The organism is Oceanibacterium hippocampi (genome assembly GCF_900172325.1).
In the GTDB taxonomy this organism is placed as follows: Bacteria; Pseudomonadota; Alphaproteobacteria; order Sneathiellales; family Sneathiellaceae; genus Oceanibacterium; species Oceanibacterium hippocampi.
Genome location: NZ_FWFR01000003.1, coordinates 458,481 through 514,237 on the forward strand (window position 1 = coordinate 458,481; position 55,757 = coordinate 514,237).

At 66.9% G+C, this 55,757-nt stretch carries 55 protein-coding genes and 1 tRNA gene (2 of these 56 cut by a window edge); 27 read left to right on the forward strand and 29 right to left on the reverse strand.

Features of this window, described 5'->3' with window-relative positions; all coding sequences use genetic code 11:
- Window positions 1–2,802, reverse strand: the 5' portion of a protein-coding gene (locus OCH7691_RS17450) for an efflux RND transporter permease subunit (protein WP_085884862.1). Its footprint begins 372 nt before the window's first position; 2,802 of the gene's 3,174 nt are visible here — the first part of the coding sequence; the start codon lies at window positions 2,800–2,802; the stop codon falls past the left edge of the window.
- A 3-nt stretch (window positions 2,803–2,805) separates the two neighbouring features.
- Window positions 2,806–3,921 carry an efflux RND transporter periplasmic adaptor subunit gene (locus OCH7691_RS17455; RefSeq protein WP_085884863.1) on the reverse strand — a complete coding sequence of 372 codons (1,116 nt, stop codon included), beginning with the start codon at window positions 3,919–3,921 and terminating at the stop codon, window positions 2,806–2,808.
- 183 nt (window positions 3,922–4,104) lie between these two features.
- On the opposite strand from OCH7691_RS17455, the gene OCH7691_RS17460 reads away from it, so the two are divergent.
- Genes OCH7691_RS17460 through OCH7691_RS17485 form a run of 6 tightly spaced genes read left to right on the forward strand, consistent with a single transcriptional unit; the run spans window position 4,105 to window position 10,200 of the window.
- On the forward strand, window positions 4,105–5,019 hold the full coding sequence (locus tag OCH7691_RS17460) for a histone deacetylase family protein (RefSeq protein WP_085884864.1): 915 nt from the start codon (window positions 4,105–4,107) through the stop codon (window positions 5,017–5,019).
- A 28-nt stretch (window positions 5,020–5,047) separates the two neighbouring features.
- A complete protein-coding gene (locus OCH7691_RS17465; protein ID WP_085884865.1) occupies window positions 5,048–5,305 on the forward strand; it encodes an exodeoxyribonuclease VII small subunit in 258 nt (85 codons plus the stop codon).
- Between the two features lie 16 nt (window positions 5,306–5,321).
- Complete coding sequence (locus OCH7691_RS17470) at window positions 5,322–6,218, forward strand: polyprenyl synthetase family protein (protein ID WP_085884866.1); 897 nt, start codon at window positions 5,322–5,324, stop codon at window positions 6,216–6,218.
- 19 nt (window positions 6,219–6,237) lie between these two features.
- Window positions 6,238–8,151 carry a 1-deoxy-D-xylulose-5-phosphate synthase gene (gene dxs, locus OCH7691_RS17475; protein WP_085884867.1) on the forward strand — a complete coding sequence of 638 codons (1,914 nt, stop codon included), beginning with the start codon at window positions 6,238–6,240 and terminating at the stop codon, window positions 8,149–8,151.
- A gap of 37 nt (window positions 8,152–8,188) precedes the next feature.
- Window positions 8,189–8,947, forward strand: a complete 759-nt coding sequence (locus OCH7691_RS17480) for a TlyA family RNA methyltransferase (protein WP_217808118.1) — start codon at window positions 8,189–8,191, stop codon at window positions 8,945–8,947.
- Window positions 8,944–10,200: a class I SAM-dependent RNA methyltransferase gene (locus OCH7691_RS17485; protein WP_085884868.1), complete on the forward strand. Its 1,257-nt coding sequence runs from the start codon at window positions 8,944–8,946 to the stop codon at window positions 10,198–10,200. Before OCH7691_RS17480 ends, OCH7691_RS17485 begins: the two co-directional genes overlap by 4 nt.
- A gap of 3 nt (window positions 10,201–10,203) precedes the next feature.
- Here the strand turns inward: OCH7691_RS17485 and OCH7691_RS17490 are convergent, their stop codons facing one another.
- The 3 genes from OCH7691_RS17490 to OCH7691_RS23010 all read right to left on the reverse strand — a co-directional run bounded on the left by OCH7691_RS17490 (window position 10,204) and on the right by OCH7691_RS23010 (window position 12,928).
- Window positions 10,204–11,475 (reverse strand): hypothetical protein, encoded by a 1,272-nt coding sequence (locus OCH7691_RS17490; protein WP_217808119.1) that lies wholly within the window; start codon window positions 11,473–11,475, stop codon window positions 10,204–10,206.
- 133 nt (window positions 11,476–11,608) lie between these two features.
- Entirely contained in the window at window positions 11,609–12,484 is an 876-nt protein-coding gene (locus OCH7691_RS17495; RefSeq protein WP_085884870.1) for an EamA family transporter, read from the reverse strand.
- Window positions 12,485–12,688: 204 nt separating this feature from the next.
- A complete protein-coding gene (locus OCH7691_RS23010; protein WP_139839763.1) occupies window positions 12,689–12,928 on the reverse strand; it encodes a hypothetical protein in 240 nt (79 codons plus the stop codon).
- A gap of 24 nt (window positions 12,929–12,952) precedes the next feature.
- Between OCH7691_RS23010 and OCH7691_RS23380 the strand changes: the two genes are divergently transcribed.
- Both OCH7691_RS23380 and OCH7691_RS17505 read left to right on the forward strand, forming a co-directional pair.
- On the forward strand, window positions 12,953–13,093 hold the full coding sequence (locus OCH7691_RS23380) for a hypothetical protein (protein ID WP_176245141.1): 141 nt from the start codon (window positions 12,953–12,955) through the stop codon (window positions 13,091–13,093).
- Between the two features lie 193 nt (window positions 13,094–13,286).
- Window positions 13,287–13,556, forward strand: a complete 270-nt coding sequence (locus OCH7691_RS17505) for a sulfurtransferase TusA family protein (protein ID WP_085884872.1) — start codon at window positions 13,287–13,289, stop codon at window positions 13,554–13,556.
- Between the two features lie 3 nt (window positions 13,557–13,559).
- On the opposite strand, the gene OCH7691_RS17510 is transcribed toward OCH7691_RS17505, so the two are convergent.
- From OCH7691_RS17510 to OCH7691_RS17530, 5 genes are all read right to left on the reverse strand, one after another.
- Window positions 13,560–13,757 carry a hypothetical protein gene (locus tag OCH7691_RS17510; RefSeq protein WP_085884873.1) on the reverse strand — a complete coding sequence of 66 codons (198 nt, stop codon included), beginning with the start codon at window positions 13,755–13,757 and terminating at the stop codon, window positions 13,560–13,562.
- A 112-nt stretch (window positions 13,758–13,869) separates the two neighbouring features.
- Window positions 13,870–14,229, reverse strand: a complete 360-nt coding sequence (locus tag OCH7691_RS17515) for a nitrile hydratase accessory protein (RefSeq protein ID WP_217808120.1) — start codon at window positions 14,227–14,229, stop codon at window positions 13,870–13,872.
- On the reverse strand, window positions 14,222–14,887 hold the full coding sequence (nthB, locus tag OCH7691_RS17520) for a nitrile hydratase subunit beta (RefSeq protein ID WP_085884875.1): 666 nt from the start codon (window positions 14,885–14,887) through the stop codon (window positions 14,222–14,224). The genes OCH7691_RS17515 and nthB overlap by 8 nt, the downstream gene beginning before the upstream one ends.
- The gene (gene nthA / locus OCH7691_RS17525) at window positions 14,884–15,531 is read right to left on the reverse strand and encodes a nitrile hydratase subunit alpha (RefSeq protein ID WP_085884876.1); all 648 of its coding nucleotides are present in this window, start codon (window positions 15,529–15,531) and stop codon (window positions 14,884–14,886) included. The genes nthB and nthA overlap by 4 nt, the downstream gene beginning before the upstream one ends.
- Window positions 15,532–15,665: 134 nt before the next feature.
- The gene (locus OCH7691_RS17530) at window positions 15,666–16,127 is read right to left on the reverse strand and encodes a helix-turn-helix domain-containing protein (protein WP_085884877.1); all 462 of its coding nucleotides are present in this window, start codon (window positions 16,125–16,127) and stop codon (window positions 15,666–15,668) included.
- Window positions 16,128–16,279: 152 nt separating this feature from the next.
- On the opposite strand from OCH7691_RS17530, the gene OCH7691_RS17535 reads away from it, so the two are divergent.
- Both OCH7691_RS17535 and OCH7691_RS17540 read left to right on the forward strand, forming a co-directional pair.
- On the forward strand, window positions 16,280–16,930 hold the full coding sequence (locus tag OCH7691_RS17535) for a class II aldolase/adducin family protein (protein WP_085884878.1): 651 nt from the start codon (window positions 16,280–16,282) through the stop codon (window positions 16,928–16,930).
- A 184-nt stretch (window positions 16,931–17,114) separates the two neighbouring features.
- Window positions 17,115–20,072 carry a PAS domain-containing protein gene (locus OCH7691_RS17540; protein ID WP_176245142.1) on the forward strand — a complete coding sequence of 986 codons (2,958 nt, stop codon included), beginning with the start codon at window positions 17,115–17,117 and terminating at the stop codon, window positions 20,070–20,072.
- Between the two features lie 18 nt (window positions 20,073–20,090).
- Here OCH7691_RS17540 and OCH7691_RS17545 read toward each other — a convergent pair whose 3' ends face one another.
- The gene (locus OCH7691_RS17545) at window positions 20,091–20,558 is read right to left on the reverse strand and encodes a GNAT family N-acetyltransferase (protein ID WP_085884880.1); all 468 of its coding nucleotides are present in this window, start codon (window positions 20,556–20,558) and stop codon (window positions 20,091–20,093) included.
- Window positions 20,559–20,723: 165 nt separating this feature from the next.
- Here OCH7691_RS17545 and OCH7691_RS17550 point away from each other — a divergent pair, with 165 nt between their 5' ends.
- A complete protein-coding gene (locus OCH7691_RS17550) occupies window positions 20,724–22,277 on the forward strand; it encodes a long-chain-fatty-acid--CoA ligase (RefSeq protein ID WP_085884881.1) in 1,554 nt (517 codons plus the stop codon).
- 21 nt (window positions 22,278–22,298) lie between these two features.
- Here OCH7691_RS17550 and OCH7691_RS17555 read toward each other — a convergent pair whose 3' ends face one another.
- Window positions 22,299–23,846, reverse strand: coding sequence for an acyl-CoA carboxylase subunit beta (locus tag OCH7691_RS17555; protein WP_085884882.1), 1,548 nt, complete (start codon window positions 23,844–23,846; stop codon window positions 22,299–22,301).
- A gap of 162 nt (window positions 23,847–24,008) precedes the next feature.
- On the opposite strand from OCH7691_RS17555, the gene OCH7691_RS17560 reads away from it, so the two are divergent.
- From OCH7691_RS17560 to OCH7691_RS17570, 3 genes are all read left to right on the forward strand, one after another.
- Window positions 24,009–25,286: an NAD(P)/FAD-dependent oxidoreductase gene (locus OCH7691_RS17560; RefSeq protein ID WP_085884883.1), complete on the forward strand. Its 1,278-nt coding sequence runs from the start codon at window positions 24,009–24,011 to the stop codon at window positions 25,284–25,286.
- A 252-nt stretch (window positions 25,287–25,538) separates the two neighbouring features.
- Complete coding sequence (locus tag OCH7691_RS23865) at window positions 25,539–26,288, forward strand: response regulator (protein ID WP_085884884.1); 750 nt, start codon at window positions 25,539–25,541, stop codon at window positions 26,286–26,288.
- Between the two features lie 4 nt (window positions 26,289–26,292).
- Complete coding sequence (locus OCH7691_RS17570) at window positions 26,293–27,075, forward strand: SDR family NAD(P)-dependent oxidoreductase (protein ID WP_085884885.1); 783 nt, start codon at window positions 26,293–26,295, stop codon at window positions 27,073–27,075.
- Between the two features lie 7 nt (window positions 27,076–27,082).
- Here the strand turns inward: OCH7691_RS17570 and OCH7691_RS17575 are convergent, their stop codons facing one another.
- Window positions 27,083–28,255: an SAM-dependent methyltransferase gene (locus OCH7691_RS17575; RefSeq protein WP_085884886.1), complete on the reverse strand. Its 1,173-nt coding sequence runs from the start codon at window positions 28,253–28,255 to the stop codon at window positions 27,083–27,085.
- A gap of 217 nt (window positions 28,256–28,472) precedes the next feature.
- Between OCH7691_RS17575 and OCH7691_RS17580 the strand changes: the two genes are divergently transcribed.
- Both OCH7691_RS17580 and OCH7691_RS17585 read left to right on the forward strand, forming a co-directional pair.
- Entirely contained in the window at window positions 28,473–29,360 is an 888-nt protein-coding gene (locus OCH7691_RS17580) for an alpha/beta hydrolase (protein ID WP_085884887.1), read from the forward strand.
- Window positions 29,361–29,473: 113 nt separating this feature from the next.
- Complete coding sequence (locus OCH7691_RS17585) at window positions 29,474–30,265, forward strand: hydroxyacylglutathione hydrolase (protein WP_085884888.1); 792 nt, start codon at window positions 29,474–29,476, stop codon at window positions 30,263–30,265.
- A gap of 69 nt (window positions 30,266–30,334) precedes the next feature.
- Here the strand turns inward: OCH7691_RS17585 and OCH7691_RS17590 are convergent, their stop codons facing one another.
- The 5 genes from OCH7691_RS17590 to OCH7691_RS17610 are packed head-to-tail and all read right to left on the reverse strand — an operon-like array spanning window position 30,335 to window position 34,856.
- Window positions 30,335–31,114 (reverse strand): HpcH/HpaI aldolase family protein, encoded by a 780-nt coding sequence (locus tag OCH7691_RS17590; RefSeq protein WP_085884889.1) that lies wholly within the window; start codon window positions 31,112–31,114, stop codon window positions 30,335–30,337.
- A gap of 8 nt (window positions 31,115–31,122) precedes the next feature.
- Window positions 31,123–31,929 carry a phytanoyl-CoA dioxygenase family protein gene (locus OCH7691_RS17595; protein ID WP_085884890.1) on the reverse strand — a complete coding sequence of 269 codons (807 nt, stop codon included), beginning with the start codon at window positions 31,927–31,929 and terminating at the stop codon, window positions 31,123–31,125.
- A 44-nt stretch (window positions 31,930–31,973) separates the two neighbouring features.
- Window positions 31,974–33,278 (reverse strand): TRAP transporter large permease, encoded by a 1,305-nt coding sequence (locus tag OCH7691_RS17600; RefSeq protein WP_085884891.1) that lies wholly within the window; start codon window positions 33,276–33,278, stop codon window positions 31,974–31,976.
- A gap of 18 nt (window positions 33,279–33,296) precedes the next feature.
- The gene (locus OCH7691_RS17605; protein WP_085884892.1) at window positions 33,297–33,755 is read right to left on the reverse strand and encodes a TRAP transporter small permease subunit; all 459 of its coding nucleotides are present in this window, start codon (window positions 33,753–33,755) and stop codon (window positions 33,297–33,299) included.
- A gap of 51 nt (window positions 33,756–33,806) precedes the next feature.
- Window positions 33,807–34,856 (reverse strand): TRAP transporter substrate-binding protein, encoded by a 1,050-nt coding sequence (locus OCH7691_RS17610; protein WP_176245143.1) that lies wholly within the window; start codon window positions 34,854–34,856, stop codon window positions 33,807–33,809.
- Between the two features lie 192 nt (window positions 34,857–35,048).
- Here OCH7691_RS17610 and OCH7691_RS17615 point away from each other — a divergent pair, with 192 nt between their 5' ends.
- Entirely contained in the window at window positions 35,049–36,176 is a 1,128-nt protein-coding gene (locus tag OCH7691_RS17615) for a helix-turn-helix transcriptional regulator (RefSeq protein ID WP_139839766.1), read from the forward strand.
- Between the two features lie 127 nt (window positions 36,177–36,303).
- On the opposite strand, the gene OCH7691_RS17620 is transcribed toward OCH7691_RS17615, so the two are convergent.
- A tRNA-Glu gene (locus tag OCH7691_RS17620) sits at window positions 36,304–36,378 on the reverse strand.
- Between the two features lie 166 nt (window positions 36,379–36,544).
- Here OCH7691_RS17620 and OCH7691_RS17625 point away from each other — a divergent pair.
- Window positions 36,545–37,894 (forward strand): class I SAM-dependent methyltransferase, encoded by a 1,350-nt coding sequence (locus OCH7691_RS17625; protein ID WP_085884895.1) that lies wholly within the window; start codon window positions 36,545–36,547, stop codon window positions 37,892–37,894.
- Here the strand turns inward: OCH7691_RS17625 and OCH7691_RS17630 are convergent.
- The 3 genes from OCH7691_RS17630 to OCH7691_RS17640 are packed head-to-tail and all read right to left on the reverse strand — an operon-like array spanning window position 37,885 to window position 39,768.
- Entirely contained in the window at window positions 37,885–38,928 is a 1,044-nt protein-coding gene (locus tag OCH7691_RS17630; protein WP_085884896.1) for a threonine aldolase family protein, read from the reverse strand. The two genes, OCH7691_RS17625 and OCH7691_RS17630, sit on opposite strands and share 10 nt — an antisense overlap.
- Before the next feature lie 35 nt (window positions 38,929–38,963).
- Complete coding sequence (locus OCH7691_RS17635; protein ID WP_085884897.1) at window positions 38,964–39,398, reverse strand: M67 family metallopeptidase; 435 nt, start codon at window positions 39,396–39,398, stop codon at window positions 38,964–38,966.
- 4 nt (window positions 39,399–39,402) lie between these two features.
- The gene (locus tag OCH7691_RS17640) at window positions 39,403–39,768 is read right to left on the reverse strand and encodes a hypothetical protein (protein ID WP_139839767.1); all 366 of its coding nucleotides are present in this window, start codon (window positions 39,766–39,768) and stop codon (window positions 39,403–39,405) included.
- A 20-nt stretch (window positions 39,769–39,788) separates the two neighbouring features.
- Between OCH7691_RS17640 and OCH7691_RS17645 the strand changes: the two genes are divergently transcribed.
- Entirely contained in the window at window positions 39,789–40,775 is a 987-nt protein-coding gene (locus OCH7691_RS17645) for an RluA family pseudouridine synthase (RefSeq protein ID WP_139839768.1), read from the forward strand.
- Window positions 40,776–40,913: 138 nt separating this feature from the next.
- Window positions 40,914–41,804 (forward strand): RNA polymerase sigma factor RpoH, encoded by an 891-nt coding sequence (gene rpoH / locus OCH7691_RS17650; protein ID WP_085884900.1) that lies wholly within the window; start codon window positions 40,914–40,916, stop codon window positions 41,802–41,804.
- Window positions 41,805–41,841: 37 nt separating this feature from the next.
- Here the strand turns inward: rpoH and OCH7691_RS17655 are convergent, their stop codons facing one another.
- The 6 genes from OCH7691_RS17655 to OCH7691_RS17680 all read right to left on the reverse strand — a co-directional run bounded on the left by OCH7691_RS17655 (window position 41,842) and on the right by OCH7691_RS17680 (window position 49,827).
- Window positions 41,842–42,321, reverse strand: coding sequence for a hypothetical protein (locus OCH7691_RS17655; protein ID WP_085884901.1), 480 nt, complete (start codon window positions 42,319–42,321; stop codon window positions 41,842–41,844).
- A gap of 9 nt (window positions 42,322–42,330) precedes the next feature.
- Complete coding sequence (locus OCH7691_RS17660) at window positions 42,331–44,394, reverse strand: serine/threonine-protein kinase (protein WP_085884902.1); 2,064 nt, start codon at window positions 44,392–44,394, stop codon at window positions 42,331–42,333.
- A gap of 102 nt (window positions 44,395–44,496) precedes the next feature.
- On the reverse strand, window positions 44,497–45,789 hold the full coding sequence (locus OCH7691_RS17665; protein WP_085884903.1) for an adenylosuccinate synthase: 1,293 nt from the start codon (window positions 45,787–45,789) through the stop codon (window positions 44,497–44,499).
- Between the two features lie 48 nt (window positions 45,790–45,837).
- Complete coding sequence (locus OCH7691_RS17670) at window positions 45,838–46,974, reverse strand: ATP phosphoribosyltransferase regulatory subunit (RefSeq protein WP_085884904.1); 1,137 nt, start codon at window positions 46,972–46,974, stop codon at window positions 45,838–45,840.
- 91 nt (window positions 46,975–47,065) lie between these two features.
- Window positions 47,066–48,649, reverse strand: coding sequence for a phosphoglycerate dehydrogenase (gene serA / locus OCH7691_RS17675; RefSeq protein WP_085884905.1), 1,584 nt, complete (start codon window positions 48,647–48,649; stop codon window positions 47,066–47,068).
- 11 nt (window positions 48,650–48,660) lie between these two features.
- Entirely contained in the window at window positions 48,661–49,827 is a 1,167-nt protein-coding gene (locus tag OCH7691_RS17680) for a phosphoserine transaminase (RefSeq protein ID WP_085884906.1), read from the reverse strand.
- Between the two features lie 292 nt (window positions 49,828–50,119).
- Between OCH7691_RS17680 and OCH7691_RS17685 the strand changes: the two genes are divergently transcribed.
- The 7 genes from OCH7691_RS17685 (at window position 50,120) to OCH7691_RS17715 (ending at window position 55,675) form a co-directional block, all read left to right on the forward strand.
- Window positions 50,120–51,262, forward strand: coding sequence for an aminotransferase class V-fold PLP-dependent enzyme (locus OCH7691_RS17685; protein WP_085884907.1), 1,143 nt, complete (start codon window positions 50,120–50,122; stop codon window positions 51,260–51,262).
- A gap of 20 nt (window positions 51,263–51,282) precedes the next feature.
- Window positions 51,283–52,266 carry an aldo/keto reductase gene (locus OCH7691_RS17690; protein ID WP_085884908.1) on the forward strand — a complete coding sequence of 328 codons (984 nt, stop codon included), beginning with the start codon at window positions 51,283–51,285 and terminating at the stop codon, window positions 52,264–52,266.
- A 125-nt stretch (window positions 52,267–52,391) separates the two neighbouring features.
- Window positions 52,392–52,934, forward strand: a complete 543-nt coding sequence (locus OCH7691_RS17695; RefSeq protein WP_085884909.1) for a YHS domain-containing (seleno)protein — start codon at window positions 52,392–52,394, stop codon at window positions 52,932–52,934.
- 72 nt (window positions 52,935–53,006) lie between these two features.
- Window positions 53,007–53,339: a BufA1 family periplasmic bufferin-type metallophore gene (locus tag OCH7691_RS17700; protein ID WP_085884910.1), complete on the forward strand. Its 333-nt coding sequence runs from the start codon at window positions 53,007–53,009 to the stop codon at window positions 53,337–53,339.
- A gap of 68 nt (window positions 53,340–53,407) precedes the next feature.
- Window positions 53,408–54,325, forward strand: a complete 918-nt coding sequence (gene bufB, locus OCH7691_RS17705; RefSeq protein WP_085884911.1) for an MNIO family bufferin maturase — start codon at window positions 53,408–53,410, stop codon at window positions 54,323–54,325.
- Complete coding sequence (locus OCH7691_RS17710) at window positions 54,309–55,109, forward strand: HvfC/BufC N-terminal domain-containing protein (RefSeq protein WP_176245144.1); 801 nt, start codon at window positions 54,309–54,311, stop codon at window positions 55,107–55,109. The genes bufB and OCH7691_RS17710 overlap by 17 nt, the downstream gene beginning before the upstream one ends.
- Before the next feature lie 14 nt (window positions 55,110–55,123).
- Window positions 55,124–55,675, forward strand: coding sequence for a DoxX family protein (locus OCH7691_RS17715; RefSeq protein ID WP_217808122.1), 552 nt, complete (start codon window positions 55,124–55,126; stop codon window positions 55,673–55,675).
- A 19-nt stretch (window positions 55,676–55,694) separates the two neighbouring features.
- Here the strand turns inward: OCH7691_RS17715 and OCH7691_RS17720 are convergent, their stop codons facing one another.
- Window positions 55,695–55,757, reverse strand: the final stretch of a protein-coding gene (locus OCH7691_RS17720; protein WP_085885152.1) for a PhzF family phenazine biosynthesis protein. Its footprint extends 726 nt past the window's final position; only the last 63 of its 789 coding nucleotides appear in the window; the start codon falls outside the window, past its right edge — the gene reads right to left on this strand; it ends in the stop codon at window positions 55,695–55,697.

Consider the following 55,757-nt stretch of genomic DNA (forward strand, 5'->3'; position numbering starts at 1 on the left):
CTGGTTCGCGAATTCGACGATGAGGATCGCGTTCTTCGCGGTCAGCCCGATCAGCATGACGATGCCGATCTGGCTGTAGACGTTGAGCGAGAGCCCCCCGATGGCCAGCGAACCGAGCGCCCCGGTTACCGCGAGCGGGACCGAGACCATGATGATGAGCGGATGGATGAAGCTTTCGAACTGTGCTGCCAGCGCCAGGAAAACGATCAGCAGCGCGATCGCGAAGGTGAACAGCAGCGCCGAGCTCGATTCCTTGAATTCCCGGCTGACGCCGCCGTAGGAAACGCGAGCCTCGGCCGGCAGTTCCTCGGCCGCCAGCCCCTCCATGTAGCGGAGCGCCTCGTCGAGCGTGTAGCCATCGGCAAGCGACGCCGAAACGGTGATCGAGCGGAGCCGGTCGACTCGGTTCAGGACCGAGGCGCCGGCCGCCTCCTCGAAGCGCAGCAGGTTGCCGAGCGGGACGTTCATCCCGGTCCGCTCCGAACGCACGTAGATGTTCGAGAGATCGTCCGGGGTCACGCGGTCCTCCGGCCGCGCCCGCAACACCACGTTGTAAAGCTTGCCGCCCTCCTCGAAGGTCGTGACCAGGCGGCCGCCGAGCATCGTCTCGAGGGTCCGGCCGATGGCCTCGATCGAGATCCCGAGATCGGCGGCCCGGTTGCGGTCGACATTGACATGGAGCTGCGGCTGGCTTTCCGAGAAGTCGGTGTCGACATTGAGCAGGCGCGGGTTCTCGTCCTCCGCGCGCTGCACGATCCGGTCGGTCCATTCCTTGAGCGCTTCGTATGACGGCCCGCCGACAACGATCTCGAGTGGTGCCCCCCAGCTTCTCAGGCCGAGGCTCGGCGGGTTGATCGCGAAGGCCCGCACGCCCGGAATGGCGAGCAGCTTCGGAAACAGCTCGCTGACCACCGACTGCTGCGAACGGGGCCGTTCCGCCCAGTCGGAGAGACGGACGAAGAAGAAGGCCGAATCGACCGGTCCGGGCCGGCTCGCACTGCCGAGGATATAGAAGATCCGGGGCATCAGCCCCTCGTCCTGGTAGGGCTGCAGCAGCGCCGCGATCTCGTCCGCATAGCGCCGGGTGAATTCGAACGAACTGCCGTTCGGCGCCGAGACCGAGATGAAGAAGACGCCCCGATCCTCCAGCGGCGCATGCTCCTTCGGCAGCTTCTCGAAAATGAAATAGGCGACGCCGGAGACGATCACTGCCAGCGCCACGATCACCAGCGGCGCCGCAAGCGCCCCGCGCAGCAGCCAGCGATAGCCGCGGGCCAGCCCCTGGAACAGGCTTTCCGTGGTGCGATAGAAGATTCCTTCCGATTTCGCCGGCCTGAGCAGCTTCGAACAGAGCATCGGCGTCAGCGAAAGCGCGACGAAGCTCGAGAACAGGACCGCCGTGGCGACCGCGACGCCGAATTCGCGGAACAGCCGGCCGGTATTGCCCTCGAGGAAGGAAAGCGGCAGGAACACCGAGATCAGCACGATGGTCGTCGCGATCACCGCGAAGCCGACCTGCCGGGTGCCGCGGCTCGCGGCGAGCAGCGGCGGCTCGCCAAGCTCGATCCGCCGATGGACATTCTCCAGCACCACGATCGCATCGTCGACGACGAGGCCGATCGCCAGCACCAGCGCCAGCAGGGTCAGCACGTTGACCGAATAGTCGAGCGCCGCGAGAACGGTGACCGTGGCGATGATCGAGACCGGTATGGCCACCGCAGGGATGATCGTCGCCCGGGCCGAGCGGAGGAACAGGAAGATCACGCTGACGACCAGCGTCATGGCGATGCCGAGCGCGATGAAGACTTCCTGGATCGAACGCTCGATGAAGATCGACTGGTCGTAGGAAACCGCGAGCGAGACCCCGTCCGGCAGCGACGGGCGGATTTCCTCGACCAGTTCCTTGACCGCGTTCGCGACGGCCAGCGTGTTGCCCTTGGACTGGCGGACGATGCCGAGGCCGATGGTCGGTTCGCCGTCCGCCTTGAGGCTGACGCGGTCCTGTTCCGGGCCGACCTCGACATGGGCGATGTCACCCAGGCGGACCAGGTAGTCCGGCCCCTGCGCGACCACGATAGCGGCAAAATCCTGGGCGGAGGTCAGGTCGGAACGGGTCTTGACCGAAAGCTCGCGCTGCTGCATCTCGACCCGGCCGGCCGGGATCTGCACATTCTGGGCACGAACGGCTCTTTCCACGTCCTGAACCGTGATCTCGCGCGCCGCCATCGCCAGCCGGTTCAGCCAGACCCGCATCGAGTAGCGCCGTTCGCCGCCGATCCGGACGTTGGCGACGCCGGGCACCGTGGTGAAGCGATCGACCAGGAAGCGTTCGGCATAATCGGTCAGTTCCAGCCCGTTCAGGCGGGCACTGCTGAGACCGAGCCAGAGGATCGGCCGGGCGTCGGAGTCGGTCTTGCTGATCTGCGGCGGATCGGCCTCATCGGGCAGATTGCCGGTGACCCGCGAGACCGCCGCGCGCACGTCGTTGGCGGCGTCCTCGATATCACGCTCGAGCGTGAACTCGATCGAGACGGAGGAGGACTCCTCGCGGCTCTGCGAGGTGATCCGCCGGACACCGTTGATGCCCGAGACCGAATCCTCGATCACCTGGGTTACCTGGCTCTCGATGATCGTCGCCGAGGCGCCACGGTACTGCGTCGTCACCGAGACGATCGGCGCGTCGATATCCGGATATTCCCGGACCGAGAGATCGCGATAGGAAAAGATCCCGAAAATCACCAGGATCGCCGACATCACGAAGGCGAGGACGGGGCGCCGGATCGAGAGGTCGGGGAGGAACATCGCTCAGCCTTCCGCGGCGGGCGGAGACCCGCCTTTCCGGTCCGAGCTGCCGGCAGCATCCCGTATCTCGACCGGGGCGCCGTCGCGCAGCTTCTGGACGCCGCCGGTGACGACCACGTCGCCGGCCGCGACGCCGCTCAGGATCTCCACCGTGCCCTCGCTGCGCTGGCCGAGCTCGACCGGTACCCGGTAGGCCTTGCCCTCGCGGATGACGAAGACGCGCTGGCCGGTCGCACTGACGACGATCGCCTGCTCGGGGACAAGGACGCCGTTCTCTTTCGCGCCCAAGGTCATGCGGATGCTCATGAACATGCCGGGCCTGAGCAACCCCTCCTTGTTGTCGAGTGTCGCACGGACGCGCACGGTCCGCGTCACCGGGTCGACCCGGTTGTCGACGATGTCGACGACACCATCGAAACTGCGCCCCTCGTAGGCGTCCGACAATGCCGCGACGCCGAGGCCGGGCCGGAGATGGGCGAGCAGCCGTTCCGGAACCTGGAAGTCGATCTTGATCCGCGACAGGTCGTCCAGCGTGGTGACCGTGTCGCCCGGTCGCACCAGCGCGCCGATCGAGACCTCGCGAAGCCCGATGGTGCCGGAGAACGGTGCCAGGATGCGGTAATCGGCAAGGCGGGCGGCGTCGGCTGCGACGCCGGCCTCCCCGGCCCGCTGCTCGGCCAGCAGTTCGTCGACGCGGGCCTGCGGCACGTTCCGGGTCTTCAGCAGTTGCTGCGCCCGTTTCAGGCCCTGCTCGATATAGCGCAGGTTGGCGCGCGACTCCTCGACCTCAGCCTCCAGTTCGGTGGCGTCGAGTTCGAGCAGCAGCGTCCCCTTCTTGACGAACTGGCCCTCCTGGAAACCGAAGCCGACCACCTTGCCGGTGACCTTCGACGTCAGCACGATCGATTCATTGGCCCGCGCCGTACCGATCGCCTCGGCGACCAGCGCGATCGTGCCGGCCCGGGCCGTCGCCGCGTCAACCTGCACGGCACGCGGCGCGCCACGACGGTCGGGCACCGTTTCGGTCTGGAAGAACGGCAGCGATTCCCGATACTCCCAACCCGCCCAGGCGGCGCCCGCGAGCACGGCAAGAATCCCGATCTGGTAACCGACTTTCATCGCGTGTCGTTCATGACGCGGAACAGGGGCCCATGATCGGACATGGTCGCGCCAACCCTTTCGCGCGACAAACTAGCACTGTTTGGCCCTCAGCAAACCCGGCACGTTGCCATTCGGGGCCGCGACTGGTGACGCTTTCGTGAAATTGCGATAGACGTTGGGGGTCGTATTCACGGGCCTGTCATGACCACGCTGCTGATTTCCCATACCGACTGTCTCTACCACGATACCGGGGACGGCCACCCCGAGCGACCCGATCGCCTGCGGGCGATCCTGCATGCGCTCGACGAGGAGGCCTTTCCCGATCTGCTGCGCCGGGAGGCGCCGCTGGCGACCCGGGAACAGCTCGCCCGCGTCCATGACGACGCCTATCTCGACACCCTGATCGCAAGGGCGCCGGAACGGGGCACGATCTACCTGGACCCCGATACCGTCATGTCGCCCGGCAGCCTGAGCGCCGCGCTGCGCGCCGCCGGCGCGGTCTGCGCAGCGGTCGACGCGGTGCTCGCCGGCGAGGTCACGAATGCATTCTGCGCCGTTCGCCCGCCCGGCCATCATGCCGAGCCGCACCAGGCGATGGGCTTCTGCCTGTTCAACAACGTTGCGGTCGGCGCGGCCCACGCGCGTGCGCAGCATGGCATCGCCAAGATCGCCATCGTCGATTTCGACGTCCATCACGGCAACGGCACGCAGGCCGCCTTTCTCGACGACCCGCAGACCTTCTTCGCGTCCTGCCACCAGTGGCCGCTCTATCCGGGGACCGGTCGCGAGCAGGACCTCGGCAAGGGTCCGCTCGTCAACGTCTGCCTGCCGCCCTTCGCCGACGGGGCCGCCTTCCGCGCCCGGATGGAGGAGCGGGTATTGCCCGAACTCGACCTGTTTCGCCCGGATCTGGTCATGATTTCGGCGGGTTTCGATGCGCATGTGAACGATCCGCTTGCCAACCTGAACTATGAAGACGATGACTACCGCTGGATCACCGAACAGCTGATGACGATATCGGACGGCCGGATCGTCTCGACCCTCGAAGGCGGCTACGATCTCGGCGCCCTCGCGTCGGCCGGCGCCGCCCATGTCCGCGCCCTGATGGCCGCGTGACACCCACCGCGTCCGCCAATCGGAGAAGATGATGACCGAGAACGCGCAGAACCCGATTGCCTCGATGAGCTTCGAGGCAGCGCTCGCCGAACTCGAGACGATCGTGCGCGATCTCGAACGCGGCGACATTCCGCTCGAGGATTCCATCGAGGCCTATGCCCGCGGCACGGCGCTGCGCAAGCATTGCCAGGAACGGCTGAACGCGGCCGAGGAACGGGTCGAGAAGATCGTTGCTGGCACCGGCGAGAATACCCCGGCCCGCACCGAACCCTTCGATCCCGCCTGACGGCAAGCCGGTGAGCATGGTAACCGACGGTCTGGATTTCCCGGCCGCCCTCGGCGCGGTCGCGGCGGCGGTCGAGGCGGAAATGACGGCCTTGCTCGGCGACGATTCCGAGGCCCCGTCGCGGGTCACCGAGGCGATGCGCTACGCGGTGCTCGCCGGCGGCAAGCGGCTGCGGCCTTTCCTCGTGGTCACCGTGGCCGACCTGTTCGAGGTGCCGCGCCCGCGCGCGCTTCGGGTCGCCGCGGCGCTCGAGTTCGTGCACACCTATTCGCTGGTCCACGACGACCTGCCCTGCATGGACGACGATGATCTCAGGCGCGGCCAGCCGACCGTGCACCGGCAGTTCGACGAGGCGACCGCGGTGCTCGCCGGCGACGGACTGCTGACCCGGGCATTCGACATCCTCGCCGATCCGGCAACCCATCCGGATGGCGCGGTCCGGGCCGACCTGGTTCGCCGGCTGGCGCTCGCGGCCGGGCCGCGCGGCATGGTGGGGGGCCAGGCGCTTGACCTCGCGGCCGCCGAGGCGCGCCTCGACATCGCCGCCATTAATCGGTTACAAAGCCTGAAGACTGGTGCGTTGATCCGTTTTGCCTGCGAGGCGGGCGCCGTGCTCGCCGGTGTCAACGATCAGCTCGAACGGCTCGGGTCTTATGCGGAGGCCCTCGGATTGGCCTTCCAGATCGCCGATGATCTACTCGATACCGAGGGCGATGCCGCCGAACTCGGCAAGGCCGTCGGCAAGGATGCGGCACTCGGCAAGGCGACCTACGTGGCGTTGCTGGGCCCTGACGAGGCGCGCCGGCGTGCCCGCGCCCTGGCCGAGCGGGCCGCCTCCGAGGTCGACCACTGGGGTCCGCGTGCGGCGCTTCTGAAGGAAGTCGCCGAGTTCGCCGTCAGGCGGCGCGTTTGAAGGTTGCGTGGATAGATCGATGACGAGCAAGACACCGACACTGGACCGTGTTCACCTCCCTGCCGACATGCGCGGCATGTCGCAGGAGGAACTGCGTCGGCTTGCCGACGAATTGCGCCAGGAGACCATCGACGCGGTCTCGACGACCGGTGGCCATCTCGGCGCGGGGCTTGGCGTCGTCGAGCTGACCGTGGCGATACACCATGTCTTCAACACGCCGGCGGACCGGGTGATCTGGGATGTCGGCCATCAGTGCTACCCGCACAAGATCCTGACCGGGCGGCGCGACCGCATCCGCACGTTGCGCCAGGGCGGCGGCCTGTCCGGCTTCACCAAGCGGGCGGAAAGCGCCTACGATCCGTTCGGCGCGGCGCATTCCTCGACCTCAATTTCCGCCGGGCTCGGCATGGCGGTCGCCCGCGACCTGGCCGGCGGCGACAACAACGTGATCTGCGTGATCGGCGACGGCGCGATGAGCGCCGGCATGGCCTACGAGGCGATGAACAACGCTGGCGCCCTCGGCTCGAGGCTGATCGTCGTCCTCAACGACAACGACATGTCGATCGCGCCACCGGTCGGCGCGATGAGCGCCTATCTGTCACGGCTGCTCTCGGGACGCTCCTACATGAGCCTCCGCCAGATCGCCAAGGCCCTCGCCGGCCGTTTCCCCGACACGCTCGAGCGGACCGCCAAACGGGCCGAGGAATATGCCCGCGGCCTGGTCACCGGCGGGACGCTGTTCGAGGAATTCGGCTTCTACTATGTCGGACCGATCGACGGCCACAACCTGGACCACCTCCTGCCGGTACTGCGGAACGTCCGCGACGCCGACGACGGGCCGATCCTCGTCCATTGCGTGACCCAGAAGGGCAAGGGCTATCCGCCGGCCGAGGAAGCCGCCGACAAGTATCACGGCGTTTCCCGCTTCGACGTGATCACCGGCGCCCAGGCAAAATCGACCAGCAACCGGCCGAGCTACACCAATGTCTTCGCCGAGGCCCTGATCCAGGAGGCGGAAGCCGACGACAAGGTCGTCGCGGTCACTGCCGCCATGCCGTCGGGGACCGGACTCAACAAGTTCCAGAAGCGTTTTCCGGAGCGCTGCTTCGATGTCGGAATCGCCGAGCAGCATGCGGTGACCTTCGCCGCCGGCCTCGCGTCCGAGGGGTTCAAGCCGGTCGCGGCGATCTACTCGACCTTCCTGCAGCGGGCCTACGACCAGGTCGTCCACGACGTCGCGATCCAGAGCCTGCCGGTCCGCTTCGCCATTGACCGCGCCGGACTGGTCGGCGCCGACGGCCCGACGCACGCGGGATCGTTCGACATCGCCTACCTGGCGACCCTGCCCGGCTTCGTCGTCATGGCGGCGGCGGACGAGGCGGAACTGAAGCATATGACGGCGACCGCGATTGCCATCGATGACCGGCCATCCGCCTTCCGCTATCCGCGCGGCGAGGGCCTCGGCGTGACCATGCCGGAACGTGGCGAGGTCCTCGAACTCGGCAAGGGTCGCGTCCTTCGTGAAGGCAGCAAGGTCGCCATCCTGTCCTTCGGCGCGCGTCTAGGCGAGAGCCTGAAGGCGGCCGACGAACTGGCCTCGCGTGGCTTCAGCACCACCGTCGCGGATGCCCGCTTCTGCAAGCCGCTGGACGAGGATCTCGTCCGCCGACTCGCCGCCAACCACGAGGTCCTGATCACCATCGAGGAAGGCGCCGTCGGCGGCTTCGCGAGCCACGTGCTTCAGTTCCTTGCCGTCAACGGGCTGCTCGATCACGGCCTGAAGATCCGTCCGCTCTGCCTGCCCGATCGCTTCATCGACCAGGACAAGCCGCAGACGATGTATGACATCGCCGGACTGAACGCGCCGCAGATCGTCGATGCGGCGCTCGCCGCGCTCGATATCGCCGCCGACCGCCGTCCGGCCAGCGCCTGACCGGGGAGCCGCTGCGCGATAACCGGGAGGAAGCGCGGTGAGCGAACGCGAACGCCTCGACCTGCTGCTGGTCGCCCGCGGCCTCGCCCCCAGCCGTGTCCGCGCCCAGGCGATGATCGCGGCAGGCCGCGTGCGGGTCGACGGACGAACGGCGGAGAAAGCCAATCTTCGCCCCTCGCCCGACTGCGCGCTCGATATCCGGCCCAGCGACGATGACCGCTGGGTCAGCCGGGCGGCGCTCAAGCTCAGGCACGGCCTGGCCCATTTCCGGCTCGACCCGGCCGGCCGCGTGGCCCTCGACATCGGCGCCTCGACCGGCGGTTTCTGCCAGGTCCTGCTGGAAGGCGGCGCGCGCCGCGTCTACGCCGTCGATGTCGGTCACGGCCAGCTCGTCCCGGCCCTGCGTGCCGATCCGCGCATCGTCACACTGGAAGGCGTCAATGCCCGCGACCTCGGGCCGGCACAGGTGCCCGAGGCGGTCGACGTGGTTACCTGCGACGCGAGCTTCATCGGCCTCGCCAAGGTGCTGCCGCCGGCGCTCGCGCTCGCCGTTCCGGCGGCGTTCCTGGTGGCACTCATCAAGCCGCAGTTCGAGGCCGGCCCCGACGCCCGCGACCGTCACGGCGTGGTGCGCGATCCGGCCCGCCACGACGCGGTCTGCGAGGCGGTCCGCGACTGGCTTGGCGGCCAGGCGGGCTGGCATGTGCTCGGCATCACCGACAGCCCGATCGCCGGCGGCGACGGGAACCGGGAATTTCTCATCGCCGCCGAACTGAAAGCGAGCGACAAGCCATGACGGAACTCGTCATATCCGGGATCGGACAGGGCGGCGACGGCCTTGCCGAACAGGACGGGGGGCGCTGGTTCGTGCCCTTCGCCGCGCCCGGCGACCGCGTCATCGTCCGCCCCGGCGCCCGCAGGGGCGGTGGCCACGAGGGGCTGGTCGAGCGCCTCGTCACGCCCGGGCCGCACCGGGTGGAACCCGCCTGCCGCCATTTCGGCAATTGCGGCGGCTGTGCCCTGCAGCATGTCGATGGCGAGACCTATCGCGCGCTCAAGCGGCAGTGGCTTACCGACGCGCTCGGCCATCGCGGGCTCGACGCGCCGGCGCTGGAGGAAGCGGCGGCGAGTGAACCGGGCACCCGGCGGCGGACCGCGTTCAGCGCCTTCCGGCATGCCCGCGGAGTGGCGCTCGGCTATCACCGCCGGCGCGGCCACCATGTCGTCGACATCGACGAATGCCCGGTCCTCGACCCGGCCCTGGTGGCACTGGCCCAACCGCTCCGGGCCCTGCTGGAGACCCTGCTCCGCCCCGGCGGAACGGCGCGCATCGAGGTCAGCCGGCTCGACAACGGCACGGAGATGGTACTGGCATTGCCCTATGCCCCGGATCTCGCCGCCCGCGAAAAGCTGGCCGGCTTCGCCGAAGCCCAGGACATCGCCCGCGTCGCGCTGGCCGATCGCGAGGGAGGCCCGGCCGAAATCGCGCTGCTCCGGCGACCGCCTGAGATCCGCTTCGACGGCATCCCCGTCATCGTGCCGCCCGGTACCTTCCTGCAGGCCACCGGGGCGAGCGAGGCGGTGCTGAGCCGCTTTGCCGTCGAATCGCTGGCGGGCTCGCGCATGATTGCCGACCTGTTCAGTGGTCTCGGCACTTTCTCGCTGCCGCTGGCGCGCGAGGCCCGCGTCCACGCGGTCGAGACCGACCAGGCGGCGCTTCGCGCCCTCGCCCAGGCGGCAGGCGGGGCAAGCCGGCCGGTCACGACGGAAGCGCGCGACCTGTTCCGCCGCCCGCTGATGCCGGCGGAGTTGAAGCGTTTCGACGGCGTGCTGTTCGACCCGCCTCGCGCCGGGGCCGAGGCACAGGCACGCATGCTGGCCGAATCCAGCGTCGACCGGGTTGTCGCGGTGTCCTGCAATCCGGGCACCTTCGCCCGCGATCTGCGTCTGCTCGCCGATGGCGGCTACAGGATCGAGCGGCTGCTGCTGGTCGACCAGTTCCTCTGGTCGCCGCACCTGGAGGCGGCAGCCCTTCTCAGGCGCGGCTGAGGTTCAGGCCAGCCGGCAAGCCGGGCCGGGCCTGTGGAGCATCGGCGCCAAGGCCCTGCCATTCAGATAGCGGAAGCCGAGGCGGCATGCGGTGGTCGCGGCATCCGTCGTGCCGATCGCGCCGAGGAAGGGACGCAGCCCGGCCCGGGAGGCCGTTGCCACAAGCTTCTCGAGACGCTCCAGCCTGGCCACACGGCGGCCGTCTAGGGCGATGCCCAGCGCATGCAGCCCTTCCAGGGCCTGGAAATGCGCGAAGTCGGGTTCGACCTGCCAGACCGTGCCCATGACCAGCGGCTTGATGCTGGTCACGATCTGCCGCAACCGGGTATTCGGCGTGCCGTCCGGCAAGCCCTCGATTTTCAGGATCAGGCGACGCTCGCCGGCGCCCGGCAGTTCCTTCAGCGCCTCGACATAGGCTGTGCGATGATAGCGCGCGGCCAGCGTCTCGAAATGCACCGGCACCATCAGGAGCGCCTTGTGCATCAGACCGCCGAGTGAGCCGAGATGCGTTCCGGCCTCCTGCAGGACCAGCAGGTCGAATTCGCTCCGGCCGTCGCCCGAGGCCGGGATCACCGGGTCATCCGGCGCCAGCATAGAGGCACCGTCGGGTCCGTCGCGGGTTGCGGCGCATTCGTATATCGAGATCATCCGCTTCGAGACGTTGACCGTCGGCCAGAAGCGGAACCCCAGTTGTGACTGCGCGGCCTCGATGGCCTCGACCTCGCGACCGCGCTGGCGGTCCTGTGCCGCCTTGAAGCAGCGCACGAGGTCTTCGACGCTCGTTACCTCGTCGAGCCCCTCCAACTCGTCCAGGGTCATGGCAAGCCCCTCGACCGAGATCAGCTCGCCGTGCGGAACCTGCCCGAACAGATGGTTGGCCAGTTGCCCGGCGATCTTGCGGGCCTGGGCGCGCGCCTCGTCACGGCTCAGTTCGGCGAAGACGATGGCGAATTGCTGCGTGCCGAGCGGAATCAGAAGATCCTGCTTGCCAAGGCGACTGGCGATGAAGGTCTCGACGATCTCGCCGATGCGGGCCTCCAGCCGCGCCCAGTCGGCAGCATAGCGTTCGCGCACCTCGTCGAGCCCGAGCACCTGGATACTGCCGGCCAGCAGGGCGTCGACCGCCCGGGCCTGGGTTTCGCCCATGTGCTTGAGGAGACCGGCAAGCTCCCCGATTTCGTGGTGCCGGACCTTGCGGGCCGTGCGCGTACCCAGGGATACGCCGCCGCCGGCATCCCGGCGGAAAAGCGTCGCGGTGCTTGTATAGGGTGCCATCGCCATCGCAGCGATTTGTCCTTGCCATCGGTCGGTCGGGTCGGCGACGGAACAGGGCGCCGAACGGAGGAATTCTGCGCCGAACCGCGTAAAGGAAGGCTTAAATTGTTGCTTTCCGGCCCGGCAAGGCCGGTCAGGCGACAAGCAGCAGCGCGACACCGGCAACGGACAGTCCGACCCCGAGTGCCGCCGATGGCGCGAGCGAGCGATCGCCGCGCAGGATCCGGTTGAGGGCAAGGGTCGCCAGCGGATAGCATGCGACGATCGGCGCGACCAGCGTGACCGGGCCGCGGGCGAGCGCGGCATAAAGCGCCAGGACCGCCGCACCGTTGCAGATCCCGACCGCGGCGAACCAGAACCGCCCCCGGCGACCGGCCGAGTTCCCGGCAGCGGGCGGTTCACGCCGGCGCATCGCGGCAATGGACAGCACCACAAGGGCCGAGACGAGGTAGCCGATCGTCGCCGCCGCGATCGGATCCGGCCATGCGATCAGGCCGAACTTCACCACCGGCTGCACAAGCCCGCGAACGAGAGCGGCCGCGAGCGGCAGGAGATAGGCCCAGCGCGGGACGGTCGATCCGTCCCGCCCGCGCCCGCGGAAGAGCAACGCGATGCCGAGGCAGATCGTCGCGATGCCGGCGAACTGCCCGGCGCTCGGGGCCTCGCCGACCAGGATGATCGCGAAGGCAACCGCGAAGAGCGGCGTCAGGTTCCCGAGCGAACCGGTAAGATCCGGGCCGATAAGCCGGTTCGCGGCGAAGGTCAGCAATGTCACCGAGACCGGGAAGACGAGCCCGGCGAAGGCGAAGAGAAGCGCGCTGTGGCGGTTCCACCCGGCCGGATCGACGAGGACGGGCGCAAGCACCAGGAACAATCCGGCAGTGGTCGGGATGCTGATCGACGCCCCGGTCGCCGGGCCGACGCCGCGCAGCCCGAACTGGGTCAGCACGAGGGCAAGCGCGAAAGCAAATGCCGATACAAGCGAGAGCGCCAGAAGCGAACCGTCCATGGCGCCGACAATAACGCTCGGAAGCGTGCGGATCGGCAGAAATTTGTCAGATCCTCGAACGACAGGTGGACTGTCTTTTCGCCAATCGTCAGCTAATATTCATAATATAAAAACGATCCAATTTTGAACAAATTCAATCCAACAGTGATTTCGATTTATGAAACAGATGACTTGATTCTGAAATCAATTGATATCACCTAGTTTTCACAGATAGAAAGGCTCGTCTCTTCGTACTCGCACGTTCCGGTTGCCGATATGGACAAACCCTACAGTGAAGCGGAAACAGCTCAGGCTGAGAAACTTCTTGCTGCCCATGGCGACGGGGCCGAGCGCGCCGCCGCCGATATCCTTGTCGACATGCTGGCGCGCGGACGCACCGAAGAGGCCATTTTCTGGCTTCGGGTCCGACGGTATCTGCGTCTTCGCTGCCAGACGGAACGCCATACAAGGCGACTCAGCGACAAGTTGATGCTGGCGATCGAGCAGGCCGTGTCACAAGGACGCTTCGACGTCGCCCGGGGACTGGTCCCGGTCGTGCACGACAACAGGCAGCATGACGAGGCAGTCAGCGAACGGCGTCGGCGAACCGACGTCGCCAACGACGATTGAACCGTCATCGGCGTCCGCCCCTTCCAGGCGCAAAGCAATCTCCCGCAGACCATTGATCCGAACCGGCGGTGCGTGATCTATAGTGCCGTCGTTGCATCTTGGAGGAGGCTGGCCATGATCGTCGAACACAGGACCATTCGCTGTCGCGGTCCCGTCGACGTCGCCTTGGACAGGAATCGCGAGGCGCACGGCAATGCCTGAGACGAACCGGCTCGCGGCCGAAGGGGCCGTCCTCGACACTTCCGGGCTCGCCTGCCCGCTGCCGGTCCTGAAGGCGAGAAAAGCGCTTCGCGACGTCGCCCCGGGAAACATCCTCACGATCATCGCGACCGATCCCGCCTCGGTCATCGATTTCCGCCACTTTTGCGACGTGTCCGGCAACGAACTCGTCTCGCAGACGGAATCGGCGGGTATCTTCACCTACGTGATACGTCGCGGAGAGGCCACGGCCGGCAAGCGGTGAGCCTCAGTTCGGCGTCTTCGTCCCGCTGCCCGTCCGGTCTGCGGACGCCGTCTTCAGATCGGGAAGGACGACGACCGGGGTCTCTGCTGTCGAGGCCGTGACATGGGACTTGCCCGCGCATCCCGCCATTGCCGGCGCCGCGAGCAGCGACATCCCGGCCAGCGCCAGGCCCGTGAGTGAGATCGTCAGCAGTTTCCGCATGGGACACCTCTCCTATTAGAGATCTCGCATATGGTCTGCCGACGCGACGCAGGCGTCAACCACGATTTGCGGAATCGGTCGCTCCGAGGCGCGGCCGGAGGCCGGCGCCAGGTCAATCGGACGGCAGGTTGACCGGGGAACCGTGCGGTGTCGTGCGGTACGCCTCGGCCCAGCTTTCCTGTCGCGACGACCGTTCATCCGGACTGGTAAGGCCCCGGCCATCGGTCAGTTCCTCGAGCGCTGCCAGCCAGGCCCGGTAGTATCCGCCGCCGTCCGCGTCTGCTTCGGCCGTCTGCCCGGCGAGTTTCCGGCTGAGCGTCGCTGCCCAGTCGGCCCAGCTGAAATGACCCGCGGCGGACAAGGCGACCGCCATCGCGAAGGCCTGCGCCTGCCAGGGTTCCCGGAATACGGGGCCCGCCTCGTCACCGGGCAGGACAGCCTCGGCGGCCGCCCGGAAGTTCGGATCAGTCACCGACCGGCTCCAGATACTCGTCCCAGAGATCGACCAGGACACAATCCCGGGCATTGCCCCTGCCGCCCCAGAGCTCGTTGGCGGAAAACCGCACCGCATAGACATGTTGCGGCGACTGGCCGGCCATGACGGCGTTCGTATCGGGGAGGATGAAGACACCGTGGTCGATCGAGACAACCCCCTCCCGTCCGCGTGCATAACGCGGCAGACGGGTGTGTCCGGTCGGATGCGTGTTCCTGGCCCGAACCCGCTGGCCGACGGCGAATCGCGGCGCGATGTCGGCATCGACACGCGCCGAGCTGCCGCGCATCAGCGCCGGCAGCACCGCTTCCCCGGTCAGCGCCGGGGTCGCCCTGGGCAAAGCCGGGTCGGGCTTGCCGGTCTCGATCTCGTGACGGCTGAGCAGGCCGGTCTCGAGCATCAGGTCCACACAAGCCTCGAGCCAGCGTTCGTAGTAGGTCTTGTTGAGCTGATCCGCCGGGCTGAGCTTCTCGCGGGCGAAACGGGCGCCGTCCAGCGTCCATTTCCCGTGCGGCGCCATGGCGAGAACCAGGGCGAAGGCCCGCCGCTCCCACTCGGCATGAAAGATCGGCTCATCGCGCTCCGGGACGACCGGGCCGAAACCGTCCATGCCCCCCATGTCATGCAGACCGTTCATGCGCCTGCTCCCGGCAGGCTGACCTTCGCGACGCCGATCATGGCGTCGCGCCCGACGAGCGCGGCAAGCGCGGCCTCGTCCAGATGCTCGCTGCCGGCGGGCCGTTCGGGCAGGACCAGGTAGCGGAGCTCGGCGGTGCTGTCCCAGACGCGGATCTCGACATCGTCGTCGAGAACGAGGCCAAAGTCGGCCAGAACGCCGCGCGGATCGATGACCGCCCGCGAGCGGTAAGCCTGCGACTTGTACCAGGCCGGCGGCAACCCGAGCACCGGCCACGGATAACAGGAGCATAGCGTGCAGACGACGAGATTGTGGACGGTCGCCGAGTTCTCGACCACGACCATGTCCTCACCCTGGCGACCGGTATAGCCGAACTCGGCAATCGCGGCCGAACCGTCGGCCAGCAGGCGTTCCCTGTAGGCCGGATCGGTCCAGGCCCTGGCGACCACAGCGGCCCCGTTTCGCGGTCCGATGCGGTTCTCATACGTGTCGATCAGCGCGTCGAGCGCGGCCGGATCGACGAGTCCCTTCTCGATCAGAAGCGATTCCAGCGCCTTGACCCGCAGAACGACCTCGGACGGTATGTGATCGTGTCCGTCGTCATGGGTGTCGTGATCATGCCCGTGATCGTCATGACCGGCCATCTTCCCACTCCCGCACAATCATCGACTATCACGGCAGGTTAGCGGCGCAGCCCACCCGGCGCCAGAGCGACGGTCGCAAAACTCCCGTGCCCCGCGGCTGCGGGGCCGGATCGCACCAGGATCGGGTGCGCCGTTCAGGCCGCCTTGCGGCGCCGCCTGCGCGGCGCCTTGCGCCCGGCAAGGACCTCGGTATCGAATGCCTTGACGAGCTCGAACACCCGCTTCCGGACAAGCGGCGACTTGATCCGGTAGTAGGTCTCGACGAGCGAGCGCGTCTCCTCGTCATCGCTCGCCTGGTCTTCGGCCTGCTCGTGCGAGACGGCGACCGGAGATGGCGCGGTCGCGGCCACTTCGGCCGGCATGTCGTCGAAGAAGAATGATGGCGGAACGTCGAGCACCTGAGCGAGCTGGAAAAGCCGCGACGAGCCGATCCGATTGGCGCCGCGTTCGTATTTTTGTATTTGCTGAAAGGTGAGGCCGATTGCGAGGCCGAGCTTCTCCTGGCTCATGCCCTTGAGGTTTCGCCGCAACCGGACCCGACTGCCCACATGGATATCGATCGGATCGAGTGCCACACTAAAACTCCCTGATGTCATTACACGACTTATGTTCGCCCCGATCCCCCAATCGGAGCGGATTCATACTATTGTACGGGGAAAGTTGACGCAACCGTCGTTAGAAATAGATCGACGGGCACAGGCGGAAAAGCTGCGGAAACAACGGGTAGACACGGAGAAATCGAGCGGACATGAACGAACGGGAATTGCGCGACGAGTTGATCGCAACGGTACGATGCTTCAACCCGCTGGGGATCAATCAGGGCACCTCCGGCAATGCCAGCGTCCGCAGCGGCGACGGCATCCTGATCACCCCCTCCGGGCTTGCCTATGACCAGCTTGATCCGGCCGATATCGTGCATATGCGCTTTGACGGCAGTTTCAGCGTACCGCGGCAAGGACGGAAGCCGTCGAGCGAGTGGCGTTTTCACCTCGACCTGCTGCGCGAACGGCCGGACCTGAACGCCATCGTCCATACCCACGGCGTCTCGGTGACCACGCTGGCCTGTCTCGGCCGCGGCATTCCGGCGGTGCATTACATGATCGCGCTGGCCGGCGGCAACGACATCCGCTGCGCTCCCTATGCGACATTCGGGACCCAGGAACTGTCCGACCACGCGCTCGCCGCGATGCGAGACCGGAAGGCCTGCCTGCTGGCCAATCACGGCCTGATCGCGGGCGGCACCAGCCTCGCCAAGGCCCTGGCGCTGGCGGTCGAGGTCGAAACGCTCGCCGAGATCTATTGGCGGGCCCTGCAGATCGGCGAACCGGTCATCCTGTCCGACACCGAGATCGCGGCGGTCGCGGAGAAATTAGCCGCCGGCTATGGCAGCGCCGACTGAACGTCCGGGAAGATCGAGACACCTGGCCGCCGCGCGCCCTGACGAATGCGGTAGCCGAATATTCCTTAAGCTGGCAATATCGCGAAAATGAGTATCGACTGAGCACTTTAATCACGTCGCTGCCGTTCCAGCTCGAGGCGTCTCACGTATCATGTTCGCTCCCGGTCATCTTGGCAAACATGGTATGTTTGCGTTCGAGCCGTCGAGCGGCCGTCCGATCTGGTCGGTCGAGCTTTTCGAGCTCCTCGGGTTCACGCCGGCCCCCGCGCCTCCCGCTCTCCGCCAGCTTCTGAAGCGCCTCGACAGCAGCGACCGCGCCGCCGCGATCACGCTGCTTCGCGCCCTGCGGCGGGGCGAGATCCCGGAAGAGCGCGTATTCTCCTGGCGAGAACGGACGGGCGCCCCCTTGCGGCTGGTCGTACGTCCGGCTTCCCGGGCCGGACCGTCCGAAACCGGCTTCCCGATCAGCGGGATCGTGCAGGTCATCGGAGCATCCGGCGCCCGGCCGCCAGAGACGTTGACCGGCGTACTCGACCGCCACGGCCGGGAAGGCGTTCTCGTGCATCGCGACTTGAAGCCGTTGCATGCGAATGCCGCGGCGGCGCGCTATCTGGGCCTGGGCACGCCCGACGATATCCTCGCCATGGCCTCCGTCGCCGAACTGTTTCCGGCCGATGCTCGTGCCGCGATGTCGACAGGCGAGACCATGTTCGACGTCGAGATACTGGGCAGCGACGGCGATCCGGTTCTGCTGGAATGCGCCCGTCACGAGGTCGATTGGCCCGGCGGACCGGCCACGCTGTTGCTGTTGCGCGATGTCTCCCGGCGGCGCGCGGCCGAGCGCGCCATGGCCGCGACCGAGGCCCGGCTTGGCGACTTCGCCGAAGCCGCTTCCGACTGGTTGTGGGAGACCGATGCGGACCTGCGGTTGCGCTTTGTCTCGCTGAAGAGGAAGGGCAAGGATTCCGGCCTGGCCCGGCTTCTCGGCCTCAATCCCTGGGAACTGCCCGGCGCCAATGTCGACGATCCCGCGTGGCAGCGCCACCAGAGCGACATTAAGGCGAGACGGCAGTTCCGGAATTTCCGCTTCGCCTACCGCGATGCCAAGGACCGATGGCGCCATGGCGAGGTGAGCGGCAAACCCTGTTTCGACGAGGCCGGGCGGTTCATCGGCTATCGGGGTGCCGGCCGGGATATCACGCTTCGGGTCCTGGCCGAGGAGAAACGAGACGACCAGCGCCTGCTCCTTCAGACGGTCCTCGACGCGGTGCCGATGATCATCACGCTGAAGGATACCGGCAACCGCGTGGTCTACCATAATCGCTACGCGGTCGATCATTATGGCCTTACCGGTCGGGACGTCATCGGCAAGACGCCCTTCGATCTGTTCCCTGAGGATTTCGCCCGCGCCGTCGTCGCGCATGACCGGGAGGTGATCGACAGCGGCGATAGCCGGAAATTCTTCGAAGCCGAGCTCGTGCTCGAGGACAAGGTCATCCAGACGCTTTCCAACAAGATCCCGCTGCGCAACGAGGCTGGCGAGACCACCGGGATCCTGACCATCGCCATCGACATCTCCGACTGGAAGACGGCCCTGGCCGAGCTCGAACTCAGCGAGAAGGCCCTACGGAAGCAGGCCGCGATGCTCGAGAACACGCTCGAAAACATCGATCAGGGGCTGCTGGTACTGGATGCCCGGCAACGCATCCTGCTGATCAATCAGCGGGCGCGGGTATTGTTCGCCCTGCCCGAGGGGGCCGCTTTGCCCGGCAAGCCGCTGCTGGACGGCCTGGCCAGCGAAATCGGCACCAATCTCCACCTGATCCGTGAAGCCTCCTCGGAACTGCCGGATGCCGGCGGCGAAGGCGACGTCACCCCGGGGCATACGACGAGCGTCCTGCCCGGCGGCACCATCGTCGAAGTCGGCGTCAATCAGGGCGCCGATGGCGGCAGTGTCATCACCATCACGGACATAACCGGACGACGGGCCTTGCAGGAGCAGGTGCGCCAGCTCCAGAAAATGGAGGCGGTCGGTCATCTGACCGGTGGAATCGCCCACGAGTTCAACAATCTGCTCGCCGTCATCGTCGGCAACCTGGAACTGATCGAACACGATCTCACCACGTCCGACAATCGCGCGAGCCGCATGGCCAAAGTGTTCGGCGCAATCGAACGCGGCGCCGAACTGACTCAGCGCCTGCTTGCCTTCTCGCGGCGCCAGACCCTGACGCCGCGCAATGCGGATACCGGGATGCTGCTGGCCGACATGGCCGAATGGATCCGTCGCGCGGTCGGCCCGGGTGTCGAGGTCTCCGTCGACTGCGTTCCGGGGATCTGGCCGCTTCGCGTCGATGTCGATCAACTCGAACAGGCCGTCATCAACATCGCGCTGAACGCCCGCGATGCGATGAACGGCACCGGCCGCTTCCGGATCCAGGCCGAGAACACGCGCCTCGATCAGGAATTCGCCGAATCGCACGCCGATACACGGCCCGGCGACTACGTCTGCCTTACCTTCAGCGACACCGGCCGCGGCATGTCGCACGCCGTTCGCGACCGCGCCTTCGACCCCTTCTTCACGACCAAGGAAGTCGGCCAGGGCACCGGGCTCGGCCTGTCCATGGTCTATGGATTCGTGAAGCAGTCGGGTGGCGATGTGCAGATCGACAGCACGCCCGGCGAAGGGACAAGCTTCCGCCTTTATCTGCCGCGCGCCTGGGACCGCGTCTTCCCGGGTTCCGGCGAGGACCGCATGTCGGGCCAGCCGACCGCGCGGCGGAAGCATGTTCTCGTCGCGTCGGACGATCGGGAATTCGGACGCAGCATGGCGGACATCCTCGACGGCCTAGGCTATCACGTCACCGCCGCCGACAGCGCTGCGAACGCGCTCCACATCGCCGGCGACAGCGAGACCATCGACCTGCTCATCGCCGACCTGCATATCCGGGGAACCCCGGACGGCCCGGCACTCGCCCGCGAAATCGCCGCGCACCAGCCCGGTATCGCGGTCATCTTCATATCCGGCCGGCCCGATCTTGATGGCGGGATCGACAGCCACGCAACGGTCTTCCTGAAGCGGCCGCTTCGCGCCGAAACCGTGGCGCGCGCCGTCCGCAAGGCACTCGGCGAGCGCGGGATCTAGGATCGGCCCACCGACCGCTCAGAGCGTCCGGGACAGGCGCGGCAGGAACCGGCCCGGAATCGCGGTCGAGACCGCCACCCCGCAGCGCGTCATGCCACCACGTTCATAGAATCCCGCCGCATGCGGATCGGCGTCGACCACAAGCCTCCGCATCCCCGCCCGACGGGCCCGCGCGATCAGGTCGCGCCACAGCAGGCCGCCGAGGCCGCGGCCGATCCATTCGGGCGCGACGAAGAAGTTCTCGATCACGCCGTCGGACGGCTCGCCGCCAAGCTGATAGAAGCCGGCCCGCAGATCGCCGGCAACGGCCAGACGGAAATCACCGGCTGCAACCTCGTCCGGGGTGAAGCTCAGCACCGTCCGGCAGGCCTCCATGAAGGACGGGTCGTAGCCCCAGTATGCCTTGGACCGAAAGGCGATATCACCCAGGAGGCCGGCTTCGGAGGGCACGGCATCCCGGAACTCGAATTGCTCAGTATCGGTCATCGCGCGAGCGGCCCCTTCAAGGATGCAGCCTGTTCGAATCTCGCGGGCAAGATCCGGCCCCGTCAAGCCCTCAGGGCGACCGCGCTGCGCGCATTCGGGACTTGCCATGCCGGGGCGGCTGCGGCCAGTCTCGACGCAAAGAAGGGCGAAACGGGGGATAATGCGATGACGGCGGCATTGACGGTGGCGGAAGTGACGCGGCGACACGCCGCCGACCGGGGCGGGCAGACGGCGCTCGTTTTCGGCGATCGGGCGACCGACTTCGCGACCCTCGATCGCCTCGCCAGCCAGATCGCCAACGGCCTGATCGCCGCCAGGCTCCAGGCCCAGGCGCGGGTTGCCGTGCTCGCCAGGAACAGCGACAGCTATCTCGAGATCATGTTCGGATGCGCCAAGGCGAACTGCGTCCTGGTGCCGGTCAACTGGCGCCTCGCCCCTCCCGAAATCGCCTTCATCATCCAGGACGCCGATACCGAGTTCCTGTTCGTCGGACCGGAGTTCGAATCCATCCTGGCGGTTCTCGAGGAGGCAGGCCGCCTGCCCGCCCACGTCGTTCGTCTGGCGGAGAGCGGCGAGAGCCGCTACCGGCCTTGGCGCGACCGGCAATCCCCCGCCGATCCGGGCCTAGTTCCGGCTGCGGACGACGTCGTCATGCAGCTCTATACCAGCGGTACGACCGGTCATCCGAAAGGCGCGCAACTCACCAACGGCAACGTCCTGGGCGATCTCGACGTCTGCATCCGGAACTGGGACACCCGGCCCGGCGAGGATGTGACGGTTGTCGTCATGCCGCTGTTCCACATCGCCGGCATCGGCTGGGCGCTTCACCTTCTCGCCATCGGCGGGACCTGTGTCGTGCTGCCCGATGTCGAGCCGAAGGCAATCCTCGACGCCATCGCCCGACACCGGGTCACCACGACGATCCTCGTGCCGGCGGTGATCCTGATGGTCCTGCAGGATCCGGAAAGCCGGCGTACGGACTTTTCTAGCCTGCGCAGCCTGTTCTACGGTGCCTCGCCGATCCCGCTCGACTTGCTGCGCCGGGCCATGCAGGTGATCGGCTGCCAGTTCATCCAGCTTTACGGCCTGACCGAGACAACCGGGGCGATTACCTATCTGGCACCCGGGGATCACGACCCGGAAGGGACGGCCCGGATGCGCTCCTGCGGCCGCGAGATGGAACCCGGCACGGTTCGCGTGGTCGATGCCGAGGGCAACGATGTCGCGCCGGGCGAAGTCGGCGAAGTGATCTATCGCGGCACACGGCTGATGAAGGGCTACTGGAACCTGCCCCAGGCCGATGCCGCGGCGATCCGCGACGGCTGGTTCCATTCCGGCGATGCCGGCTACGTCGACCCGGACGGCTATGTCTACATCCATGACCGGGTCAAGGACATGATCGTCTCGGGTGGCGAGAACGTCTATCCGGCGGAAGTCGAAAGCGCGCTCTTTGGCCATCCGGACATCGCCGACGTCGCCGTCATCGGCGTTCCGGACGAACGCTGGGGGGAGACGGTCAAGGCGATCGTCGTGCCGGCTCCGGGCACCTCGCCGAGCGAGGCCGATATCATCGATTTCGCGCGCGGCCGGATCGCCGGCTTCAAGCTGCCGAAATCGGTCGATTTCGTCGACGCCCTGCCGCGCAACCCGTCCGGCAAGATTCTCAAGCGGGAACTGCGCAGGCCCTACTGGGAGAACCGGGAGCGCCAGGTCAACTGATCCGCTGCCGCCTTCCTGCTTTCAGGGCCGCATGCCGAAGCGGCTCGGCCCCGGACGGCGGAGTGGCGCCGCCAGGTTGGCGAACTCGCACAGAAGCGGCCGGGTATCGCGAGGATCGATGATCTCCTCGACCGAGAAATGCTCGGCCGAGCGGAAGGGTGAGCGGACCTTGTTGAGACGATCCTCTATTTCCGACCGGAGCGCGACCGGATCGTCGGCCGCGGCCAGATCGGCCTTGTAGGCCGCCTCGAGCCCGCCTTCGACCGGCAATGAACCCCAGTCGCCGCTCGGCCAGGCATAGCGGAATCGGCACCGTGCGGCATTCGTATGGGCGGCACCGGCGACCCCGAAGGCCTTTCTCACCACGACCGAGCACCAGGGGACGGTCGCCTGGTAGATCGCGGACAGGGCCCGGGCGCCGTGGCGGATCGTCGCCGCCTGCTCCGACGCGGTGCCGATCAGGAACCCAGGACAATCGACCAGGTGGACGACCGGCAGGTGGAAGGTCTCCGCCATGTCGACGAAGCGGGTGATCTTGTGCGAGGCCGCAGCCGTCCACGCGCCGCCGTAGTGGGACGGCTCGCCGGCCATGACCGCGACCGGCCAGCCGTCGAGACGGGCAAGGCCGGTAATGATCGAACGACCCCAGCGCCGCCCGATCTCGAAGAAGCTGTCGCGGTCGAAGACGGCGTCCAGGATCGGCCGCATCCTGTAGATCTTCCGCCGGTTGCGCGGGATCGCGTCGATCAGGCTGGCATCGCGGCGGCCGGCATCGTCGCTCACCGGCCGGCGCGGCGGCAGTTCGTCGACCGATCGCGGCATGTAGGAGAGAAAGCGTCGCGCCGCCTGGATCGCCTCGTCCTCGGTCGCGACCTCGTCATCGATGGCACCGTTGCGGGTATGGATGGCACTGCCGCCGAGGCCTTCCTTGTCGACGGTCTCGCCGGCACCGGCAACGACCGGCGGACCGGCGACGAAAAGCTGCGACAATCCCTTCACCATGACCGAATAGTGGCTGCTGACCGCCCGCGCGGCGCCGAGCCCGGCGACCGGACCCAGGGCCAGCGAAACCACGGGCACGGTCGCCATGTTGGCGACCACCCATTCCCAGGCCGGGTTGGCGGGAAGGTAGGTGTAGCCTTCGATCTCGATGCTCTTCACGGAGCCACCGCCACCCGTGCCTTCGATCAGACGGACGATCGGCAGGCGATATTCGTTGGCCATCTGCTCGGCCGCGCCCTGCTTGCCGCGGATCGAGGCGTCGGAGGCGCCGCCGCGAACGGTGAAGTCGTCGCCGGCGACGACGATCGGCCGACCATCGACAAGACCACGGCCGAACACGAAATTGGCCGGCATGAAGTCTGCAATCTCGCCCGCCGGGTCATAGGTGGCGCGTCCGGCCAGGGCGCCGACCTCATGAAAGCTGCCGGGATCGAGGAGCCGATCGATCCGTTCCCGCACGGTCAACCGCCCGGCATCGTACTGGCGCTTGACCTTGTCGGCCCCGCCCATCCGGCGGGCCAGCGCCTCGCGACGGCGCAGTTCCTCGATATCCGCTTCCCAGCTCACCGCTTCCTCCCCGACGTCCGGAGTTCCCGCATCCGGTCCGCAGAGTGCAGCACGAGGAAGCGGCGCGGACCACCGGAAATGATGCAAAGGCGCTGTTCCAGCCCCTCACCGCCATGATATGTGCGAACCTGGCCTCGCATCCTGACCAATGGAACCTGAGCGATGATTGCCGAGCATCCGCCTTCCTACTACGCGGCGACCGCCAATCGAACGACCCGCCACGCGTCGCTCGACGGCACGGCCGAGGCCGATGTCTGCATCGTCGGCGGCGGCTATACCGGCCTGTCGGCGGCGCTCCATCTGGCCGAACGGGGCTATGACGTCGTCCTTCTGGAAGCGGAGCGGATCGGCTGGGGCGCCTCGGGACGGAACGGCGGCCAGGTCGGCAGCGGCCAGCGCAAGGAACAGGATGCGCTGGAGAAGATGGTCGGGCGCGACGATGCGCGGCGGCTCTGGCAGCTCGCCGAAGACGCCAAGGCACTGGTCAAGGACCTGATCCGCCGCCACGACATCGCCTGCGACCTGAAGCCGGGCGTGATCCACGCCGCGCACAACGCCAGGCTCGCGGAAGAGCTGAAACACTATGCCGAGTTCCTGCAACGGCATTACGACTATCCGCATGTCCGCGCGCTCGACCGCCGGGAGGTCGCCGAGGCGGTCGGCAGCGACGTCTATTTCGGCGGCTCAGTCGATCTCGACGCTGCCCACCTGCATCCGTTGAACTACGCCCTCGGCCTCGCGGACGCGGCCAGCGCCGCCGGCGCCCGCCTGCACGAGGGAAGCCGGGTGATTCGCCGGACCGCCGACGGGCCGATCCGGGTCGAGACGGCGACCGGCAGCGTTGCCGCGCGCCACCTGATCTTGGCCTGCAACGGCTACCTGGGAAACCTGGAGCCGGGACTGGCCGGCCACATCATGCCGATCAACAATTTCATCATCGCGACCGAACCGCTCGCCGAGGCCAAAGGCGGCCGGATCCTCGGCGCCGACATGGCGGTCGCCGACACCAAGTTCGTGATCGACTATTTCCGGCTGTCCGCCGACAAGCGGCTGCTGTTCGGTGGCGGCGAGACCTACACGTCCCGCTTTCCCGACGATATCGCCGGGTTCGTCCGGAAATACATGCTCAGGGTCTTTCCCGGGCTTTCCGGGGCGGCGATCGACTATGCCTGGGGCGGCACCCTCGCGGTCACCATGGAGCGGATGCCGCACTTCACGCGGCTCGCCCACGATGTCTATTCCGCGCAGGGCTTTTCCGGACACGGCGTGGCAATGGCCACGCTCGCCGGCAAGGTGATCGCCGATGCGGTTGCCGGCACCGCGGAAAGCTTCGATGTCTTCGCCCGCGTTCCGCTGTCGCGATTCCCGGGCGGCAGGCTGTTGCGGCAACCGCTGCTGATCCTCGGCATGCTCTACTACTCGCTGCGCGACCGCCTCTGAACCGGCGCATTGCACCACCCCCTTGGCGCGAGATGGATGACATTCATTCAATCTCGGGGGATAGTATGTGCATGAGGTTTCCCTGCCCACGCCGTCACGGCAAGGAACGACGTCAATCGGGGCCGCGTTTGCTTGACGACGACAAACTCCACACGGCCCGACCAGGACGGCCGCGCACCGGGCTCAGACACCGCCGTGCCTGAAACGCTCGACGATTCCCTCGAACCTGTCCTCGCCAAAGCCATCTCGGGCATGGCTCAGGGCCTGGCGATCTGGCACGGCAGTCTGCGGTTCCGGACGCGCAACCGCGCGTTCCCGGTCGCGGAAGCGGCGGAGTTGGGAATCGATCACCCAGTTGATTATGTTGAGCTTGCGCTCAGCGATTCCGGGGTCGGCATTCCGGATGACGCGCTGGAGCATGTGTTCGAACCCTTCTTTACCACAAAGGACATCGGCAAGGGTTCGGGAGTCGGACTTTCCAGGGTCTACGGTTTCGTCCAGCAATCGAAAGGAACGATCTCGATTGCCAGCCGCCGGGAAGCCGGAACCACTGTCTGTATCCGACTGCCGCGAAGCGAAAAGGATTCCATGATAGAGAGAACGCCGGCATCCACCGCTGAACAGGGTGAGAATGAAATGATCCTTGTGGTCGAGGACGAACCCGACGTCCGCGCGACGACCGTCGCGCTCCTGCGTATTCTCGGCTACCGCTCGATCGAGGCTGAATCCGGCGCCCAGGCGATCGAGGTTCTGTCGGGTCGGCAGGATGTCGATATCCTGATTTCCGATATCGGCCTGCCCGGTGGCATGGACGGCCGGGAACTGGCGGAAGCCGCCCGGAAGCTGCGCCCGACACTGCCGATCCTGTTGATTTCCGGCCATGCCGCCGCCCATTACGAGGACGGCGCGACCCTGCCGGCGCGGATGCAGCTTCTCGAGAAGCCGTTCCGCAAGAACCAGCTCGGTGACGCGATCAGGTCTCTCATCGATTCGAAGGACTAGCGCCATGACCCGCACCGACCCCGGAATTGCCTGGATCACCGGTGCGAGTTACGGAATAGGCCGGGCGGTCGCCCTCAGGCTCGCGGCCGACGGCTGGCGCGTCGCCGCATCGGCTCGCAGCGCCGATGCCCTGAAGACGCTTGGCGACGAGGCCGGAAGGCTTCCGGGCAGCATCGCCGCCTATCCGCTTGATCTCACCGACGGGCCGGCGATCGCCGCGACGGTCGCGCGGATTCGCTCGGACCTCGGCCCGATCGACCAGGCGATCCTGAACGCGGGCAGCCACGAGCCCACGGGCATCGATCCGTTCGAGACAGAGATCTTCGAACGGCTGATCCGCCTCAACCTGCTCGGCACGGTTCACTGCGTCGACGCGCTGTTGCCCGCGATGCGCGAACGCGGTCGTGGCCGGATCGCCGTTGTCGCCTCCGTCGTCGGCTATGGCGGGCTTCCCGGAGCCGCCGCCTACGGAATGACGAAGGCCGGCCTGATCAACATGTGCCAGGCGCTTCGTCCCGAACTCGAACGCGCCGGCATCATCCTCCAGATCGTCAATCCGGGCTTCGTCCGTACGCCGCTGACCGACCGCAACGACTTCCCCATGCCCATGCTGATGGAGGTAGAGGACGCGGCCGAGGCATTTGTCCGCGGTCTCGCGAGCGATCGCTTCGAGATCGTCTTTCCGCGCCGGTTTGCATTCCTGATGAAGTTGCTCGGCATCCTCCCCTACCCGCTTTTCTTCGCTGCAACCCGTCGCATGCTGCGCAAGCCGGGCAAGCGGGACTAGCGACGCCTCAGGGACGGCCGAGAGCAATCTGCCGGACATCGATCCGGCCGTTCCGGAAGCCTGCCTCGCAATAGGCAAGATAGTAGCGCCACAGGCGCCGGAAACGCTCGTCGAACCCCATGGCCAGCAGTTCCGGCCAGGCGCGTTCGAAGCGCCCGCTCCATTGCGCGAGGGTCGCCGCGTAATCGTGGGCAAAGCCGCTGTCACCCACATAGCTCAGCCCGGCGCGGGCGACCTCCGCGCGGATCGCCGCCGGCGAGGGCAGCATGCCGCCCGGGAAAATGTGGCGCTGGACGAAGTCGGTGCCCTTCCGGTAGCCGTCATAGAGGTGGTCGGCGATGGTGATCACCTGCATCGCGGCCCGCCCGCCGGGACGCAGCGACATGCGCATCTTGTCGAAGAATTGCGGCCAGTAGGCCTCGCCCACCGCCTCGAACATCTCGATCGAGGCAATCCGGTCGTAGGCTCCCTCGACATCGCGGTAATCGCGCTTCTCGACGGCGACGCGCTCGTTCAGGCCGGCCCGGAAAATCCGTTCGGCGGCATATTCGTACTGTGCGTCGGAAATCGTGATCGCCGTGATGCGGGCGCCGATCCGCGACGCGGCGAATTCCGCGAAGCCGCCCCAGCCGCAGCCGATCTCGAGCACGTGATGGCCGTCGCGGATATCGGCGGCCTCGGCGATGCGCCGATACTTTGCCGCCTGGGCGTCGCCGAGCGCCATGTCGGGCGCCTCGAACACGGCCGACGAATAGGTCATGCTGTCGTCAAGCCAGCGGCGGTAGAACTCGTTGCCGAGATCGTAGTGCGCCCGGATGTTGCGCCGGGCGCCACGCGGGGTGTTCGCATGCAGGGCGTGATAGATCCATCTGCCGACACGGTAGAGGCGCGAGCCCTCCATTTCGTCACGCCAGCCGCCCATGTTCCGGGCCAGCAGATCGAGCAGCGCGCGGAGATCGGGAGTGTCGCATTCCCGGGCGATATAGGCTTCGGCAAAGCCGACACTGCCACCGCTCATGAGCCGGCGATAGAAGCGCGGGCTGTCGATATGCAGTGTTGCTCCCGGTCCCGGCTCAGCCCCCTCGAACCGTCGCCAGCTGCCATCCGGCAGACGAACGCGGAGGCTGCCGCACCGAATTCGGCTGCCGAGCCGATCCAGAAGATAGCTGGATGCTGTCATGGCGCGCGTCGGCTCCCTGTTGCCCGGCGGCAGGGCGGCGCCGGTCCGCGCTCGAAAATCTAGCGGCAACGCACCGCATCGACTAGTCAGACTACGCTGATTGCAGAAGAATGGATCGCCAGCCGACCGGCGATCACGCCGGCACCAGGCAATACCGATACAGCGCGCTGCCACCGCCGCGCTGATCCGCTTTTCCGGATGGAGCGTAAGCCGTAGCATGACGATCCTTCGCCTGCGTCCGCTGATCCCGGCAGTCCTCGCCTTCGCCCTCCTCCTGTCGGCCTGCTCGCCGCTCGGGATGCTCGACGCGATCGTGCCGAACGAGGGCTACCGGCTGGAAACCGGCATCGCCTATGGCGACGGACCGAGGCGGAAACTCGACCTCTACCATCCGGTCGCCGGTGATTCGGACACGGTGATCATTTTCTTCTACGGCGGCAGCTGGAAGCGGGGCGAACGCGCCGACTACCGTTTCGTCGGCCAGGCCCTCGCCGCTGCCGGATTTACCGTGGTCATTCCCGACTACCGGCTCTATCCCGAGGTGCGCTTCCCGGCCTTCATGGATGACGCGGCCAGGGCGGTCGCCTGGACCCGGCGCCACCTTGTCGCGACGGGCCGGGATCCGGATCGGATCGTGCTCGCCGGACATTCCGCCGGGGCGCACATCGCCGCCCTCCTGGCCCTCAACCCGCGCTACCTCGCGGCCGAGGCAGTGCCGCGGACCGCGATCGCCGGCCTTGTCGGGCTGGCTGGCCCGTATGCCTCCTACATGCAGGACTACGATTCGGTGAAAGCGGTCTTCGCCGGCATCCCGAAGGACGGCAGCCGCCCCTACGATTTCGTCAACGCCGAGGCGCCGCCGACGCTGCTGCTGCACGGCACCGGCGACGACACGGTCTATCCGCAGAATTCCGAGGAACTGGCGAAGGCACTCCGGGCGCTCGGCGTGCCCGTCGTATACCGCCCGATCGCCGATATCGGCCATGCGCGCATCCTCATGGACATCGCCGAACCGTTCCGTAACGACCGGACCTTCGCCGCCATCGTCGACTTTGCCGGCAACAGCGGACCGCGCCTCGCTTCCGGCGCCCGCGTCGGCGACTGAGGCCGGGCGCGGGGCGCCGGACTATCGTCCCGGCCTGGCCGGCGGACTGTACGGTCGGAACGCGAACGCCTAGACTGTCGCCAAGCAATCCGCAATTTCCGAGGAGCCCGCGCGTGATCGTCGAGCAGATCTGGACCGGCAACGCCTACCGCAATTTCAACTATCTGATCGTCTGCCCGGAAACCGGCGAGGCACTGGCCATCGACCCGCTCGACCACAAGAAGTGCCTGGCCGTGGCGAAGGAGAAGGGCTGGACGATCCGCCAGGTTCTGAACACCCACGAGCATGGCGATCATATCGGCGGCAACAAGCCGGTTATCGCCGCGACGGACGCCAAGCTTCTCGCCCACAGGAATGCCCGGGACAAGATCCCCGGGATCGATCGCGGCCTCTCGGCCGGCGACATCATCAAGGTCGGCAAGACCGTCGAGATCGAGGCCCTGGACACGCCGGGCCACACGATGAGCCATGTCTGCCTGCTCAGCCATACCGACCAGCCGGCCCTGATCTGCGGCGACACGCTGTTCAATGCCGGCGCCGGAAACTGTCACAACGGCGGCCATCCGAACGAGCTGTACGACACCTTCGCCAACCAGATCAGCAAGCTCGCCGACAACACGCTGGTCTACCCGGGGCACGAATACCTGGCCAACAATCTCCAGTTCACGCTCGACCGGGAACCGGACAATGCCCGCGCGAAGACGCTGCTGGCCGAGGCCGAGACCCAGGACCCGGAAAAGGCGCTGGTGACCACTCTGGCGCTGGAAAAGGAAATCAATACCTTCCTGCGGCTGCGAAACCCGGGCGTCATCGCCAGGATCCGGGAATCCTTTCCCGACCTGCCGGACGCCCCCGACCCGCGCACCGTTTTCGTCAAGCTGCGCGAACTCCGGAACAGCTGGTAAGCGTGCAGGCCCGGGCGGCGGACGGCAGCCTCCGGGCCCGCCCCGCCGGGCTTGATGACAACAGCCGGGTCAGCTGCCAGCCTTTCCCCGCAGCTGCCCTATTCCGTCGCTGAGGCCGTTCGCGAGCAGGCCGATGTCGTAGGAATAGGACACCATGTTGAAGCCCTGTCGCATCCAGTCCCGCGCGATCTCGACCGTGGGCGCCATGCAGGCCGCGAACTTCCCGTGCGCCTTGCAGGCAGCGAGCAGCGACTGGACCGCCGCGTCGATCCTCGGATGATCGACCTGCCCGGGGATCCCGAGCGAGAGCGAAAGGTCGAACTGGCCGAGATGGGCGCCGTGTATGCCGTCGACCGACATGATCTCGTCAACGTTGGCGACCCCCTTTTCCGTTTCGATCATCGCGAGCACGATGGTTCGGTCCTCGGCGATCCGCATTTTCTCCGCGACGTCACCCGGCGCGTAGTCGTCATGCGCGCCGCCGAACATGGCACCGCGCACGCCGCGCGGCGCATAGCGCGTCCAGGAGACGATTTCTTCGGCCTCGGCGCGGGATTCGACCATCGGCAGCATCAGTCCCATCGCGCCGAGATCGAGCAGGCGCGAGACGAACTGGTACTGCTTGCCCGGCGGCCTGACGATCGGGACCAGCCCGAGACCCCGGCCATAGGCGAACTGGCGCTTCATCTCTTCCATCGAGATGCCGCTGTGTTCCATGTCGTAGAGCGCGAACTCGGCGCCGGCGGCGCTCAGGATTGCCGGCAGGCCGGGCGATACCAGTTCGAAAACCATCGTTCCGAAGGCGGTTTCGCCGCGCTGCAGCTTCTGCTTGACGGGATTGTCTCTCATTTCTTCCTCTATTTGGCCGCGTTGTCCCGATAGCGAAGCAGGCAGTCCTCGCCGAGCGGCAGAATCGGGGAAAAGTCGCGCGCCGCCAGGTATTCCGGCCTCTTGAAGCTACGCCCGCAATTATCGACGGAACAGACGTTGAGATAGAGGATCACCCGGCGCAGCGGCGTGATGTTGACGGTCGAGCCATGCACCACGTTCATGTTCATGAACAACACCGATCCGGCCGGCCCGGTGATCGCTTCCAGGCCCTGCTCCCGGACCAGCCGTTCCAGTGTCTCCAGCGGAATGTCGTAGCGATACTTCGCCGCCGCCGAATGGTCCTCGGCATCGCGGTTTACCCGTGCCTCCTGGACGATACCGATCTTCTGCGTCCGCGGCACCAGCATCAGCGGCGCGTTGCAGGCGGTGACCTCGTCCAGAAGGATCGAGATCATCAGCCCGTCGGGTTCCGGCACGCCGTCGACACGATTGTAGGTGCCGAAGTCCTGGTGCCAGTCGACGATGGCGCCGCCCATCTGCTTCACGTTGACCCGTGACTGGTGGACGTAGATCTGCTTGCCGAGAAGCTGCTCCGCAGGCCCCACCAGTCCGGGGTGCCGGGAAAGCGTGCCGAAACGCTCATCCAGCAGATGCATCCCGTAAACGACATGCGGCTTGCCGTCCTTCTCCCGCATGACTTCGGGGCCATCGTGCCGGCCCAGGTCTTTCACCGCGGCATCGAGAACCTCGAGCTCCGGCGCGCTCAGGACCCCGGGAACGAGGACGTAGCCCTTGTCCCGGTACTCCGCGATCTGTTCCTCTGTGAGATGCATGCGTATCAGCTCCTGTTGGGATTTCCGGAGGCGCTCGTTCGGTGTCAGCGACCCACGAACCAGAGTGCCAGGGGCGGCCAGAACAGCAGCACCCCGAGCGCGACTGCCTGCAAGGCGATGAAAGGGGCGAGACCGGCGAAGATCTCCTGCAGCGTGATGTCCGGTGGCGCGACACTCTTCAGAAAGAATGCCGCCGGGCCGAACGGCGGACTCAGGTAAGCCATCTGGACGTTGACGCAGAACAGGACGCCGAACCACACGGGGTCGAACCCCAGCTGGCTGACCAGCGGCACGAAGATCGGCATCGTCAGCAGGCAGATGCCGATCCAGTCCATCACCATGCCGAGCGCAAAGACGATCAACATCATCACCGCGATGATGCCGAGCGGGCCGATGGGCAGGTTCGTCATGAGGTCGCCGACGAAGCGGGTTCCACCGATCAGGCCGTAGACGCCGATCAGGGCGCTGGCGCCGAAGGTCAGCCAGAGGATCGTGCCGCAGACGCGCATCGTCTGCTTCAGGCTGTCGATCAGCAGACCGGAAGTCAGTGCCCGACGCACCGCGGCGCAGACCATCGCGCCCGCGACGCCGACGGCGGCCGCTTCGCTGACCGAGGCGATCCCCATGTAGATGCTGCCCAGCACGACGCCGACCACGCCGAGCGGCAGGACCAGCCCCTTCAGGTGGACGATCTTCTCGCGGAAGCTGAGCGTGGAGCCGATGTCGGATGGCGGGCCGAGCGAGGGGTTCAGCGTACAGCGCACCCAAATGTAGCCGAGATAGAGAAACGCGAGCAGCAGACCCGGTCCGATCGCCGCGAGGAAAAGATCCCCGATGGAAACGCTCGCAGTCAGACCGTAGATGATCAGCACGAGCGATGGCGGGATCATCGTGCCGAGCGATCCGCCGGCGCAGATCGTGCCAATGGCGAGTTTCCGGTCGTACTTGAGGCGCAGCATCTGGGGCAGCGCGACCATCCCGAGCAGCATGATCTCGCCGCCGACGATGCCGGTCATGGCCGCCATGACGACGGCGGCGATCATGGTCTGCAATGCCACGCCGCCTTTGAGCCGCCCGGACCAGACATGCATGGCGTCGTACAATTCCTGCGCCACCCCGGCCTTTTCCAGGATCGCCGCCATCAGCACGAACATCGGCACCGCGACCAGCGCGTAGCTGTCGACCGTCGTGTAGATCCGGCTGGCAATGAGCGGCAGCGCGTTCGGACCGAAGGTCAGGAGGGCCGTGACCACGGCAACCGAGCCGGTCACGAATACCAGCGGCACGCCCAGCATCATGAAGATGACGATCGCCCCGCCCATGAGGGCTGTTATCGTGCCGAGATCCATCTGCCGGAACTGCCCTGTCTAACGGGGTTTGTTGCGTTGCTGCACCAGGAGCAGCACCGCCATGAGGGCCGCGATGACAACGATCAGCGGCTTCAGGATCGCCGGGGTCGGCGAATTGAAGGCGGTCCGCGTGCTGTGCCAGTTGGAGAGCGCCTCCCAGGCGTGCGACCAGCCGCCCCAGACGATCGCCAGCAGGAAGACCAGTCCGAGCAACAGGCTGAGAAGATCAACCGCCCGCCGCGCCGAGGGCGGCAGGCGGTCTCTCAGAACGGTGACCTGGATATGCTCGTTTCGCGCCAAGGCATAGAGGCCGCTCACGACGAAACAGCAGGCGCTGAGCAGCACCGTGAGTTCATGCACCCAGGATGTCGGCGCATCGAAACCGTAGCGAAGCGCGACCTCGTAAACCGAAATGATCACGGCGACGAGGAACAGCGGCGACATCCATTCGCCAAGCATTTCCGCGAAGCGCGTCAACGGGTCGCTTTTTCGATTCGCATCCAAGGCGGTAACTCTGGTGCCGCCCGGTTACGACAGCAGGCCGATCTGTTTCAGGAACGTGGTCTGGCTGTCGACGATCTTTCTCGCCATCGGCGAATCCGCCGCGAGTTCCTGCCAGATATCCGACGCGGCCTCGCGGAACTTCCGGCGCTCTTCCATCGGCCAGTCGATCAGTTCCAGCCCGCGATCCTTCGCGGTCTGCGCGATCTTCTGATCCTCGATCATCAGTCGCTGATACATGTCACGGCCGAAATCGCGCGTCGCGACGACAAGGATCGACTTGAGATCGTCCGGCAGAGCGTTCCAGCGATCCATGTTGACCACGATGTCGGTCGCCGGCATCGAGTGGAAGCCCGGATAGAGCGCGTAAGGCGCGACCTTTTCGAAGCCCAGGTCGACGTTCATCGAGAGAGTGCCCCAGTCCGTCGCGTCGAGGACGCCGCGTTCGAGCGAGGTATAGACCTCGCCGCCCGGCAGGTTGACCGGGGCGCCGCCGAAATGCTGCAGGATCTTGCTCACGGCACCGGTCGGGGCCCGCATCTTGACGCCCTTCAGATCGCTGACGCCGCGGATCGGGACCTTGCTCGGGATCGATTCCATGCCGTGCCAGACGAGGCCCGCATGATAGGTGCCATGCGCCGCGTAGAGCTCCCGGGCCAGTTCCTTGCCGCCGCCATACTCGTACCAGGCCTGCATCTGGTCCGGGCGCTCGTAGGCACCCGCCAGATCGCCGAGCATCACGAAGGCGATGTCCTTCTGGGCGACATATCCGCCGCCACCGTTCTGGCCGTCGAGGATGCCGTTCTGAACCGCGTCGTAGAGTTCCAGGGCGCCGACGACGGAGCCGCCCGCCAGCGGCTCGATCGTCAGGCGTCCGCCACTCATCTCGCCGACGTTCGTGCAGAATGCCTTGAAGATCTCCATGTTGATGGAGCCGGCGGCCCAGAGGGTCTGGAAACGCCAGCTGAACTGGGCCTCCGCCTTCGCCGAGCCGGCCCCGAGGCCGAGCGCGATCGGCGCTGCGCCACTGGCGATCATGAAGCGGCGGCGACCCTTGGAAACAGATTTCTCAGTCAATGTCATCCCTCCCTGGAGTTTTTTTGTTTCTGGCTGGCGGGTCTCGGACCCGCGCCGGAGCCGAGGGACTCTAGCGGCTCCCTGAAAGGCCGGCATCACCCGAACGGGTTACCCACGAGCGCGCGGCCTTGTGCGGACCTCCTGATTGCCCCATGCTCGGCTGTTCTCAGTGTTCATGAGGAGACCGCCATCGTGCAGTTGCCCGACCGCCTGGTGGAGCGCATCTACGATGCCAGCGTCTTGGACGCCGCTTGGTCGGACGTTGTGCCCGCGATAGCGGACCTCTGTGGCGCACGCAGCGCCGTCATCCTGGTCAATGACAGGGTTACGGGAGAATTGTCCTTCGCCGACGAGTTCGGCGTCGGAACCGAGTATCGCCGCGCCTATCTCCAGGACCTCCGGCAGGACGACCTGCGTCTCGACGACCTCGTCCAGCAGCCGCTCGGAACCGTGCGAACCGACACGATGATTCCCCGCTATGCCGCCTACCGGCAGAGCCGGGCCTATCGCGAACTGTACAAGAAGCTGGGCACGGAGCATGCCCTCGGTGCCTTCATTTTCAGCGACGGCCGTCGATCCTATGGCCTGCGGGTTTTCCGCTCCGAGAATGAAGGCGCGTTCGGCAGCGCCGAGATCGAGCGCTACCAGGGGCTTCTCCCGCACCTGGCGCGGGTCTTCCGGATCCGCAGCCTTCACCAGCGCGAGCGTGACCTTGCCTCGCGGTTGCAACACGTTCTGGATGTCCTGCCCTGGGGCATCTGCCTGGTCGACGAGGACGGTGCCCTTGCCGCCCATAACGGCATCGCGAAGGAACTGCTCTTCAATGCGGAGCGGCCGCTGGCGACGAAGGTCCGCCGCCTCGCCGGCGAGGCACTGTCCGAGTGGCGGGTATCGGGCCGGCAGCGCCAGGTTTCGGTTCTGCGCGTCGACGGAAGAAACGATCAGGACGAGACCGCGCGGCTGCATGTCCTGATCGAGGTGATCCCGGAGAATTCGACCTGGACAGGAAACGCGGAACCCCTGGTCATGGTGGTGCTCGCCACGCCGGCGCCGGATGCCGAGCGCCAGGCGGAGAACCTTGCCGCGCTTTACGACCTGACCTGCCGCGAACGGGCGGTCGCCCGGCATCTCCTGTCGGGTCAGCGCATTGCCGCGACCGCGGAACTGCTGGACATCGCCTTCGAGACGGCCCGCAGCCATCTTCGGAGCATCTTCGCGAAGACCGGGGTTTCGCGGCAGACCGACCTGGTGCGTATCGGGCTGAGCACGCCGGCGATAGCCGGATCGCGGCCACCGGAAAGCGACCTGATCGATCACTAGTCGATGGCCAGGCCGGGCCATCGCCAATGACCGGCTCGGCCCGCCTGTCCAGCAGTCGGCGGTCGTGATTGCGTCTATTGAAGGATCGGGCAGCGGGCCTCGGCCCCGGCATGACCCGAAAGATCGATGGCGTCCCCTAGGGGAATCGAACCCCTGTTTCCGCCGTGAGAGGGCGATGTCCTGACCGCTAGACGAAGGGGACGCGGTCGAGGCGCTGTAGATAGCGACAATCGGCGATCGGATCAAGGGGTTTCCGACAGCCTCGCGGGCCTTCACCCGCTGCGACCGGCCGGATTGTCCGGAGCCGCTTGCGCCTTTCGCCGGGCGACCCGACAATCGGCCGTTGTCGCCGACCTGGGGGATCCCTTATGCCGTCTGCCGCGAACGACCGCGCGCTCGCCGATGGGCGCCGCCTGCTCCGCCACCTGGCGGCGCGAATCGACTTTCCCGTGGCGTTCCGGCTCTGGGACGAAAGCGTGATCCCGTTCGACGGAACGGCATCCGGCGCCGATACGGGCGCCGCAGGAGAGCCTCGCCATGTCGTCCGGATCGCCGGGCCGGACGTCTTCCGCGCGCTTATTCGCCGGCCGGGACTGGAGACCCTGTTCCGGCTCTATGCGACGGGCCGGATCGACATCGAGGGCCGCGACCTGATCGGCCTGTTCCGCGCCGGCCAGTCCTGGAAACGCGGCCGGCCCTCGCCCGGGAGCCTGATCCGCGGCCTGCCGCTCGGGGCAACCCTCCGCCTCGCCCTCGGCGGCCGGAGCGACGCGGGACCCGCCGCCGGCCATGTCTATGAAGGCGAGGAAACCGGGCGCGACGCGGCCCGACGCGACAACAGCCGCTTCATCCAGTTCCATTACGATGTAAGCAACGATTTCTACCGGCTCTTCCTCGATCCGGAGATGCTCTATTCCTGCGCCTATTTCCACGACTGGTCCGAGCCGCTCGAGCAGGCGCAGAAGAACAAGCTCGACATGATCTGCCGCAAGCTCCGCCTGCGGCCGGGCGAGCGTTTCCTCGACATCGGCTGCGGCTGGGGCGCGCTGATCTGCCACGCCGCGACCCATTACGGGGTCACCGCCCACGGCGTCACGCTGAGCGAGGCGCAGTTCGAGCATGCCCGGGCGAAGATCGATCGGCTCGGCCTCGCCGACCGGGTAACGGTCGAGCTCCGCGATTACGCGACCCTTGACGGCGAATGGGACAAGATCGCCTCGATCGGCATGTACGAGCATGTCGGGATCGCCAACTACCCGGCCTATTTCAAGAAGCTCCAGCACCTGCTGCGCGACCGTGGCATCCTGCTCAACCACGGCATCACCCGGCGCGCCAAGCGCAAGCCGAAGACCTTCCGGCGGATCAGCCAGGGCCGGCGGATCATTCTCCGCTACATCTTCCCCGGCTCGGACCTCGACCATATCGGCAATACGCTGGACGTCATGGAGACCGCCGGCTTCGAGATCCACGACGTGGAAGGCTGGCGGGAACATTACGCGCTCACCTGCCAGCACTGGTATGAACGGCTCACCGACAATGCCGACGCGGCGATCGACGAGATCGGGGCGGAACGCTACCGGATGTGGCTCGCCTACCTCGCGGGCGTCTCGGTCGGTTTCGAGGCGGGGCCGCTCCGCATCTTCCAGGTCGTCGCCAGCAGCCAGGCGCGCAAGGGACCGTCGGAACTGCCGCCCACCCGGGCCGACCTCTACGCCTGAACGCCGGCGTGGGCGCGGGCCGAGGCAATGAGCGCGGCGACGCTCTCCGCCTCGCTGTTCCAGGCGGTGACAAGACGGACCACCGGCGCCTCGGCGGTCCCCATCACGTAGAAACGGAAGCCGTCCGCCTGCAGGCCCGCGATCACCGGCCCGGGCATCGCGAGGAACAGCTCGTTGGCCTCGACCGGCTGGAGCAGTTCGACACCCGGTATCGCGCCGAGGCCGTCGGCCAGCCGCGCCGCCATGGCGTTCGCGTGCCGGGCGTTGCGGAGCCAGAGATCGTCGGTCACATAGGCGCGGAGCTGCGCCGAGATATAGCGCATCTTTGAATAGAGCTGGCCGGCCCGCTTGCGCCGGAAGGCGAAATCGCCGGCCTTCCCAGGATCGAAGAAGATCACCGCCTCGGCGGCCATGGCGCCGTTCTTCGTCGCGCCGAACGACAGCACGTCCACGCCGGCTTTCCAGGTGAGGTCCGCGGCGCTGCAATTCTGCGCCGCGACGGCATTCGCGAAGCGCGCGCCATCCATGTGCAACGGCAACCCGGCTGCCTTCGCGACGCCGGCAATGGCGGCAATCTCGTCGGCACTGTAGACCGTGCCGAGTTCGGTCGCCTGGGTGATGCTGACCGCCGCCGGCTGGACGTGGTGGACGACACCGGCCCCGGCATTGGCGATCCGCGCTGCGAGGGCCGCCGGGTCGAGCTTGCCGCGCGGGCTCGGCAACGGCACGATCTTGGCGCCGCCGGTGAAGAATTCCGGTCCGCCGCATTCATCGACGTCGATGTGGGCGTCCTCCTGGCAATAGATCGCGCCATAGGGCGGCACCAGCACCGAGAGTGCCAGCGCGTTGGCGACCCCGCCGGTCCCGACCGGGAAGGCCAGGACCTCGCGCTCGAACAGCTCCGAACAGAGGCGGGAAAAGGCCTGCGTCTCCTCGTCGTCGCCGTAGCCCATCGCGTTGCCGTGATTGGCGCGGGCCAGCGCCTCCATGATTTCCGGGCAGACGGGGGCGGTATTGTCGCTGGCGAAATTCACGGCACGTGCTCTCTGCTGGTTCCTGTTCGGCATTATCAGGCGGCGGCGCCCTCGGCAATGATCAGCGGCATCGGCGCGAAGCCGCCGCGCCGGTCGGGCCGGAAGGCGTTTGCGGCGATCATCTGGCCATCGAGAATGCCGGCAATCAGCCAGACCAGGTCCGGTTCGAAGATGTTGGCTGCGTCGGTCGCCGAGGGAAAGGCCCACCCGTCCGGATGGCTATGCCAGGCGCCGACCACCGCCGGTCCGCCCTGGCGATGCTGGCGTTCGAGACCGATGCGCAGGCCCGGATCCACCTCGAAGCCGCGCACCGGGTCGTCCGCCAGGTTGGCGCTCGGCTCGACCGCGGTAACCCAGCGGGCGCCGCCCGGCCCCTTCCGTCCGACCAGCAGGCCGCAGGACTCCTCGGGCCACGCCGCCTCGCAGTTGTCGGCGATCCGCTTCATCAGTTCCGGCGGAATCACCAGCATCGGTTCAGTCTCCGGCCGATGGTACGAGCGTGACGATGCCGAGCCGCCGCCCGTTTGCCAGATCGAGCAGCCAGAGCTCGCTCCGGCCGTCCGCCAGCGCGATCGTCAGCACCAGCCTGCCGCCACCGACCGCGCTATCGACCAGCCGGGCGCCCGCCGGTAGATCGAGCAGTGGCGCGGTGAACGGCGTCCCCGGCGCGACCGGCGCGGGCTCGGCGGCGACGGTCGGCGCGGCGTCTCCGGCGGTCATCTGCGACATCCGCTTGTAGACGGTGACGATCACCACGCCGAGGGAAACCACGATCAGCGCGCCGAGAACGATGACGATCGTCTTGAGCAGGCGTATGTTCCCGGTCAATGGTTGTGTCATTGCCTCATCCCGAAGCGCCCATGGAAGTGCTGGAAACCGAATACCGTATCGCCGTCGCCGAAAGCGAGGCCGGCGACAGGCTCGACCGTGTCCTTGCGGCGCATCTCCCCGATCTCTCGCGCACCCGGGTGAAGGCACTGATCGAGGCGGAGAAGGTCCGCTCAGGCGCGCAGACGATAGCCGAGCCCTCCTACCGGGTCAAACCGCAGCAGATCTTCATACTCGCGGTTCCGGTGGCGGTCGATGCCGAGCCTGCGGCGCAGGAAATCCCGCTCGACATCGTCCACGAGGACGACGATCTGGTCATCGTCGACAAGCCGCCCGGGCTGGTCGTTCATCCGGCGCCGGGCAACGCCGACCGGACCCTTGTGAATGCCCTGATCCATCATTGCGGCAGCAGCCTCAGCGGCATCGGCGGGGTGCGCCGGCCGGGCATCGTGCACCGCATCGACAAGGACACTTCCGGCCTGCTCATCGTCGCCAAGAACGACATGGCCCATGCGGCCCTGGCGAAGCAATTCGCCGCGCACAGCCTCGAACGGCATTACCGCGCCATCGTCTGGGGCGTGCCGAGATCATCCAGCGGCGAGATCCGGGGCAATATCGGCCGCGATCCGCGCCACCGAAAACGCATGGCCGTGGTCGCCGACGGCGGCAAGGCGGCGATCACCCATTACCGGGTGCTCGAGCGCTTCGGCGAGCTCGCCAGCCTCGTCGAATGCCGGCTGGAGACAGGGCGGACGCACCAGATCCGCGTCCACATGACGCATATCGGCCATCCGCTGGTCGGCGATAGTCTCTACGGGCGCAATCGACGCGGCAGGCAATCCGCGTCCGATGCATCAATGCGCGAGGCACTGAACGCGTTTCCGCGCCAGGCGCTGCACGCCGCGAGCCTTGGAATCATCCATCCCAGAACCGGCAAGACCTTGAAATACCTCGCAGAAATACCAAATGACATGAAGACGCTCCTGGTAGTGCTGCGGAACGAGACGATGCGACCGTAAATTCGTCACAATCCTTTCGCTCAATCGTCAACATGGAACCATCGGGGGCGAAAAGCGGTTATCCGCAAGGCAGACACGCCGAAAGACCCGTCAACTGCGAGACTCTCGCCGCTACCGGCCATTCGAGGGGAATTTGAGATGAGCACACCCAATTTGCCGTCCCTGACGCCGGAGGGAAGTCTTTCCCGCTATCTCCAGGAAATCCGCAAGTTCCCGATGCTGGAACCGGATCAGGAATACATGCTCGCCAAGAGCTGGGTCGAGCATGGCGACACCGACGCCGCGCACCAGCTCGTGACCAGTCACCTGCGGCTGGTCGCGAAGATCGCCATGGGCTACCGCGGCTACGGCCTTCCGGTCGGCGAACTGATCGCCGAAGGCAACGTCGGCATGATGCAGGCGGTCAAGCGCTTCGATCCGGAACGCGGCTTCCGCCTCGCCACCTACGCGATGTGGTGGATTCGCGCCGCCATCCAGGAATATATCCTGCGCTCGTGGTCGCTGGTGAAGATCGGCACGACGGCGGCGCAGAAGAAGCTGTTCTTCAACCTTCGCAAGGTCAAGGGCCAGATCCAGGCCATCGAGGAGGGTGATCTTTCACCGCAGCAGGTGGAGACCATCGCGACCCGGCTTTCCGTGAGCGAAGACGACGTCATCAGCATGAACCGCCGCATGGCGGCTCCCGACCACAGCCTGAACGCCCCGATGCGCATCGATGGCGACGGCGAATGGCAGGACTGGCTGGAGGACGACACCCCGAGCCAGGAGACGGTTTATGCCGAACGCGAGGAGCTCGACAACCGCCGGCGCCTGCTGCATCAGGCGATGGAAGGGCTCAACGACCGTGAAAAGCACATCCTGGTCGAGCGCCGGCTCCGTGACGAACCGAAAACGCTCGAGGAACTGAGCCAGGAATACGACATCAGTCGCGAACGCGTGCGCCAGATCGAGGTGCGCGCCTTCGAGAAGCTGCAGAAGTCGATGAAGACCAAGGCGCTCGACGAGCGGCTGGGCGGCGGTCCGGCCTGACCGGAACCGAAGCGCCCGGATAAGGGAAGAGCGGCGCCTATTGGCGCCGCGGTTCCTCGATAACGCGGTTTCCCCATTCCGCGACCAGGGCGGCCTTGCGCTTTTCCAGGACGGCCAGTTCGTGACGATAGCGGACACCCAGAACGGTGGCCGCGACATGCGGCATGAACCACATCAGGAACATCGCCAGCCCCGCGCCGCCGAGCATCAGCGCCCACATGAAGGGGTCTGCGAGCATGATCGACGCGGTCGGCACCGAATGGCCGCGCGCCCAGAGAATCCCGAGAACCGGCAGGACGCCCGCCAGATTAAGCGAGAACATCGTCGCCAGCGCGCCGGAGGCACGGCGCGGCGCGGTGAAGAACAGGATGATCGTCGGCAACATGCCGCAGATCAGTATCATCACGCTCGGCAGCGCGACGAACGACAGCATGATCAGCATGATGCCGATCAGGCACGCCAGCAGGACCGGTGAGCCCCCGCCGCCCGCTGCTTTCGCCGCCGCCTTCTTAGCCATCGACCTCTCCTATGTCAGAAAGACGAAGAGCGTGCCCGCGGCGCTCGCCATCATCGCGATGAAGGCGGCGGACGAGGCCAGCCAGTCAGAGAGATCCTGGGTCGCGATGCTTTCCCGGGCCGGACGCGCGGCGAGCACCCGGCAACGCCGGTCGATCTGTCCGTAATACGCCACGGCGTCCTCGAACTCCGCCCGGTCGATCCGCAGCTGCGCCGCCAGGTCGAGGCTGTCGTGCATGCGCGAAAGGTCCCCCTTCTCGGCCAGCGCGTCGATCTTGGCGACCAGCACCTCGCGCCGCGCCGTGGAGAAGATTTCGCTCATCTGGGAACGCAGCATCGCGGCAACGGCGCGGCTCAGCCCCGGCAGCGACTTCGCGTGGAAATGGTGCTGCAGGGTCGCGAGCAAGGACAGCACGGCGACCGCCCATTGGATATCGGTCGGTTGCCGGCTGCCGATCTCCTTCAGCACGCCATCGACATTCTCGACCCGGCTGGCGATGAAGGCCGCGACATGGCGATCGAAGATTCGCGATTTCTGGGAGATCTGGCTCGCCCGGACATCGAGTGCCGCGAGCAGTTCCCCGATCGTGCCCACATAGGCGTTGTCCAGAGTCGGACTGAGGCAGGGCAGGTCCGGATTGAGCTCGTAGAGAACGCGCTCCATGCCCTTTCCGTATTGCGTTGCGTCGTTCACGAAATGAGCGATCCGCACTGCGATCGGCTCGGTGATCGAGGTCCGCTCGGACTTGATCCGCTTCGCCTCGTGGGTGATCCATTCCCTCAGCAGCGGCCCCGCCAGAAACTCGGCGATGGTCGCAACCCGGGCGCCGTCGCCGGAACCCACCGCATCGACGATCGCGGCCGGAAGTCCGCCGCGGGCCAGTCGCAGGCCGCGATACCAGATCGGCCCGTCCGGATCGAGCGCGAGCGCTGTCCGTGACACCAGCATCGCCTCCAGCGCCGCCGGGCGGCCGCTCGACGCGCCGCCCCGCGCGACCGCTTCGGCAATCTCTACGGCCATGCGCTGGTCGCCGAGCGAGTTCCTAATCCAGCTCTCCAGCTTGCCGCTGGCGATGAAGCGCGCCGCCTTCGCCGGACTCTCGGTCAGGGCGACGGCCAGCGCGCGCGGGTGGACATGATCCTCGCCGGCGAACTGGCAGGGACTGGGGGCATGACGGTCACCGGCATGGACCACGGCCTCCTCGAGAAAGCCCTCGGTCCAGCGCTTGACGCGCTCGGCTGTCCAGCGACGCTCGATACTGTCGGACAGCAGGCCGGCAATCAGCACCCGCTTCCGGCTCGAACAACGCAGATTCCGTGTCAGGGCCTTGCAGGAACCCTCGCTCAGCCGGCGCCGGGTCGTGATCGTCGCCGCCTCGTCCGCGAAGGGTGTCTCGCCGCCCAGAATCGCGACGACCAGCACGCCGAGCGCGTAGAGATCGGCTTCACGGTTCGTCCAGCCGCGGGCAAACGGTTCGGCGATTGCCGATTCCACCTGTTCGTAGACGCTGTGACTGAGCGCTCCGGGTGGCGCGCTGACACATTCGCCGAGCACGATTCCCTCGGCCTTGTCGTTGCCGAAGAAGACATTGTCGAGCGAGATCGCCCGATGGGCGAAGCCGCGCTCGGCGAGGCCCGACAGCGCCTCCGCGATACGCGGAAGGAGCACGTTCGCCAGGAACTTCTCGAGATGATCGGGCTTCAGCGCCGAGAGATGCTCGCGAAGCGGCGGGCCCGGCCGATCGAAGATCAGGACACGCCGTGAGATACCCTTGACGCCGCTGCCGACCGGGCCGTCGGCAACCGGGCACAACAGGCTGGGAACGGGCTGCCGGATAAGCTTCGCGATCAGCGTCTTGCGGCAGGGTGTCGCCCGGTCGAGCGAAAGCGCGAAGAGCGGGCGGCCCGCATTGTCCCTGTCATGGGCGCGAAAGGCGCGGGCGCGGCCGCGGTCATAGGCCGGCAGCGGTGCGTTGAAATCGACACGATAGCGATCGCCGATGGTACCGGCGGGCAAGCCGGTATCCGCGTCGTCTTCCGCTATCTCGTCCTCGAATTCGGCAATTGCCGCCATCGACGCAGGTGCTCACCGGACCCAGTGGAGAAATCCCGTCCGGAAATAACACCATATGGAGCGTTAATACGCGGTAAAGCCCCGTCCGGTAGCGAGCCGCCGTCAGCCGGCGAAGGGGTCGCGCACCAGGATCGTGTCGTCGCGCTCCGGCGAGGTGGACAGCAGCGAGACCGGCGCCTCGATCAGTTCCTCCAGGCGGCGGATATACTTCACCGCGGTCGCCGGCAGGTCGGCCCAGCTGCGCGCGCCTTGGGTGCTCTCCTGCCAGCCTTCCATCTCTTCGTAGACGGGCTCGACCGCCGCCTGCCCCGGCATGTTCGCCGGCAGGTAATCTGTGATCGTCTCACCCAGCCGATAGCCGACGCAGACCTTGAGCGTCTCGAGCCCGTCGAGAACATCGAGCTTGGTCAGCGCGATGCCGTTGATGCCGGACGTCTTGATCGCCTGGCGCACCATCACCGCGTCGAACCAGCCGCAGCGCCGGGCCCGCCCGGTGACGGTTCCGAACTCGCGCCCGCGCTCGCCAAGCCGGCGGCCGATATCGTCGCTGAGCTCGGTCGGGAACGGTCCCGATCCGACGCGCGTCGTGTAGGCCTTGGTGATGCCGAGCACGAAACCGACCTGGCCGGGGCCGACACCGCTGCCGACCGCCGCCTGTCCGGCCAGGGTGTTCGAAGAGGTCACGAACGGATAGGTGCCGTGATCGACGTCGAGCATCGCGCCCTGCGCGCCCTCGAAGAGGATCCGGCGGCCGCTCCGGCAGGCCTCGTCAAGAACCCGCCAGACGGGCGCGGCAAAGGGCAGGATCTCCGGCGCGACCGCCAGCAGCTGATCGACCAGCGCGGCGCCGTCGACCGGGGCCTGGCCGAGCCCCTTCAGCAGGGCGTCGTGGTGGGCAAGCAGTCGCCCGACCTTCATTTCCAGCGCGTCCCGGTCGGACAGGTCACAGATCCGGATGGCCCGGCGCGCGACCTTGTCCTCGTAGGCCGGGCCGATGCCGCGACGCGTCGTGCCGATCTTCTGGCCGGCGCTGGCGTCCTCGCGCAGGGCGTCGAGTTCCCGGTGCAGCGGCAGGATCAGGGTGGCGTTCTCGGCGATCTTGAGATTGTCGGGCGAGATCTCGACGCCCTTGCCGCGCTGTTCGGCGATTTCCTCGAGCAGGGCCCAGGGATCGATCACGACGCCATTGCCGATGACCGACAGCTTGCCCCCCCGGACGACACCGGACGGCAGCAACCGAAGCTTGTAGGTCACCCCGTCGATGACCAGCGTGTGACCGGCGTTATGCCCGCCCTGGAAGCGCACCACGACGTCGGCGCGCTCCGACAGCCAATCGACGATCTTGCCCTTGCCCTCGTCCCCCCATTGGGAACCGACCACGACGACATTAGTCATTTCAACGACTGTCCTTCTACGGAATCGACGCGCGAATGCCCGTGCCGCCTAAAGCGGCGTGGGCGCTCCGCCCTGGAGGATATGGCTGCAGCCGTGGCGTTCCGCTTCCGCCTTCGGCTCCTGCTCGGGCACCAGTCCGGCCCGCGTCCGCCAGCCCTGGCGGCGCAATTCGCGGGCCGCCGCGAAACCTGTCCCGTAGGGCAGGTAGATGCGCTCCGGCACCGCAGCCGCGGGCACCGCGCGGGCCAGCGAATCGAGATAGAGCGTGAAGCCGATCGCCGGCTCGCCGCTGCTCAGATGATAACGGCCGCCGCGGCCCAGTTCGCCGCGCACGCCGCGGGCGAACAGCGTGAAGCTGACGCCGGTCTGGTACTCGAAGCCCCGATACTCGGTCGGATCGACGGTCAGCAGCACATCCGGCACGGCCGCCGCCAGCGTCGCGACAAGTTCGGCGAGTTCGCTGCGCATCGCCGCCGCCTCGTCCGGCAGCGACAGGCGTTCCAGCCTCGCGATCGCCTCGGCCGCCGGGCCGCCGGCGGCAAGCAGCGCGCGAAACACCTCGCCGGCGCCATTCTCGAAGCCGACGAGAGCGCCGGCATCCTTGCGGTCCAGCGCATCGCGCGCCCGGGCGGAGGCTTCGGCGTCGAGGCCGAGGCCGCGACAGACCGCGGGGACCAGGGTTGGCAGTGTCAGATCGACCGACAGCCGGGCGACCTCGACCCCCTGCAGTGCCTCGACGGCGAGCAGAACGACTTCGGCGTCGGCGGGAATGCCCTCGGCGCCGATCAACTCGACCCCGGCCTGGGCGAACTGCCGTTCCGGCCGTAGCTGGCTGCCGCGCACGCGCAGCACCTGGCCGGCATAGGAAAGCCGGAGCGGCCGGGCGGCGCGGGCCAACCGCGTCGTCGCGATTCGCGCCACCTGGGGCGTGATGTCGGCGCGCAGCCCCATCATTCGCTGCGAGACCGGGTCCATCACACGGAACATCTGCGGCGCCAGGGCGACGCCCGGCCCGTCCAGAAGGCTGTCCTCGAACTCGATGAGGGGCGGCTTGACCCGGTCATAGCCGTTGGCATCGAAGGCGGCGACCAGCCGTTCGACCAGGATCGCCTCGCCCTTGGCCTGCGGCGGCAGACCATCGGCGAGACCGGCGGGAAGCAGTCCCTTGCGCGTCGTATCATTCATGGCGTGCGGAGTTAAAGCACAGATAGCCGACGTCGCCAATGCTTCCTTGAAGCGGTCCCGGCGCCGGCCCGAAAGCCGGCGCCGGCAACCCTCAACCCGGAAAGGCGAGCGGCTTCACCTGCTTGACATGGTCGAGCCCGGAAACCGTCTTCATGACCTCGTCAGACAAGGTCTCGTCGATCTCGAGCAGCGCCAGCGCATCGCCGCCCGGCGCCGCGCGGCCGAGGTTGAAGGTCGCGATATTGACCCCGCCCTTCGCCAGCGTGGTACCGAGGGCGCCGATCAGGCCCGGCTTGTCGTCGTTGGTGATCAGCAGCATGTGCGGGCGGAGAACCGCCTCGATGCCGATGCCGTTGATCTCGACGACGCGCGGATGATGGTCGGCGAACAGCGTGCCGGTGACGCTGCGCTGCCGCTTCTCCGTCGTGACCGTCAGGCGGATCGCCGTCTGGTAGGGATCGGCGCGCTCGTTCGTCGCGATGGTGAGGTCGATGTTGCGCTGCTGCGCGACCACGACCGCGTTGACCATGTTGACCGAATCGAGCAGCGGCTTGAGCAGTCCCTGCAACATGACCGCCGTCAGCGGCTTGGTGTTGAGCATCGCGACATGGCCCTGGTATTCGATCAGGACCTTCTTCAGGACATGCTCGGTGACCTGGCCGGCGAAACTTCCGAGCTGCTGGGCAAGCGCCATGTAGGGCTTGAGGCGCGGCGCCTCCTCGGCCGTGACCGAGGCCATGTTGAGCGCGTTGGTGACCGCGCCGAGCAACAGGAAGTCGGACATCTGCTCGGCCACCTGGATCGCGACATTCTCCTGCGCCTCAAGCGTCGAGGCGCCGAGATGCGGGGTCGCGACGACATTCTCCATGCCGAACAGGATGTTGTTCTCGGCCGGCTCCTCGGCGAATACGTCCATCGCCGCGCCGGCGACATGGCCGCTCTCCAGCGCCGCCTTGAGATCGGCCTCGACGATAAGGCCGCCACGCGCGCAATTGACGATCCGGACGCCCTTCTTCGTCTTGGCGATCGACTCCTTGTTCAGCATGCCTCGGGTCTGGTCGGTCAGCGGCGTGTGGAACGAGATGAAGTCGGCGCGGGCCAGGAGGTCGTCGAGTTCGACCCGCTCGACGCCGAGATCCGCGGCCCGCTCGGCGGAGAGGAACGGATCGTAGGCGACCACCTTCATCGAGAGGCCGAGGGCCCGTTCGGCGACGATCGAGCCGATGTTGCCGCAGCCGACGATGCCGAGCGTCTTGCCGTACAGTTCGACACCCATGAAACGGGACTTCTCCCACTTGCCGGCGTGCGTCGAGGCGTTCGCCGTCGGGATCTGCCGGGCCAGCGAGAAGAGCAGCGCGATGGCGTGCTCCGCCGTCGTGATGGCGTTGCCGAACGGCGTGTTCATCACGCAGACGCCGGCCTCGGTCGCCGCGGTGACATCGACATTGTCGACGCCGATCCCGGCCCGGCCGACCACCTTCAGGTTCTTGGCCGCCTTCAGCACCTTGTCGCTGACCTTGGTGGCGGAACGGATCGCGAGCCCGTCATACTCGCCGATACAGGCAAGCAGCTCTTCCTTGCTCATCCCCGGCTTCTCGTCGACCTCGATGCCGCGAGCCCGGAAGATACGCGCCGCGTTGGGGCTCATCTTGTCGGAAATCAGTACCTTGACCATGTCCAGTATCCTTACGCGGCGGGGGCGCCGAAGCGCGCCTTGATGTCTTCGAAAGCCCAGTCGAGCCAGCCGGTGAGCGCCTTCAGATCCGATGCCTCGACCGTCGAGCCGGCCCAGATCCGAAGCCCCGGAGGGGCGTCACGATAGGCGCCGATGTCATAGGCGACAGTCTCGGCCTCGAGCAGTGCCGCGATTTCCTTCGGCACCGCCGCCTGCTTGTCGGCGTCGAGCGCGGTGAACCACGGATCGACGATCTTCAGGCAGACCGAGGTGTTCGAACGAACAGCCGGCCGCACGGCCAGGTAATCGATCCAGAGAGTCGCCGCGACCCAGTCGGACAGCACCTTCGCATTGGCATCGGCGCGGGCCCTGGTGGCCTTCAGGCCGCCGATCTCCTCGACCCATTTGAGCGCATCGAGGACATCCTCGACAGCCAGCATCGACGGCGTGTTGATCGTCTCGCCCTTGAAGATGCCTTCGTTGAGCTTGCCGCCCTTGGTCATGCGGAACAGCTTCGGCATCGGCCAGGCCGGCACGTGACTTTCCAGCCGCGCGACGGCGCGCGGGCTGAGCACGAGCATGCCATGCGCCGCCTCGCCGCCCAGGACTTTCTGCCAGGACCAGGTGACGACGTCGAGCTTGTCCCACGGCAGATCCTGCGCGAACACCGCCGAGGTCGCGTCGCAGATCGCGAGGCCCTCGCGGTCGGCAGCGATCCAGTCGCCGTCCGGGACGCGCACGCCGGAGGTGGTGCCGTTCCAGGTGAACACGACGTCATGCGTCCAGTCGACGGCACCGAGGTCGGGGAGGTCGCCGTAGTCGGCCTTGAGCACCCGGGCGTCGTCGAGCTTGAGCTGCTTCACGACATCGGTGACCCAGCCCTCGCCGAAGCTTTCCCAGGCCAGCAGGTCGACGGGCCGGGGCCCGAGCAGCGACCAGAGCGCCATTTCCACGGCGCCGGTATCGGAGGCCGGCACGATGCCGACGCGATAGTCGGCCGGAATGCCGAGGATCGACCGGTGGCGGTCGATGACCTCTTTCAGCTTGGCCTTGCCGATCTTCGCGCGATGCGAACGGCCGAGGCAGGCGTCATTGAGATTTTGGAGGGTCCAGCCCGGCCGCTTGGCACAGGGACCGGACGAGAAATGGGGCGCCTCTGGGCGCGCCAGTGCGGTCATAGTCTAATCCTTCCAGACTAGTAGCACCCCGGTGGGGGGGTGTGGCCCGCGCCGGATATTATGCCTGTTCAAACCCGTGTCAACGGCAATTCGCTGCGCTGCGGAATTTTCGACCGGTGCACCAAGTAGTTATTTCATAAGCGAAATTTCCTGCATGCGCCCCTCCGGCTCACGGCGACGCGCTGCGCTGCGGACCAATCATGGCGGGGCGCGGACCCGGCCGGCCTCTTGCCGGGCGGGCGCTGGCGGGGAAAGATGGCCGTTCGCAGTATCCCTCTCCGGAGTCCGCACCATGATCCCGAATCAACGGCATCTCTTCGAGATCCCCGAGGATGTCGCCTACCTGAACTGCGCCTACATGGCGCCGCTGATGCGCTCGGTCCGGACCGCCGGCGAACGCGGGGTCGCGCTCAAGTCATCGCCTTGGGAGTTGACGCCGGGCGATTTCTTCAGCCAGTCGGAAACCGCCCGGGGCCTGTTCGCGACCCTGATCGGCGCCACCGCCGACGACGTCGCCATTATCCCATCCGCCTCCTACGGGATCGAGATCGCCGCCCGCAACCTGCCGCTGGCACGCGGCACGACGATCCTGATGCTGGCCGACCAGTTTCCCTCCAACGTCTATCCCTGGCAGGCGCGGGCGCGGGAAACCGGGGCGGCGATCCATTCCGTGGCGCGGCCTGCCGACGGCGACTGGACGGCGGCGATCCTCGCCGCCCTGGAGAGCGTCCCGGCCGGCGGGCTTGCCGTCGCCGCGCTGCCCCATTGTCACTGGACCGATGGCGGCCTGGTCGATCTCGCCCTTATCGCCCCCGCCGTCCGCGACCGGGGCGGCCGCCTCGTCCTCGACGTCACGCAGTCGCTCGGCGCATTGCCGCTCGATGTCGGGGAGATTCGTCCGGATTACCTGGTTGCCGCCAGCTACAAGTGGCTGCTCGGCCCCTACAGCCTCGGGTTCGCCTATGTCGCGCCGGAACACCAGGGCGGCCGGCCCCTTGAACAGACCTGGATCGGGCGGGCCGGGTCCGAGGACTTCGCCGGCCTGGTCGCCTATCGGGAGGACAGGCAGCCGGGCGCCCGGTCTTTCGATGTCGGGGAGCGTGCCAATTTCGCGCTGATGCCGATGGCGATCGCGGCGCTCCGGCAGATCCTCGACTGGGGCACGGCCGAGATCCAGGCGACCTTGCGAGCGATGACAGACAGCATCGCGGAAGGGGCCCGATCGCACGGCCTGATCGCCGCCGACGGGTCGAATCGGGCGGGGCATTTCCTCGGGCTGCGGTTCCCGGACGGGCCGCCGGACGGCCTGCTAGCACGGCTCGCGGCGGAGAAGATCTTCGTCAGCCAGCGGGGCGACGCGATGCGGGTGACGCCGCATCTTTACAACAATCAGCGCGACATCGACCGCCTGCTCGCGGCGATCGGCCGGCTCTGAACCACTCGGGAGTGCGAACCATGGACTATGTACGCTTCGGCCGGACCGGCATGAAGGTTTCCCGCCTCTGCCTCGGCGCGATGACCTACGGCACCCCGGAATGGCGCGACTGGGTGCTCGACGAGGAACGAAGCCGGCCCTTCCTGAAGCAGGCCTTCGAGCTGGGGATCAATTTCATCGACAGCTCGAACATCTATTCCCTCGGCCGCTCGGAAGAGATCGTCGGTCGGGCGATCCGCGACTTCTCGCGACGCGAGGACGTGGTACTCGCGACCAAGGTCGGGCTGCCGATGGGCAAGGGACCGAACCAGTCGGGCCTGTCGCGGAAACATATCCTGCATTCGATCGACAAATCCCTCGCCCGGCTCGGCACCGATCATGTCGACCTCTACATCATCCATCGCTGGGATTACGGCACACCGATCGAGGAAACCCTCGAAGCCTTGAACGACGTCGTCCGGAGCGGCAAGGCACGCTATATCGGCGCCTCTTCCGGCTATGCCTGGCAGATGGCCGAAGCGATCGGCATTTCCCGCCGTAACGGCTGGGCCGAATTCGTCTCGATGCAGAATCTCTACAACCTGCTGTATCGCGAGGAGGAGCGCGAAATGCTGCCCTATTGCGCGCATGAGAATATCGCTGTGACGCCATGGAGCCCGCTTGCGCGGGGCTTCCTCGCGGGCACCATGCCGAAGGGCGCGGACGGGGCGACGACACGGGCGCGGACGACCGACAAGCTCGCCGCCGCGATGGTCGGCAGCGATACCGACTATGATATCCTGGCGGCCGTCCAGGGGGTTGCGAAGAAGCGCGGCGTCAGCCCGGCCCGGATCGCCTGCGCCTGGCTTTATGGCAAGCCGGTCGTTACCTCGACGATCATCGGGGCGAGCAAGCCCGGCCATCTGGAGGACGCGGTCGCGGCCTTCGACATCGTGCTCGAGGCGGACGAGATCGCGGCGCTCGAGGCCCCCTACCGGCCGCGCGCGGTGGTCGGCCATCAATAGCCCGGCCCGGCCCCGGTAACGTTTTGGTGTAGCGACGTGATTTGAAGCGAAGGGGGATCTGTCGCCATTTCTACGCCTATCGGACGATGTCCGTTCAGGCAACGAGACTGAAGGAGAGCTCCTCCATGATCAGATCGCTCCTCCTGGCATCGGCGTTCTCGCTGATCGCCATGGCCAGTGCGCAGGCCGGTGCGCAATATGTCGACAAGTCCGGATTCGCCATCGGCGGCTACGACCCGGTCGCCTATTTCGATCTCGCGCAGTCCCCGGTGGGCCAGCGGCAGGCGCCCGCCGTTCCCGGCAAGGCCAGCATCACGGCCGAATACAACGGCGCCACCTGGGCCTTCGCCTCGGAAGCGCATCGTGACCGTTTCCTCGCCGATCCGGCGAAATACGCGCCGGCCTATGACGGACATTGCGCCTATGGCATCGCCCAGGGCGGCAAGGTCCCGGGCAACCCGAACCTCTGGCGAATCGTCGACGGCACGCTCTACCTCAACATCACGCCGACGGTGGTCGGGTTCTGGGAAGCGGACATCCCGGACAACCTCTCGAAATCCCGGGCCAACTGGGCCGAGCTCGAATCGAAGCCCGCCTCGGAAAGCAGCTGGAAGGCGCTCGACGACAACAAGGGTACCTACAGCGGCGAGGCGCCGATCACCGACTGAGGCCTGGCGGCCGGTTGCCACCGGCCGGAGCGGTGCAAGGTCAGTCATATTCATCAGCAGAAGGAGAAAGACATGGCAGACAACGGAAAGATCCTCGGCGCGGCAGCGATTGCCGGGGCGGTGGCCCTCGCGGTCTCGGCGACAGCAATCGTGAGCCCGGCTTCGGCCGCGGCCAAGGAGAAGTGTTTCGGCATTGCCCTCGCCGGCCAGAACGATTGCGCCGCGGGCGCCGGAACGACCTGCGCCGGCACGTCCAAGGTCGACTACCAGGGCAATGCCTGGAAGCTCGTCCCCGCCGGTGACTGCATGAAGTTCGGCGTCGAGGAAACGCAGGCCCAGTTCGAGCTTCCGGGCGACCGCAAGGGATCGCTCGAGGCACTCACGCGCGATCTTCCGAGCGCCTGACCCCGTTGGGCCCGATCCCGCCGGAAGCCAGCAGGCTTTCGGCGGGACGGTGCCCGGGAACGCCTGCCATGACCGCCCCAACCCCGACCCGGAGTACACGCATGCCGGTGCCCTCGCGCGCCGGCGTCGGCCTGAAGGCGGACCATGTCGACGCCATCCTCGACACTCGGCCCGATGTGGGCTGGTTCGAGGTCCATGCCGAGAACTACATGGGCGCCGGCGGCCCGCCCCATCGCTGGCTGACCGCGATATGCCGGGTCTACCCCCTTTCCGTTCACGGGGTCGGCCTCTCGATCGGCAGTGCAGGGTCGCTCGACAAGGCGCACCTGGCGCGATTGCGAGCGCTCGTCCGCCGTTACGAGCCCGGCCTGGTCAGCGAGCATCTCGCCTGGTCGAGCCATGCCGGCATCCATTACAATGATCTGCTGCCGCTTCCCTATTCCGCCGAGACGCTGGACCGCGTGGCCGACCATGTCGACCTGCTGCAGGAGACGCTAGCCCGGCCGGTCCTGATCGAGAATCCCGCGACTTACGTCGCTTTCGAGGCGAGCGACATGAGCGAGCTCGATTTCCTGCGGGCGCTCGTGGCGCGGACCGGTTGCGGCCTGCTGCTCGACGTCAACAACGTGCTGGTCTCCGCGACCAACGGCGCTTTCAGCGCGGAGGACTATCTCGACAGCTTTCCGCTGGAAGCCGTCGGCGAACTCCATCTTGCCGGCCATGCCCGCGAACGCGACGGGCGCGGTGCCGAGATCCTGATCGATGCTCATGACCGGGCGGTTCCGGACACGGTCTGGACGCTCTATGAGCGCACCCTCGGGCGGTCAGGACCGCTGCCGACGCTGATCGAATGGGACAATGACCTGCCGGACTGGACGACGCTCCTGGCGGAAGCCGGCGCGGCCGAACGGCGGCTCCGCGCCGCGCATGGCCTGTCCGGCGCGGCCGCGCCTTCCGGGAGGCAGTCTCATGCGCGGGCTCGCTGACATCCAGGCAAGCTTCGCCGCCGCGCTGGCCGATCCCGAACGGCCGGCGCCACCCGCCTTGCGCGCCGGTGCCGAGACAGCCGACAGCACCCGCTTCGACATCTACCGCAACAACATCATGGTCGGCCTGATCGAGGGCCTGGAGCGCAATTTTCCGGTGGTGCGCCGGCTCGTCGGAGACGCTTTCTTCCGCCATGCCGCCCGGACTTACGCCCGGCACAACCCGCCCCGCTCGCCGGTCCTGCTGCTCTACGGGCGCGGTTTCGGCGACTTCCTCGACCAATTCGAGGCGGCGCGCTCGGTACCCTATCTCGGGGACGTGGCCCGCCTCGAATGGGCCCGGCTCGACGCCTATCACGCCGCCGACGCGGACCCGCTCGCGATCGATCGGCTGGCGGCGGTCGCGGCCCCGGATCTCGACGGCCTGCGCCTTACCCTGCACCCGTCGCTGCATCTTCTCGGCTCCCGCTTTCCGGTGGGCTCGATCTGGGCCGCGACGAGCGGCGCCGATCCGGCAACGGCGGTGGACATGGCACGCGGCGAGGATGTCGCCGTGCTGCGCCCCGGCCCGACCGTCGAGCTTCGCATCCTGCCGGCGGCCGGGCGGACCTTCATCGAAGGGCTTGCCGCCGGCCGCAGCCTCGGTGCCGCCGCCCGTGCCGCCGCCGAGGCGCATGCCGATTTCGATCTCTCCAGCCACCTTTCGGGTCTCTTCGGACTCGGCGCAGTCATCGCCCTCGAGACCGGCCTCCCGGTCGACAACCAGCCACAGGCAGAAAAATGATATCGCGAACGATTTTGACACTGACCGACCTGCATGGCCGGTTCTTCGATCGCCTCGACGCAATGCTCGGCCCTTGGCTGCCGGGCCTGCTCGCCCGCCTGGTCTTTGCCGGCGTGCTGCTCGTCTACTACCTGAAATCGGCGGGCACGAAGGTCGGCGACGGTATCGCCGGTTTCTTCAGCATTGCCGACAACGCCTATTTCCAGATCCTGCCGAAGGTCGTCGAGGCGCATGGCTACGACGCCTCGCAGGTACCGTTCTTTCCCTACGACATCATCGTCGCGGCCGGGACCTATGCCGAGTTCGCGCTGCCGCTGCTGATCGTCGCCGGGCTGTTCACCCGGCTGGCAGCACTCGGCATGATCGGATTCGTGATCATCCAGAGCTATGTCGACATCACCGCCCATGGCGTCGACGCGGCAACCATCGGGCACTGGTTCGACGCGGCACCGGATTCGGCCATTCTCGACCAGCGGGCACTCTGGGTCTTCCTGCTGCTCATCCTCGTCCTGCGAGGCGCCGGGGCGATTTCGCTCGACCGCCTGTTCGCCCGGGGGCGCGGCTGATCCATCGCCCGGTGGATGTTCAGGGAAGCGTGATGGCCCCGGTCAGATAAAGCACGGCACGTCCCCGCAATTGCACGCGGTC

Excerpts from the sequence above, each read along its gene's own strand:
- OCH7691_RS17455 (WP_085884863.1), bottom strand. The coding sequence starts at position 3,921 with ATGAAAGTCGGTTACCAGATCGGGATTCTTGCCGTGCTCGCGGGCGCC.
- OCH7691_RS17460 (WP_085884864.1), top strand. The coding sequence starts at position 4,105 with ATGACCACGCTGCTGATTTCCCATACCGACTGTCTCTACCACGATACC.
- OCH7691_RS17465 (WP_085884865.1), top strand. The coding sequence starts at position 5,048 with ATGATGACCGAGAACGCGCAGAACCCGATTGCCTCGATGAGCTTCGAG.
- OCH7691_RS17470 (WP_085884866.1), top strand. The coding sequence starts at position 5,322 with ATGGTAACCGACGGTCTGGATTTCCCGGCCGCCCTCGGCGCGGTCGCG.
- dxs (WP_085884867.1), top strand. The coding sequence starts at position 6,238 with ATGACGAGCAAGACACCGACACTGGACCGTGTTCACCTCCCTGCCGAC.
- OCH7691_RS17485 (WP_085884868.1), top strand. The coding sequence starts at position 8,944 with ATGACGGAACTCGTCATATCCGGGATCGGACAGGGCGGCGACGGCCTT.
- OCH7691_RS17490 (WP_217808119.1), bottom strand. The coding sequence starts at position 11,475 with ATGGCACCCTATACAAGCACCGCGACGCTTTTCCGCCGGGATGCCGGC.
- OCH7691_RS17495 (WP_085884870.1), bottom strand. The coding sequence starts at position 12,484 with ATGGACGGTTCGCTTCTGGCGCTCTCGCTTGTATCGGCATTTGCTTTC.
- OCH7691_RS23010 (WP_139839763.1), bottom strand. The coding sequence starts at position 12,928 with ATGGCGTTCCGTCTGGCAGCGAAGACGCAGATACCGTCGGACCCGAAG.
- OCH7691_RS23380 (WP_176245141.1), top strand. The coding sequence starts at position 12,953 with ATGCTGGCGATCGAGCAGGCCGTGTCACAAGGACGCTTCGACGTCGCC.
- OCH7691_RS17505 (WP_085884872.1), top strand. The coding sequence starts at position 13,287 with ATGCCTGAGACGAACCGGCTCGCGGCCGAAGGGGCCGTCCTCGACACT.
- OCH7691_RS17510 (WP_085884873.1), bottom strand. The coding sequence starts at position 13,757 with ATGCGGAAACTGCTGACGATCTCACTCACGGGCCTGGCGCTGGCCGGG.
- nthB (WP_085884875.1), bottom strand. The coding sequence starts at position 14,887 with ATGAACGGTCTGCATGACATGGGGGGCATGGACGGTTTCGGCCCGGTC.
- nthA (WP_085884876.1), bottom strand. The coding sequence starts at position 15,531 with ATGGCCGGTCATGACGATCACGGGCATGATCACGACACCCATGACGAC.
- OCH7691_RS17530 (WP_085884877.1), bottom strand. The coding sequence starts at position 16,127 with ATGACATCAGGGAGTTTTAGTGTGGCACTCGATCCGATCGATATCCAT.
- OCH7691_RS17535 (WP_085884878.1), top strand. The coding sequence starts at position 16,280 with ATGAACGAACGGGAATTGCGCGACGAGTTGATCGCAACGGTACGATGC.
- OCH7691_RS17540 (WP_176245142.1), top strand. The coding sequence starts at position 17,115 with ATGTTTGCGTTCGAGCCGTCGAGCGGCCGTCCGATCTGGTCGGTCGAG.
- OCH7691_RS17545 (WP_085884880.1), bottom strand. The coding sequence starts at position 20,558 with ATGACCGATACTGAGCAATTCGAGTTCCGGGATGCCGTGCCCTCCGAA.
- OCH7691_RS17550 (WP_085884881.1), top strand. The coding sequence starts at position 20,724 with ATGACGGCGGCATTGACGGTGGCGGAAGTGACGCGGCGACACGCCGCC.
- OCH7691_RS17560 (WP_085884883.1), top strand. The coding sequence starts at position 24,009 with ATGATTGCCGAGCATCCGCCTTCCTACTACGCGGCGACCGCCAATCGA.
- OCH7691_RS23865 (WP_085884884.1), top strand. The coding sequence starts at position 25,539 with ATGGCTCAGGGCCTGGCGATCTGGCACGGCAGTCTGCGGTTCCGGACG.
- OCH7691_RS17570 (WP_085884885.1), top strand. The coding sequence starts at position 26,293 with ATGACCCGCACCGACCCCGGAATTGCCTGGATCACCGGTGCGAGTTAC.
- OCH7691_RS17575 (WP_085884886.1), bottom strand. The coding sequence starts at position 28,255 with ATGACAGCATCCAGCTATCTTCTGGATCGGCTCGGCAGCCGAATTCGG.
- OCH7691_RS17580 (WP_085884887.1), top strand. The coding sequence starts at position 28,473 with ATGACGATCCTTCGCCTGCGTCCGCTGATCCCGGCAGTCCTCGCCTTC.
- OCH7691_RS17590 (WP_085884889.1), bottom strand. The coding sequence starts at position 31,114 with ATGAGAGACAATCCCGTCAAGCAGAAGCTGCAGCGCGGCGAAACCGCC.
- OCH7691_RS17595 (WP_085884890.1), bottom strand. The coding sequence starts at position 31,929 with ATGCATCTCACAGAGGAACAGATCGCGGAGTACCGGGACAAGGGCTAC.
- OCH7691_RS17600 (WP_085884891.1), bottom strand. The coding sequence starts at position 33,278 with ATGGATCTCGGCACGATAACAGCCCTCATGGGCGGGGCGATCGTCATC.
- OCH7691_RS17625 (WP_085884895.1), top strand. The coding sequence starts at position 36,545 with ATGCCGTCTGCCGCGAACGACCGCGCGCTCGCCGATGGGCGCCGCCTG.
- OCH7691_RS17635 (WP_085884897.1), bottom strand. The coding sequence starts at position 39,398 with ATGCTGGTGATTCCGCCGGAACTGATGAAGCGGATCGCCGACAACTGC.
- OCH7691_RS17640 (WP_139839767.1), bottom strand. The coding sequence starts at position 39,768 with ATGACACAACCATTGACCGGGAACATACGCCTGCTCAAGACGATCGTC.
- OCH7691_RS17645 (WP_139839768.1), top strand. The coding sequence starts at position 39,789 with ATGGAAGTGCTGGAAACCGAATACCGTATCGCCGTCGCCGAAAGCGAG.
- rpoH (WP_085884900.1), top strand. The coding sequence starts at position 40,914 with ATGAGCACACCCAATTTGCCGTCCCTGACGCCGGAGGGAAGTCTTTCC.
- OCH7691_RS17655 (WP_085884901.1), bottom strand. The coding sequence starts at position 42,321 with ATGGCTAAGAAGGCGGCGGCGAAAGCAGCGGGCGGCGGGGGCTCACCG.
- OCH7691_RS17660 (WP_085884902.1), bottom strand. The coding sequence starts at position 44,394 with ATGGCGGCAATTGCCGAATTCGAGGACGAGATAGCGGAAGACGACGCG.
- OCH7691_RS17665 (WP_085884903.1), bottom strand. The coding sequence starts at position 45,789 with ATGACTAATGTCGTCGTGGTCGGTTCCCAATGGGGGGACGAGGGCAAG.
- OCH7691_RS17670 (WP_085884904.1), bottom strand. The coding sequence starts at position 46,974 with ATGAATGATACGACGCGCAAGGGACTGCTTCCCGCCGGTCTCGCCGAT.
- serA (WP_085884905.1), bottom strand. The coding sequence starts at position 48,649 with ATGGTCAAGGTACTGATTTCCGACAAGATGAGCCCCAACGCGGCGCGT.
- OCH7691_RS17680 (WP_085884906.1), bottom strand. The coding sequence starts at position 49,827 with ATGACCGCACTGGCGCGCCCAGAGGCGCCCCATTTCTCGTCCGGTCCC.
- OCH7691_RS17685 (WP_085884907.1), top strand. The coding sequence starts at position 50,120 with ATGATCCCGAATCAACGGCATCTCTTCGAGATCCCCGAGGATGTCGCC.
- OCH7691_RS17690 (WP_085884908.1), top strand. The coding sequence starts at position 51,283 with ATGGACTATGTACGCTTCGGCCGGACCGGCATGAAGGTTTCCCGCCTC.
- OCH7691_RS17695 (WP_085884909.1), top strand. The coding sequence starts at position 52,392 with ATGATCAGATCGCTCCTCCTGGCATCGGCGTTCTCGCTGATCGCCATG.
- OCH7691_RS17700 (WP_085884910.1), top strand. The coding sequence starts at position 53,007 with ATGGCAGACAACGGAAAGATCCTCGGCGCGGCAGCGATTGCCGGGGCG.
- bufB (WP_085884911.1), top strand. The coding sequence starts at position 53,408 with ATGACCGCCCCAACCCCGACCCGGAGTACACGCATGCCGGTGCCCTCG.
- OCH7691_RS17710 (WP_176245144.1), top strand. The coding sequence starts at position 54,309 with ATGCGCGGGCTCGCTGACATCCAGGCAAGCTTCGCCGCCGCGCTGGCC.